57 protein-coding genes (2 of these 57 cut by a window edge) are annotated in these 57,671 nt (G+C 35.0%); 10 read left to right on the top strand and 47 right to left on the bottom strand.

Annotated features, from left to right (window positions below; genetic code table 11):
* The 9 genes from ACSKT4_RS00615 to ACSKT4_RS00575 all read right to left on the bottom strand — a co-directional run.
* A protein-coding gene (locus tag ACSKT4_RS00615; protein ID WP_465822631.1) for a PcsB-like coiled-coil domain-containing protein crosses the window boundary here: on the bottom strand, positions 1 to 316 show its start. Its footprint begins 869 nt before the window's first position; 316 of the gene's 1,185 nt are visible here — the first part of the coding sequence; the start codon lies at positions 314 to 316; the stop codon falls past the left edge of the window.
* A gap of 275 nt (positions 317 to 591) precedes the next feature.
* The gene (locus tag ACSKT4_RS00610) at positions 592 to 1,416 is read right to left on the bottom strand and encodes a DUF6612 family protein (RefSeq protein WP_186870083.1); all 825 of its coding nucleotides are present in this window, start codon (positions 1,414 to 1,416) and stop codon (positions 592 to 594) included.
* A 156-nt stretch (positions 1,417 to 1,572) separates the two neighbouring features.
* Positions 1,573 to 1,848, bottom strand: a complete 276-nt coding sequence (locus ACSKT4_RS00605; protein ID WP_211741615.1) for a hypothetical protein — start codon at positions 1,846 to 1,848, stop codon at positions 1,573 to 1,575.
* Between the two features lie 146 nt (positions 1,849 to 1,994).
* On the bottom strand, positions 1,995 to 2,714 hold the full coding sequence (locus ACSKT4_RS00600) for a DsbA family oxidoreductase (protein ID WP_211741616.1): 720 nt from the start codon (positions 2,712 to 2,714) through the stop codon (positions 1,995 to 1,997).
* A gap of 52 nt (positions 2,715 to 2,766) precedes the next feature.
* Entirely contained in the window at positions 2,767 to 3,333 is a 567-nt protein-coding gene (locus tag ACSKT4_RS00595; RefSeq protein WP_211741617.1) for a GNAT family N-acetyltransferase, read from the bottom strand.
* A 16-nt stretch (positions 3,334 to 3,349) separates the two neighbouring features.
* Positions 3,350 to 5,302, bottom strand: coding sequence for a GTP-binding protein (locus ACSKT4_RS00590; RefSeq protein WP_186870079.1), 1,953 nt, complete (start codon positions 5,300 to 5,302; stop codon positions 3,350 to 3,352).
* Between the two features lie 108 nt (positions 5,303 to 5,410).
* Positions 5,411 to 5,977, bottom strand: a complete 567-nt coding sequence (locus tag ACSKT4_RS00585; RefSeq protein ID WP_186870078.1) for an NADPH-dependent FMN reductase — start codon at positions 5,975 to 5,977, stop codon at positions 5,411 to 5,413.
* 637 nt (positions 5,978 to 6,614) lie between these two features.
* The gene (locus ACSKT4_RS00580) at positions 6,615 to 7,835 is read right to left on the bottom strand and encodes a DUF819 family protein (RefSeq protein WP_465822628.1); all 1,221 of its coding nucleotides are present in this window, start codon (positions 7,833 to 7,835) and stop codon (positions 6,615 to 6,617) included.
* A gap of 158 nt (positions 7,836 to 7,993) precedes the next feature.
* Positions 7,994 to 11,074: an efflux RND transporter permease subunit gene (locus tag ACSKT4_RS00575; RefSeq protein ID WP_465822627.1), complete on the bottom strand. Its 3,081-nt coding sequence runs from the start codon at positions 11,072 to 11,074 to the stop codon at positions 7,994 to 7,996.
* A 106-nt stretch (positions 11,075 to 11,180) separates the two neighbouring features.
* On the opposite strand from ACSKT4_RS00575, the gene ACSKT4_RS00570 reads away from it, so the two are divergent.
* The 3 genes from ACSKT4_RS00570 (at position 11,181) to ACSKT4_RS00560 (ending at position 14,906) form a co-directional block, all read left to right on the top strand.
* The gene (locus ACSKT4_RS00570) at positions 11,181 to 12,008 is read left to right on the top strand and encodes a TetR/AcrR family transcriptional regulator (protein WP_186870075.1); all 828 of its coding nucleotides are present in this window, start codon (positions 11,181 to 11,183) and stop codon (positions 12,006 to 12,008) included.
* A 150-nt stretch (positions 12,009 to 12,158) separates the two neighbouring features.
* A complete protein-coding gene (locus ACSKT4_RS00565) occupies positions 12,159 to 13,553 on the top strand; it encodes a TldD/PmbA family protein (protein ID WP_186870074.1) in 1,395 nt (464 codons plus the stop codon).
* The gene (locus tag ACSKT4_RS00560; RefSeq protein ID WP_186870073.1) at positions 13,554 to 14,906 is read left to right on the top strand and encodes a TldD/PmbA family protein; all 1,353 of its coding nucleotides are present in this window, start codon (positions 13,554 to 13,556) and stop codon (positions 14,904 to 14,906) included.
* Between the two features lie 239 nt (positions 14,907 to 15,145).
* Here the strand turns inward: ACSKT4_RS00560 and ACSKT4_RS00555 are convergent, their stop codons facing one another.
* Positions 15,146 to 15,847, bottom strand: coding sequence for a DUF4181 domain-containing protein (locus tag ACSKT4_RS00555; RefSeq protein ID WP_186870072.1), 702 nt, complete (start codon positions 15,845 to 15,847; stop codon positions 15,146 to 15,148).
* A 169-nt stretch (positions 15,848 to 16,016) separates the two neighbouring features.
* On the opposite strand from ACSKT4_RS00555, the gene ACSKT4_RS00550 reads away from it, so the two are divergent.
* Positions 16,017 to 16,883 (top strand): proline iminopeptidase-family hydrolase, encoded by an 867-nt coding sequence (locus ACSKT4_RS00550; protein WP_186870071.1) that lies wholly within the window; start codon positions 16,017 to 16,019, stop codon positions 16,881 to 16,883.
* A 476-nt stretch (positions 16,884 to 17,359) separates the two neighbouring features.
* Here ACSKT4_RS00550 and ACSKT4_RS00545 read toward each other — a convergent pair whose 3' ends face one another.
* The 4 genes from ACSKT4_RS00545 to ACSKT4_RS00530 all read right to left on the bottom strand — a co-directional run bounded on the left by ACSKT4_RS00545 (position 17,360) and on the right by ACSKT4_RS00530 (position 20,412).
* Complete coding sequence (locus ACSKT4_RS00545) at positions 17,360 to 18,223, bottom strand: NAD-dependent epimerase/dehydratase family protein (RefSeq protein ID WP_186870070.1); 864 nt, start codon at positions 18,221 to 18,223, stop codon at positions 17,360 to 17,362.
* Positions 18,224 to 18,491: 268 nt separating this feature from the next.
* Positions 18,492 to 18,641, bottom strand: coding sequence for a hypothetical protein (locus ACSKT4_RS00540; RefSeq protein ID WP_186870069.1), 150 nt, complete (start codon positions 18,639 to 18,641; stop codon positions 18,492 to 18,494).
* A gap of 137 nt (positions 18,642 to 18,778) precedes the next feature.
* Positions 18,779 to 19,993 (bottom strand): MFS transporter, encoded by a 1,215-nt coding sequence (locus tag ACSKT4_RS00535; protein ID WP_186870068.1) that lies wholly within the window; start codon positions 19,991 to 19,993, stop codon positions 18,779 to 18,781.
* A 17-nt stretch (positions 19,994 to 20,010) separates the two neighbouring features.
* Entirely contained in the window at positions 20,011 to 20,412 is a 402-nt protein-coding gene (locus ACSKT4_RS00530) for a MarR family winged helix-turn-helix transcriptional regulator (RefSeq protein WP_186870067.1), read from the bottom strand.
* 239 nt (positions 20,413 to 20,651) lie between these two features.
* Here ACSKT4_RS00530 and ACSKT4_RS00525 point away from each other — a divergent pair, with 239 nt between their 5' ends.
* Both ACSKT4_RS00525 and ACSKT4_RS00520 read left to right on the top strand, forming a co-directional pair.
* Complete coding sequence (locus ACSKT4_RS00525) at positions 20,652 to 21,479, top strand: FtsZ/tubulin family protein (RefSeq protein ID WP_186870066.1); 828 nt, start codon at positions 20,652 to 20,654, stop codon at positions 21,477 to 21,479.
* Positions 21,480 to 21,784: 305 nt separating this feature from the next.
* Positions 21,785 to 22,939, top strand: a complete 1,155-nt coding sequence (locus ACSKT4_RS00520) for a dicarboxylate/amino acid:cation symporter (RefSeq protein ID WP_186870065.1) — start codon at positions 21,785 to 21,787, stop codon at positions 22,937 to 22,939.
* Between the two features lie 297 nt (positions 22,940 to 23,236).
* On the opposite strand, the gene ACSKT4_RS00515 is transcribed toward ACSKT4_RS00520, so the two are convergent.
* The 7 genes from ACSKT4_RS00515 to ACSKT4_RS00485 form a co-directional block, all read right to left on the bottom strand.
* The gene (locus ACSKT4_RS00515; RefSeq protein ID WP_186870064.1) at positions 23,237 to 23,449 is read right to left on the bottom strand and encodes a hypothetical protein; all 213 of its coding nucleotides are present in this window, start codon (positions 23,447 to 23,449) and stop codon (positions 23,237 to 23,239) included.
* Between the two features lie 27 nt (positions 23,450 to 23,476).
* Positions 23,477 to 23,605 carry a DUF6254 family protein gene (locus ACSKT4_RS00510; RefSeq protein ID WP_465822626.1) on the bottom strand — a complete coding sequence of 43 codons (129 nt, stop codon included), beginning with the start codon at positions 23,603 to 23,605 and terminating at the stop codon, positions 23,477 to 23,479.
* A 279-nt stretch (positions 23,606 to 23,884) separates the two neighbouring features.
* The gene (locus ACSKT4_RS00505; RefSeq protein WP_465822625.1) at positions 23,885 to 24,577 is read right to left on the bottom strand and encodes an OmpA family protein; all 693 of its coding nucleotides are present in this window, start codon (positions 24,575 to 24,577) and stop codon (positions 23,885 to 23,887) included.
* Positions 24,567 to 26,396, bottom strand: coding sequence for a MotA/TolQ/ExbB proton channel family protein (locus tag ACSKT4_RS00500; RefSeq protein WP_211741628.1), 1,830 nt, complete (start codon positions 26,394 to 26,396; stop codon positions 24,567 to 24,569). Before ACSKT4_RS00500 ends, ACSKT4_RS00505 begins: the two co-directional genes overlap by 11 nt.
* 469 nt (positions 26,397 to 26,865) lie before the next feature.
* Positions 26,866 to 28,065, bottom strand: a complete 1,200-nt coding sequence (locus ACSKT4_RS00495; RefSeq protein ID WP_465822623.1) for an alanyl-tRNA editing protein — start codon at positions 28,063 to 28,065, stop codon at positions 26,866 to 26,868.
* Positions 28,066 to 28,214: 149 nt separating this feature from the next.
* A complete protein-coding gene (locus ACSKT4_RS00490) occupies positions 28,215 to 29,045 on the bottom strand; it encodes a mechanosensitive ion channel family protein (protein ID WP_186870060.1) in 831 nt (276 codons plus the stop codon).
* A 166-nt stretch (positions 29,046 to 29,211) separates the two neighbouring features.
* Positions 29,212 to 29,379 carry a hypothetical protein gene (locus ACSKT4_RS00485; protein WP_186870059.1) on the bottom strand — a complete coding sequence of 56 codons (168 nt, stop codon included), beginning with the start codon at positions 29,377 to 29,379 and terminating at the stop codon, positions 29,212 to 29,214.
* Positions 29,380 to 29,518: 139 nt separating this feature from the next.
* On the opposite strand from ACSKT4_RS00485, the gene ACSKT4_RS00480 reads away from it, so the two are divergent.
* Complete coding sequence (locus tag ACSKT4_RS00480) at positions 29,519 to 30,436, top strand: SDR family oxidoreductase (protein WP_186870058.1); 918 nt, start codon at positions 29,519 to 29,521, stop codon at positions 30,434 to 30,436.
* A 27-nt stretch (positions 30,437 to 30,463) separates the two neighbouring features.
* Here the strand turns inward: ACSKT4_RS00480 and ACSKT4_RS00475 are convergent, their stop codons facing one another.
* The 20 genes from ACSKT4_RS00475 to ACSKT4_RS00380 form a co-directional block, all read right to left on the bottom strand.
* The gene (locus ACSKT4_RS00475; RefSeq protein ID WP_186870057.1) at positions 30,464 to 31,003 is read right to left on the bottom strand and encodes an STM3941 family protein; all 540 of its coding nucleotides are present in this window, start codon (positions 31,001 to 31,003) and stop codon (positions 30,464 to 30,466) included.
* 165 nt (positions 31,004 to 31,168) lie between these two features.
* Complete coding sequence (locus tag ACSKT4_RS00470) at positions 31,169 to 31,633, bottom strand: NUDIX hydrolase (RefSeq protein WP_186870056.1); 465 nt, start codon at positions 31,631 to 31,633, stop codon at positions 31,169 to 31,171.
* Between the two features lie 471 nt (positions 31,634 to 32,104).
* Positions 32,105 to 32,317, bottom strand: coding sequence for a PepSY domain-containing protein (locus ACSKT4_RS00465; protein ID WP_186870055.1), 213 nt, complete (start codon positions 32,315 to 32,317; stop codon positions 32,105 to 32,107).
* 347 nt (positions 32,318 to 32,664) lie between these two features.
* Complete coding sequence (locus ACSKT4_RS00460; RefSeq protein ID WP_064965382.1) at positions 32,665 to 32,805, bottom strand: YpzI family protein; 141 nt, start codon at positions 32,803 to 32,805, stop codon at positions 32,665 to 32,667.
* Between the two features lie 224 nt (positions 32,806 to 33,029).
* Positions 33,030 to 33,788, bottom strand: a complete 759-nt coding sequence (locus tag ACSKT4_RS00455) for a MerR family transcriptional regulator (RefSeq protein WP_186870054.1) — start codon at positions 33,786 to 33,788, stop codon at positions 33,030 to 33,032.
* A gap of 607 nt (positions 33,789 to 34,395) precedes the next feature.
* Positions 34,396 to 35,793, bottom strand: a complete 1,398-nt coding sequence (locus tag ACSKT4_RS00450; protein ID WP_186870053.1) for a type VII secretion protein EssB/YukC — start codon at positions 35,791 to 35,793, stop codon at positions 34,396 to 34,398.
* 23 nt (positions 35,794 to 35,816) lie between these two features.
* The gene (locus ACSKT4_RS00445; RefSeq protein ID WP_186870052.1) at positions 35,817 to 36,707 is read right to left on the bottom strand and encodes a serine/threonine-protein kinase; all 891 of its coding nucleotides are present in this window, start codon (positions 36,705 to 36,707) and stop codon (positions 35,817 to 35,819) included.
* 4 nt (positions 36,708 to 36,711) lie between these two features.
* Complete coding sequence (locus ACSKT4_RS00440) at positions 36,712 to 37,638, bottom strand: PP2C family protein-serine/threonine phosphatase (protein WP_186870051.1); 927 nt, start codon at positions 37,636 to 37,638, stop codon at positions 36,712 to 36,714.
* Positions 37,635 to 39,188 (bottom strand): DUF6382 domain-containing protein, encoded by a 1,554-nt coding sequence (locus tag ACSKT4_RS00435; RefSeq protein ID WP_186870050.1) that lies wholly within the window; start codon positions 39,186 to 39,188, stop codon positions 37,635 to 37,637. The genes ACSKT4_RS00440 and ACSKT4_RS00435 overlap by 4 nt, the downstream gene beginning before the upstream one ends.
* A gap of 30 nt (positions 39,189 to 39,218) precedes the next feature.
* Positions 39,219 to 39,746 carry an A24 family peptidase gene (locus ACSKT4_RS00430; protein ID WP_186870049.1) on the bottom strand — a complete coding sequence of 176 codons (528 nt, stop codon included), beginning with the start codon at positions 39,744 to 39,746 and terminating at the stop codon, positions 39,219 to 39,221.
* A 24-nt stretch (positions 39,747 to 39,770) separates the two neighbouring features.
* Positions 39,771 to 40,361 (bottom strand): hypothetical protein, encoded by a 591-nt coding sequence (locus ACSKT4_RS00425; protein WP_186870048.1) that lies wholly within the window; start codon positions 40,359 to 40,361, stop codon positions 39,771 to 39,773.
* 24 nt (positions 40,362 to 40,385) lie between these two features.
* Positions 40,386 to 41,000 (bottom strand): DUF4352 domain-containing protein, encoded by a 615-nt coding sequence (locus ACSKT4_RS00420; RefSeq protein ID WP_186870047.1) that lies wholly within the window; start codon positions 40,998 to 41,000, stop codon positions 40,386 to 40,388.
* Between the two features lie 99 nt (positions 41,001 to 41,099).
* Complete coding sequence (locus ACSKT4_RS00415) at positions 41,100 to 41,747, bottom strand: DUF4352 domain-containing protein (RefSeq protein WP_186870046.1); 648 nt, start codon at positions 41,745 to 41,747, stop codon at positions 41,100 to 41,102.
* A gap of 29 nt (positions 41,748 to 41,776) precedes the next feature.
* Positions 41,777 to 43,993, bottom strand: coding sequence for a DUF5702 domain-containing protein (locus tag ACSKT4_RS00410; RefSeq protein WP_465822621.1), 2,217 nt, complete (start codon positions 43,991 to 43,993; stop codon positions 41,777 to 41,779).
* Between the two features lie 29 nt (positions 43,994 to 44,022).
* Positions 44,023 to 44,634 (bottom strand): TadE/TadG family type IV pilus assembly protein, encoded by a 612-nt coding sequence (locus ACSKT4_RS00405; RefSeq protein WP_186870044.1) that lies wholly within the window; start codon positions 44,632 to 44,634, stop codon positions 44,023 to 44,025.
* A gap of 13 nt (positions 44,635 to 44,647) precedes the next feature.
* Positions 44,648 to 44,842 (bottom strand): Flp1 family type IVb pilin, encoded by a 195-nt coding sequence (locus ACSKT4_RS00400; protein WP_186870043.1) that lies wholly within the window; start codon positions 44,840 to 44,842, stop codon positions 44,648 to 44,650.
* Positions 44,843 to 44,887: 45 nt separating this feature from the next.
* The gene (locus tag ACSKT4_RS00395; RefSeq protein ID WP_186870042.1) at positions 44,888 to 45,664 is read right to left on the bottom strand and encodes a type II secretion system F family protein; all 777 of its coding nucleotides are present in this window, start codon (positions 45,662 to 45,664) and stop codon (positions 44,888 to 44,890) included.
* Positions 45,665 to 45,758: 94 nt separating this feature from the next.
* On the bottom strand, positions 45,759 to 46,727 hold the full coding sequence (locus tag ACSKT4_RS00390; protein ID WP_246521442.1) for a type II secretion system F family protein: 969 nt from the start codon (positions 46,725 to 46,727) through the stop codon (positions 45,759 to 45,761).
* Positions 46,728 to 47,903 carry a CpaF family protein gene (locus ACSKT4_RS00385; RefSeq protein ID WP_186870155.1) on the bottom strand — a complete coding sequence of 392 codons (1,176 nt, stop codon included), beginning with the start codon at positions 47,901 to 47,903 and terminating at the stop codon, positions 46,728 to 46,730.
* 49 nt (positions 47,904 to 47,952) lie between these two features.
* A complete protein-coding gene (locus ACSKT4_RS00380) occupies positions 47,953 to 49,080 on the bottom strand; it encodes an AAA family ATPase (RefSeq protein ID WP_186870041.1) in 1,128 nt (375 codons plus the stop codon).
* A 541-nt stretch (positions 49,081 to 49,621) separates the two neighbouring features.
* On the opposite strand from ACSKT4_RS00380, the gene ACSKT4_RS00375 reads away from it, so the two are divergent.
* Complete coding sequence (locus ACSKT4_RS00375; protein ID WP_186870040.1) at positions 49,622 to 51,040, top strand: TcaA 3rd/4th domain-containing protein; 1,419 nt, start codon at positions 49,622 to 49,624, stop codon at positions 51,038 to 51,040.
* A gap of 80 nt (positions 51,041 to 51,120) precedes the next feature.
* On the opposite strand, the gene ACSKT4_RS00370 is transcribed toward ACSKT4_RS00375, so the two are convergent.
* From ACSKT4_RS00370 to ACSKT4_RS00360, 3 genes are all read right to left on the bottom strand, one after another.
* A complete protein-coding gene (locus ACSKT4_RS00370) occupies positions 51,121 to 51,882 on the bottom strand; it encodes a metallophosphoesterase family protein (protein WP_465822619.1) in 762 nt (253 codons plus the stop codon).
* A gap of 8 nt (positions 51,883 to 51,890) precedes the next feature.
* The gene (locus ACSKT4_RS00365; protein ID WP_211741639.1) at positions 51,891 to 52,268 is read right to left on the bottom strand and encodes a CopG family transcriptional regulator; all 378 of its coding nucleotides are present in this window, start codon (positions 52,266 to 52,268) and stop codon (positions 51,891 to 51,893) included.
* Positions 52,269 to 52,545: 277 nt separating this feature from the next.
* Positions 52,546 to 53,019 (bottom strand): DinB family protein, encoded by a 474-nt coding sequence (locus ACSKT4_RS00360; protein WP_211741640.1) that lies wholly within the window; start codon positions 53,017 to 53,019, stop codon positions 52,546 to 52,548.
* Between the two features lie 108 nt (positions 53,020 to 53,127).
* On the opposite strand from ACSKT4_RS00360, the gene ACSKT4_RS00355 reads away from it, so the two are divergent.
* A complete protein-coding gene (locus tag ACSKT4_RS00355) occupies positions 53,128 to 53,442 on the top strand; it encodes a hypothetical protein (protein WP_186870036.1) in 315 nt (104 codons plus the stop codon).
* A 111-nt stretch (positions 53,443 to 53,553) separates the two neighbouring features.
* On the opposite strand, the gene ACSKT4_RS00350 is transcribed toward ACSKT4_RS00355, so the two are convergent.
* The 3 genes from ACSKT4_RS00350 to ACSKT4_RS00340 all read right to left on the bottom strand — a co-directional run bounded on the left by ACSKT4_RS00350 (position 53,554) and on the right by ACSKT4_RS00340 (position 56,993).
* Positions 53,554 to 54,381, bottom strand: coding sequence for a hypothetical protein (locus tag ACSKT4_RS00350; protein WP_211741641.1), 828 nt, complete (start codon positions 54,379 to 54,381; stop codon positions 53,554 to 53,556).
* 54 nt (positions 54,382 to 54,435) lie between these two features.
* Positions 54,436 to 55,896: a vWA domain-containing protein gene (locus tag ACSKT4_RS00345; protein WP_465822618.1), complete on the bottom strand. Its 1,461-nt coding sequence runs from the start codon at positions 55,894 to 55,896 to the stop codon at positions 54,436 to 54,438.
* A gap of 248 nt (positions 55,897 to 56,144) precedes the next feature.
* Positions 56,145 to 56,993, bottom strand: coding sequence for a DegV family protein (locus ACSKT4_RS00340; RefSeq protein WP_211741643.1), 849 nt, complete (start codon positions 56,991 to 56,993; stop codon positions 56,145 to 56,147).
* A 179-nt stretch (positions 56,994 to 57,172) separates the two neighbouring features.
* Between ACSKT4_RS00340 and ACSKT4_RS00335 the strand changes: the two genes are divergently transcribed.
* On the top strand, positions 57,173 to 57,671 hold the 5' portion of the coding sequence (locus ACSKT4_RS00335) for an ABC-F family ATP-binding cassette domain-containing protein (protein WP_186870031.1). 1,058 nt of this gene lie beyond the right edge of the window; the window shows 499 of its 1,557 coding nt (coding positions 1-499); the start codon lies at positions 57,173 to 57,175; its stop codon lies beyond the right edge, outside the window.

The raw sequence follows: 57,671 nt of genomic DNA, 5'->3' as shown, positions 1-57,671 counted from the left end.
CTAATTCTTGAATTTCTTTCTGAAGCTGCTCTATTTCATTAACCGTATTATGTAGCTTATCTTCAGTTTCATCGATTAATAATTGCTTTTTTGAAATTTCTTCTTCTACGTCGTTTATCTCTTCATTTAGGTTATCAATTTCAGACATAATAGTAGAAATTTGTTTTTCTGCACCTGAAAGATTCTCTTGAATTTGTTCACGCTGCTTTTTAATTTCTTGTAAATCATCTTTTTTATCATCAGCTAAAACATGTGTACTAAATGAAATACCAAAAATAATTGTAATAGCTAAGGTAATTACAGTTAATTTTCTCAACTTTTTCCCCTGCTCTCCTATAATCTAGTAGATACATACTTTAAATTGAAGTATACCATTACTAGATTTCAACCTCTTTAGCAGGATATTACAATTACATTTCATAATTTAGTACCAATCGATTAGTTGATATTCATTACCGAACACATAAAGTGTATTCTATCTCTGCTTAAAGTAGTCAGGACACAACCTGGTGTTAATATGACAACAGCGCTCCAAACAATAGGTAGCCTTTTCACTTAACACTTTCGTTATGTCCCAGTCTGGTTCTCTATTTAATATGCGCCTTCTACTGCTGCATCTTTTACATCTTGTGGTACTTCAATGGAATCTATATTATTCACATTTTTATATTCGGATTTCACATGCTGTACCATATCAATTGTCTCGCCTTCTACCGTCATGGACATTTCCATATCCATGTTGTATCTCTTTAAGTCATATGTTTCCTTGTCAATAACCATTTCAATATACAGATTCTTTATTTCCATATCCTCAAAAAGCTGTGATAAATCACCTAGCTCCGCAGTTAATTCTTCAGGAAGATATTCGTCTAGCATTTCTTGAGAAAGTTCTTTAAAGCCTTCCCCATCAGCAGTTAATTTAAATACATACTCATTATCTACTTGTTCAAACTCGAAATCTTCTACATACTTTTCCATCATATTTAGTTGTTCAGACACATCTGGCTGATTTGCTGTTACTGTTTCAAGTGGAATCATAGAACTATCCGCTTTAATCCACTCTCCTGTTAAGGATTCAAATATATACATTTCATCTTCAACTAGATACATCTCTGTTTCCATATCTAATGGTACTTCACTACCCATACCTGGAATATCCATCGACATGGACATAATTCCCTTTTGATGCATTGCGATCGGATCATTTATGACGGAACCTTGCAAATCACTAGTAATCGTTATCTTCCCTTCATCCCCCACAGAAAGCTCTTGATCCAACTTAATACTTACTTCCGCACTTTCCATGTTTTCAGATGCTTCCAGTGCCTTGTTAAATACATTTTCTGCGTTTTCTCCACAGGCAGCTAGCCCGATAGAAACCATTACTAGAAAAACCGTTACTATCCACTTTTTCAAAATGTTACATCCCCTTTATAAATATTTATTACGTCTAATCATACGACAAATATCTATAAAGGTTTCACGAAAAACAGTAAATGCTCCTATTTGATTCAAAAGGCCTATAAACAAAAAGGAAACTCCAATTATAAGAATGGAAGTTTCCTTTTTTCATTACGGTATATCATGAATATTTTGTTGTGCTTCTTGGACTTGCTGTCTAATATCATGTAAATCCTCAAAAGCCTGCTGAAACTGCGAATTGTCTGTTGCTTCTGTTCCAGCTTGGTTTTGTAAGCTTCTTAGCTCATTTTCTGTTTGGTTCAGTAATTGTTCTGCTTGCTCTAATTGTTGTAAATCTTGCCCTTGAGCTTGTAAGACTGAAGCCTGGGCATCTTTTAACATTTTACTTGCCTGCTGTAGTTTCTCATGCATATTTACCTGTGCCAAAATAAGTACCCTCCATTATGCTTGAACTAGCTAAAACTTCCTTTATATAGTGTTCCAAACATTACTGCAAATATGTGTAAGCAATCTGGATACTTATTTTTAACAGACAAAGACAAGAAGTAACTAGGGACAAGCAATTTAAGGGCCTATTTCTCAGGAATTACACAGCCCTCATCTGTACAAACAGTTGCTGATTCCTCTCCTAATTTTTTCAATTTAGGCTTTGGCGCTTCTTCTTCCCAAACTTGATTAATTGCACTTAAGAATAACTCTGTCGGTTGTGCACCTGAAATGGAGTATTTTTGATTGATAACAAAGAATGGTACACCAGTTGCACCATATTGTTGTGCTAACATTTCTTCATTACGTACCTCACTAGCAAATCTCTCCTGATCCTGCAAAACAGTTACGACCTCTTCTTTAGTTATACCTACAGAATTAGCTATCTCTACTAACGTATCATGGTCACTAATTAATTTACCTCTTACAAAATATGCGTGAAGCAATTGTTCTGTCAGTTCTTTCCCTTTTCCAATTGTCTCTGCATATTTTGTTAACCGATGGGCATCGAACGTATTAGTAGGCTTCATTGTATCAAAATTATACTCTAATCCAACACTCTTCGCTTGCTCTCCAATCCCATGATTAGCTTGTTTAGCCTCTTCTACACTCATTCCATATTTTTTTGCTAAAGCTTCATGAATCGAAACCCCTGCATAGTTTTGTGCGTTAGGATCAAGTTCAAAGCTTTTATATTCAATTTCTACTTGATCACGATTAGGAAATTGTTCAAGTGCACTTTCTAATCTACGTTTCCCTATATAACAAAATGGACAAACAAAGTCGGACCATACTTCAATTTTCATTATAAAACTCCTTAATATTATTTACCTTTTATTATTTAATTGACTAGCTCTTCTATTTAGAACTAGCTAAGAAATCCTTTTTTAAAATGGCATACATCAGTAAGTCATCAAATTTACCATTACCATATTCATAATTTCGTAACAATCCTTCGCGAAGAAATCCATGTTTTTCTACTAAGTGGATAGATGCCAAGTTAGCTGGTTCAATTAGTGCTTGCACCCGTTCCAGCTCCATTGTTTCAAAACCGTATGCTAATACCGCCTGCAATGCTTCACTTGCTATACCCTTCCCCCAGTATTCCTGGTTTAACTCATAACCAATATCCACGCGATGATGCATTGGCACCCAATTAAGAAAGCCCAAGCTGCCAATAATCTTATCTTCATCTTTTAGTGTGATTCCCCATCTGATACCTGTTTGTTGAGTGAATATCTTATTATACCAAGCTATTTCATCAAGTACTTGTTCCGTCGAAACGAAGGGTGGTAAGCCATAATATTCCATAACATCTGGATCTTGCAAATAGGTTAGCATATTCTCTGCATCCTGCACTTCTATTTTCCTAAGTTGTAATCGTTCTGTCTCCATTACTGGAAACCTTGTGTGGACTTGTTTCATCAATTTCCCCTCCGTTTTATAATAAATGCATCATTTTCTCCGCTTCATCCCAGTTCACACTAAAACCTGCTCCTTTAGCACAAAATACCGAGGATGACGTATATTCTGGATCGGCACCTTTATCATAAGCTATTCGCTTGATAATTTCTTCCTCATTATGACATTGGTCATACCCCGAAAAAGTTAGTGTCATACTCCCCCTCCCCTTTGTAAAAGAAGCAAGTTTCATCGGATAGTCCATAAACGTAGCTACTGGTACCTGACCAATGATAACAGCTTTCTCTCCCTCAGTCACCGGTGCTTCAAAACGACCATGTGCGGCCTGGACATCTGATAAAACCCTTCCCATTTGGTCTATATCCACCTTGATTTTAAAGTGATAATACGGTTCTAATAATACATTCTCCGCCTTCTCTAACCCTTGTCTAATTGCTCTAAAGGTTGCTTCTCGAAAATCTCCTCCATGAGTATGTTTCGGATGAGATTTACCAGTTAACAGCGTAATCTTTACATCTGTTAATGCCGATCCAGTTAACAATCCATGATGTTCACGCTCAAACACATGTTGTTTAACTAAGTTCTGTAATCCAACCGATAAGTGATCGGTGTGACATTTACTATCATACAGGATACCACTATTCCGTTCTCCAGGCTCTAACTTCAAGTGCACCTCAGCATAATGGCGCAGCGGTTCAAAGTGACCATAACCAATAACCTCAGATTTTATGGTTTCTTTATATATGATTTCTGGTTTTTCAAATAGAACCTTTAAACCAAAACGTTCCATAACAACTTGTTCCAATACTTCAAGCTGAATAGTACCCATTACATGGATATGAATTTGTTGAAGTCGCTCTTCCCAAGTTACTTTTAGGGAAGGATCTTCGGCATCTAACATATTAAAATACGCTAAGGCTTCTTTCACATTGACATGTGGTTCAAATACAACGTTGGAACGAAGAGTAGGTACTAATTCATACGTGTTTCTATCCGTTATTGCCCCAATGCCGTCCCCTATATTCGCCCTAGTTAGACCAGTTACCGCAAATAGCTCTCCTGCTTTAACTTCAGGAACAATTTCAAAATTACTTCCATTTAACTTTCGTATTTGGGTTATTTTCTCCGAAATGATTTGCTCTTGAATTTTATAGGTCGCTTCATCGCGCACCTTCAGTCTTCCACTTAACGCTTTGATAAATGTTACCCTTGTACCTGAATTATCATAGCGTATTTTATAGGCTCTTCCTGAAAACTCACCTTCACTTTTATATGCTGTCGATGTCAATAAGTGAAACGCATCTAAAAATTCCTTCATACCAATATCTTGTAAAGCAGAGCCAGAAAATACAGGGAAAATCGTACCATCAATTATCATTTGTTGTATCTTTTCAAGCCATTTTTCTGCGTGATAGCCATTCTCCAGATAATACTCTAATAACGATTCATCACGTTCTGCTATAAACTCGATAACTTCCTCATCTAATACCATTCCTTCTGCAAGTGAAGGTAATTCGATTATATCTTCTGAAAAATATAGCTTCATATCTGCTATTACCCGATTAACATCTGCCCCAGTTCTGTCTAGTTTATTAATAAAGAAAAAGACGGGAACTTGATGTTTTTGTAAAAGCTTCCAAATCGTCTCTGTATGTCCTTCTATCCCCTCAACTGCACTAATTATGATGATGGCATAATCCATCACTTGTACAGCCCGCTCCATTTCTGGAGAAAAATCAACGTGTCCAGGTGTATCAATAAGGTAATAGCTAGAACCCATATAAGAGAAATAGCCTTGACCAGCAAAAACTGTAATTCCCCGTAGTTTCTCTATCTCATGACTATCCAGAAAAGAACTTTGATGATCCACTCTTCCCCTATTCTTGATCGCCTTCGTATGGTATAGTATTTGTTCTGAAAAGGTGGTCTTACCAGCATCAACATGAGCAAGGATCCCAATCGTTTTATTCATTTGAATACTCCTTTTAAGCTACTCGCAGCATATTATACCAACCTACCTAGAAGTAACCAGCTCTTCTATTTCAAAGAAAAAACATTGGGCCTTGGCTTCCAAGTTCTGTTAAAATCCATATTCCGCTTCTTTTTCTTCACGAATCGTATGGAAAGCTTCCGCTAATACAACGATATCTTCTACTAATCGATCAATTCGTAGTAATACATCGTCATTTGTAATTTTCTTTTGATAGAAATCCTGTTCTTCTATAAATACATAGGTCTGAACAATATGAGCTTTCATATAGGACAAGATAGGTTTTATTTGTTGCTCAGCCACTAAGAAATGCTTCGCTGAACCAGCAGTGACAATCAGCCCGACAATTTTATTTAGAAAAGCGTTTTCAGGTAGTAAATCAAAGATATTCTTTAAAGGGGCTGGAATGGAAGCTTGGAAAATGGGAGTTCCTATGATCACTATATCCGCAGCCATAATTGTTTCGACAACATACCCGGTATCCCCATCATACTCTAAATAATTCCGACCATCACTGAATTGAATATCATAATCTTTTAAATCTAATAATGTAACCTCTGCATTAGGATTGTTATCTATCATTCTTTTTATCGTACAATCCATAGCAGTTCGTGTTTTCGAACCAGTGATAGAACCGGATAACCCGACAATTTTCAAACTAGCTTCCTCCTTATTCCGGTACAACTATATAATCGTTTTATTGTAACGTTACTTTGTTATGGTTCATTTATCACAAGTGAGATTATTTCTCACTTACTATAGTCATAGTACACCAAACCAGAAAATGATAGCTAATAAACTGCTTAAAATCCATCTTAATAACAAAGAAAGGCAAAACATAGCTATAAAACTACTTTATTCTACAAATTCAAAAAGAGCCTGGGACAAAACTAAAACAAAGGTATTAAAACGAACCATCACCACATTAGCCCCGGAAATATACGGAGACTCCTGTGGGAGGAAAGGCATCGGTGAGACCCCAAGGGAGCGTTAGCTCTTAGGAAGCTCACCAGCCGCCCGACGGTAAAGAAGACACTGCGAGGTCTTTTCGAGCAGATGTCGCACTTATACTGTGATAAAGTATAAAGAAGACACTGCGAGGTTCTCTCGAGCAGATGTCGCACTTATGCTGTGATAAAGTATAAAGAAGACACTGCGAGGTTCTCTCGAGCAGATGTCGCCCCTGTACTGGAAGCAACCGCAAGTATATTTCCGGGGCGGGTTTGATGCGCTAACTTTCATGTTCGGTTTATCCTATGTTAGAAATAGTTTTGTTCCAGCCTCTTTTTCCCATTTAATATAACCCAAACCAATATCCAATTGCTGCACCGATATAATTACCAATAACATATCCCAATGTACCAATAATTAATATTGGAGCAACAAGCTTCGTCCACCCTTTAGAAATAGCCATTGCAGCTGCAGTTGTCGGGCCACCGATATTAGCATTGCTTGCTAGGACAATTTCCTCGAGATTAAATTTAAATAGTTTACCAAATATAAAGGAGATTATCATATTTAGCGCAACCATAATGAATACTAATACAAATAATAAAGGCGCATTTTGTAAAATAACTGGAAGTGACGCTGGTACCCCAATAACAACAAAGAATATATAAATTAAATACGTACCTATCTCTTGGGCACCTTTAATATTTTCAAAGAAACGTGAGAATAGCGTTACTGTAATTAACGTTACCGTTGTTAACATTAAATATTTATCACCTAAAAATCCGTTTAAGGCATGATAAGCAAAGTTTGCATTCTCTCCAGAAGGAATAAGGGAATCAAATAACTCAGCTAGTTTAAATGATACAGCAACTAATGTAAACGCAGAACCTACCGCAAGACCGATATCCTTTAATGAAATCTCTTTTCTTTTCCAATAAGAAGCTGCTAAATTTTTCTCATCTTTATCTGCTGACTTTTCTATCATTTCTTGGTATGGAGCATGGTAACGTTTACGAAAGAACGCTAAAGTCGGAATTACCATCAAAATCAAGAAATATAATGCCATCATCAGGTTATCAGCAACAACCGTAGAGGATAATAAATCTCCTGGAGTCTCAAATCGTGCGGAAAGTCCTGCTAAGTTAACACTTCCCCCAATATACGAGCCTGTCATCATCCCTACTACTTTATATAAATCTGGAATGAAGTCTTTTAATAGAAAGAACCCTACTATGGCCCCTATGACTGTTCCTATTGAACTTATAAGAAATATAACTAATAATCTGCCACTTTCATTCCATATTTTTAATATATTTGTTTGGAAAAGTAATAATGGAATAGCTAATGGAACAACATAAGCCCAAACCGTATCATATACCGCTGAATCGGTTGGTATTATGTTTAAATTAGCTAATAACATAGCTCCAACTAATGCGATTATTGCTCCAGATACTTTTGAAGCCCATTCATATTTCTGCTCTAAATAAATACTAATCCCTGCCCAACCTGCTAAAAATGCCCATAATATCCACGAATCATCCGGTTGAATTAATGAATAAATCATGTTAACTACTCCTTTTAGTCCTTATAATATGAATAAATTATACCGTATTCAGAACGAGCTCGCTAACTATGAAACTATTATGATAGTTTCATGTGGAGTAGCAAATAAAAAAGGCTGCCACACTATTTTTCATCATGTGACAACCTCTTCTTTTCTAATTAGTTTTCAATTACTTCTTTACGATTCTTTTTAAATATCTTCGATAATACTTCATAAACAATTGGAACAATGATTAGAGTTAATAGGGTTGAGCTTGCTAAACCACCAATTACTGTAATCGCAAGTCCTTTAGAGATTAATCCTCCACCTGCACTTCCAAATAACATAGGAATCAGTGCTCCAATGGTTGCTATTGCTGTCATTAGAATTGGTCGAAGTCGAGTTGCACCAGCTTCGAGTATTGCATCTCGCATTCCCATTCCCTCACGTTCCATATGAATGATACGATCAACCAGTACAATAGCATTTGTTACGACTATACCAATTAACATTAGTAATCCCATCATTACTGTTACAGAGATAGTTTCACCTGCGATTAATAACCCAACAAATGAGCCAATAACTGCAAATGGTAATGAGAATAGGATTGCGAATGGTGCAAGTCCTTCACCAAATGTTACCACAAGGATGAAGTATACAATTAATATCGCTGCAAGCATTGCAAAGCCTAACTGTGTAAAGGTCTCTTCCATATCCGCTGTAACACCAGCAACACCAGTTGTAACACCTTTAGGCAGCTCTAATTCACTTATCTTTTCATCCACCTCAGAAGAAACCTTCGATATATCATCATAAATAATGGTACCATCAACGGTTGCATAATATTGACCTTCACTACGTGCAAGCGTATTTAATGTTGTACCTTCCTCAACGGTTACTAACTCAGATAGAGGCATCGTAGTACCAAGAGCCGTTTCAATTTCGATATTTAACATTTCGTCAATTGATTCTGGCTGTTGAATTTCTTCATCATGTTTCACGATAACATTAAGGTTAGTACCGTCTTTTTCAATAGTTGTTAAAATATTGTCTGTTCGGTTAGGGTTTAACGCCATAAAGATTTGACCCGTTGTTAAACCATATTGGAGAAGCTCCTCCTGATCTACTTTAAACGTGTACTCTACATAGGATTCTTCTTTACTTGAGCTTACGTCTTTTAATCCATCATTTTCTAGCATTACCTCTTCTAACATAGATACAGCTTCATTTAGATTATTTAAATCTTCGCTATATAAGGTGTAGCTAATTTCATTGGAAGAAAAAGCCATAGCAGAGAAGTTCTGGCTCTTCCATTCCCCTGACTGATCAATATTAAAGACATATTCTTCTATTTCTTCGCGTACTTCAGGGAAGTTCTTCATATCTTCATCAAAGATGAGGTACATTAATGCACCTCCGCCCCCCGTCAGCATAGCAGATTCCGAGCCGCTGTCGTCAATTGATAATTGAACAATTTCGATATCATCACGGTCAAGCATTGCTTCTTCAACTGCCGTTACATTCGCGACTGTTTCATCCTTTAGTTCCCCAGTAGCAGGAGTGTAGGTTAGGTACATGACCTTTTCCTCTTCACTTCCTAAGAAGCTAAAGCCAATTAGTGGTGTTAATGCTAAACTACCAACTAACATAATTACAGCTACTGCTGATGTAATAAACTTATGATTTAATGTCCAACGCAGGATACCTTTATACCAGTTTCCTAACTTACCAACTTCTTTATGTTTAATTTCTGTTTTCTCACCATATAGTTTTTTCTTAAATAAGAAATGAGATAGTGCTGGTACAATAGTTACCGCAACAAGTAGCGAACCACCTAGAGCAAATGTCATGGTTAGTGCAAACGGCATGAATAACTCACCAACCATACCGCCTACAAAGATAAGTGGCGCAAATACCGCTACTGTAACTAATGTCGAGGACGCGATTGGTTTGAACATCTCAAGTGTTGCTTCACGAACCAGTGCACGACCATTCAGTTTCTCCTCTTTTAAATGTAATCGCCTGAATATATTCTCTACAACTACGATAGAGTCATCTATAACACGTCCAATGGCAACCGTAATCGCCCCAAGTGTCATTATATTAAGCGTAATATTCATCCAATTTAATAGCATTAATGCAATAAAGATAGATACCGGAATAGAAATAATCGAAATAATGGTTGATTTGAAATCACGTAAAAACAGTAGAATGATTAGAATCGCAATTAATCCACCAAATACTGCTTTTTCTACCATTGTAGCGACAGAATCCTCAATCGGTTTACCTTGATCCAAGGAAACATCAACCAATAGCCCTGAAATATTAGACTCTTCTTCTTCCATTAAATCCTTTACACTATTTACAACATCAACTGTATTAGCATTTTGCCCTTTTACTACCTGTATGGCAATTGCGTTTTCACCGTTTGTACGGGAAATAGATTGAACTTTACCTACTACTTCAACTGATGCAATATCACTTAATTTCACAAAAGGAAGTGGTTGTGTTTCAGAAGGTGTTACCGGAATTAACATGTCCTTTAATTCATCCTCAGACATGAACTTTCCATCAAGGGCTACAGCTTGCTCCCCTTCTTCGAATTCATAGAGTCCTAGTGATATAGCCATATCACTTGCTTGAATCATTTGCTCAACATCATCTTCTGTAATGCCAAGACTAGCCATTTTTTCGTCATCATATCGTAATTCAATTTCTTCAATATGTTGACCAGTGATGGTAGCAGAAGCGACACCATCTAACTTTTCAAGCTTTGGTAGAATAATATCTTCTACTGTAGAAGTTAACTCCACAATATCTTCCGTATCACTACTAATACTTAATGCAACTACAGGCATCATATCCATACTAATAGCTGTAACAGTTGGTTCTTGAGCATCATCTGGCAATGTTACATTATCTAGTGCAGAATCTAATGCCCGTTTTGCCTCATTCATATCTATCCCATAATCATATTCGATTTGAATACTAGCCATATTGGCATAGGAATTAGAATAAACCGCCTTTACGTCTTCTAAATTCTCAACTGTTTTTTCAATTGGAATCGAGACTTCTTCCATTACCTGTTCAGGTGTTGCACCAGGATATACTCCTGACACCATTAAGTAAGGAATAGAGATATCTGGAATCATTTCTGTCTTCATACGAGAACCAGAATATATTCCTGATACAATAATAATAATTGTCAAAAGCCAAACTGCTAGCTTATTTTTTATTACAAAGTTGACAAAATTCTTCACGCTTACACCTACCCTAAATTGACTTTATAAACTCACTCCCCTATACTAATGACTGTTCAGTCAGTTTGTCAACCATATGCTATGTAATTTAGGAGAGTTTTTACAAATGAATAAAAAACAATTAATTATGGAGAAATCAATAGAGCTTTTTGCAAATCAAGGAATCAAAAAAACTTCCGTACAACAAATAACCGAATACTGTGGTATATCGAAAGGTGCCTTCTACTTATCATTTAAGTCGAAAGACGAACTTATTCTAGCGATTATCGACCATTTCATGCAACAAATCACTGCCGACATTGACCACGTGGTCAGAACTACTCATACTAAGGATATTCTATATCAAATTTTCCATAAGATCTTTAAAGCATTTTTACAGCATCGAGACTTGGCGAAGTTTCTCATGATAGAACAGAATCACTCCCTTAATAAAGAATTGCTAACTAGAATGCAGTATTATCATAAAATAGCTGATAAGACTTTTCTAGAAATGCTAGAAAGGATATATGGCGAGAGCATAAACGAAATCAAATATGATTTAATCTATGCAATAAAGGGACTAATTAACGGCTATGCCGATATTGTCATATTTAATAATGGTAAGCTTGACCTTGATTTAATTGCAACATCACTAGTTGAAAAAGTAGATATCCTCGCTAAAAATATAACCACGCCTTTTATTACGTTAGAAACGGGAGAAATGTTTCAAGATTTTTTAATAGAAGAAATATCAAAAGAAAAACTCATCTCTATGATAGACACATCCCTTAAGGAAATAGAAGAATCTATTGAAAAAGAATCCTTAGTGACATTAAAACAACACCTTATAGAACCAAGCTATAATCGAGCGATTATTAATGGATTAATTGAAAACATTCGTAACCACCCAGATTGTAAATGGCTATCCTATTTATTAAGGCGATATATCCGTTAAATATTTAAAAGTACTGTTCCATTACAGTGCTTTTTCCTTTGCCTCCGTCTTAAGTCTGAGTGAAAAACCGACTCTAGATATATGTATTAATAGTTAATTTATTGTAAAATAAATTCTGACAAGTGAAAATATATTAAGGGGGAGGATTATATGTTAAACAAGGCGCTTATTGAAGACGTACTTACAGCCGCACTAAGTACAGGTGGCGATTTTTCAGAAATATTCGTAGAAGATCGTTTTACTAGTAGAATGAAATTACAAAGTAGTAGACTTGAAGACAGTCTATCTGGTAGTGACTTCGGGGTTGGAATCCGGGTATTAAATGGATTAAAGAGTGCTTATGCGATAACCAATGATTTTTCAAGAGAAGGATTAATGAAAGCTGCGAATGAAGCTGCACAAGCTATACAAAGTACTCGTGGGCAAAATTCTATCATACTACCACAAGTCAAACAAATTGTTGAATCCATTCACCCGATAGAATTAATGCCAAACAGTGTAGATAAATCCCGCAAACTAGCCATTTTACGGAACGCAGATCAAATTGTTCGAAATTATCATTCTTCCATTTCACAGGCAACCATTGGTCTAGTTGAAGAAGAGCAGAATGTTCTAATTGCCAATTCAGAGGGCACCTATGTGGAGGATAGACGAGTAAGAAGTAGGCTCGTCATAAATGCAATTGCATCAAATGAGCACGATATGCAAACAGGTTTTTATGGTCCTGGTAGATTTCAAGGATTTGAATACATAGAGGGACTAGATTTAGACCATTATGCTAAGGAAGCAGCACGAATTGCAGTAACGATGCTTCATGCAGATCCAGCTCCAAGTGGAAAATTCCCGGTCATCATTGATAATGAATTTGGTGGTGTAATATTCCACGAAGCATGTGGACACGGACTAGAGGCTTATTCAGTTGCCAAGAATAACTCCGTTTTTGCTAATAAAATCGGGGAAAAAGTTGCTTCAGAACTCGTAACCTATATTGATGACGGTACTCTAACCAATGAATGGGGATCAATTAATATTGACGATGAAGGCGAAAAAACTCGTAAAAACATATTGATCGAAAATGGAATTTTAAAAGGGTATATGATTGATAAATTCAATGCTCGCAGAATGAATGCAAAATCAACTGGATCTGGTAGACGGGAATCCTATAAATTTGCACCTACTTCAAGAATGACCAACACCTATATAGCACCTGGAAAATCAAGTCCAGAAGAAATTATCGCCAACACGGAATATGGCATTTACGCTAAATATATGGGTGGCGGACAAGTCAACCCTGCAACAGGCGATTACAACTTTGCTATAAATGAAGCGTATCTAGTAAAAAATGGTAAAATCGACAAGCCATTACGCGGGGCAACCTTAATAGGAAATGGAGCAAAAACCATTCAGAAAGTTGACATGGTTGGTAATAATCTTGGTCATGGTGCCGGCATGTGCGGTGCTTCCAGTGGTAGTGTACCAGTCAATGTTGGCCAACCAACATTACGGGTAAGTGAAATAACAGTTGGCGGAAAGGAGACAATTTAAATGAATGTAATCGAATTTCGTGACCAATTATTCGTTGAGGGAAAAAAGTTAGGTTTCACCGACTTGGAGCTTTATTATGAGAAACATTCTAGCTTTGGTTGCTCCATATTTAAAGGAGAAATTGATGACTACGATTCATCCAACACGTTTGGATTAGCTGTACGTGGTCTATTCAATGGTAAAATGGGCTATGCCTATACTGAAAAGATAGATAAAGAATCCGTCTCCTTTTTATTAGAACATATGAAAGAAAATGCAATCTTGCTAGAGGATGATCCAGAAGAATTGTTTTCAGGAGATGCCCCTTATGAAGAAAAAGACTTTTATTCTCCTTCACTATCTGGAATATCTACTAAGGAAAAAATCTCCTTTTTAAAAGCAGTAGAGAAAGAAATCTATGAATTTGATCCGAGAGTTGTTCAAACTAATTATGCTATGATACAGGATCAACTAATGGAAAAGGCTTTGTATAACAATAAAGGGCTTGCCTTAGAAGATCGTAATAACTTTTTCTATGTTGCTTTCTCTGTCGTCGTTAAAGAAAATGATGAAGTTAAAACAGGTATGCACTTCAAGCTAACTAAAGACTTTTATTCACTAGATCCAGCTAAAGTTGCAAAAGCAGCGGTAGAAAAGAGCTTGAGATATTTAAACGGAAAATCTTATCCAAATAAGACATATCCAGTGATTCTACAAGGCGATGCCGCAGCTCCATTATTTGCAACCTTTTCTCCGTCATTTTCAGCAAAATCAGTACAGGATAACCAATCTCGCTTAAAAGGAAAACTAGATTCCTTAATTGCATCAGAAGTTCTAACACTAATTGATAATCCATTCTTAGAAGATGGTACACGTAGTGGCACGTTTGATTCTGAAGGGGTCCCTACTAGAGAATTAACCCTTGTTCAAAACGGTATATTAAGAAGTTATTTTCATAATTTAAAAACAGCGAAAAAAGACGGAGTAGCATCTACTGGCCATGGTTATAAATCCTCCTATAAAGATTCAATTGGGGTTAGTCCATCGAATTTTTATGTCGTTCCAGGGGAAGAATCATTTGATGAGCTAATGAGTACTATGAAGGAAGGTATCATCATTACAAGCCTTTCCGGTCTACATTCCGGCGCGAATCAAATTTCAGGTGACTTTTCGCTTGCAGCAAATGGACTATATGTGAAAGATGGTAAAATCGTAGGGCCGACTAATCAAATGACGATTGCCGGTAATTTCTTTGAGCTATTAATGGATATTGAAAAAGTGGGTAATGACTTAGAATTCTCTCCAATGGATTATTATGGCTATATTGGATCTCCGTCATTAAAAATAAAAGGGTTAGCAGTTACCGTAGATTAAAATAAAGTAAAGAGAAAGTATAAAAGAAGCTCCGGAAATATTTGACGGGCCACTTCAAGAATAAACCTCTCGAAAAGACCCACTTCCCCAAGAATACCTAATGGGAAAAAAACTATCGGTGTAACAGAACCATTATGGTTTAATCCCTAGTGTCACTCTTATTTCCGGAGCTATTAACCAAAATACATTGTTGAGCTCTGATTATCTTTTGAAATTCATACACGCAAGTTAAACCTAAACTATTCCCAACCTAGTTCCATCTCTTCTAGGAACTCATACATACTATTTTCATCAAGAATCCGATAGGACTGATAATCCGCTAAATAAAATGCTATACATTTATCATAAACCGTGATATCGAAATTGCTCTTCCCTTTTATGCTTAACCGATAGTAATTATCCCGATTTTCATGATGAATTGGTCGCTCCCGATATTTTAGTTCATGTAACTCATGGAATATTTCACGAATCAACTTAGGATCATCTATCATTACTTCTCTTTTCACCGTTGTTTTATTCCATAACTCCTTTTCTTCCTCGTTCCAAGCTACATTTTGAACTTCTATCTTTTCAACGGAATCAATGTCGATATAACCATATTCTTTTAACGCCTCTTCAAACGTTAATGTTTGCAAGGAGATAATTAGAATACCAATAAACATTACAGCAAATGCACTTGATTCTATAATAGAAATGATATATTGCTTTTCTGGCTCATATATCCATTCCATACAGGCTTCGAAAATAGATAAAGCGAACAATGATCCTATAATGATATAGATAAATCCATAACCAATTTCAAATATAAATGCAAAGATTGAGAGAACAAAAAGCAGAGAAAAAATACGCCTCCCCCATTTATGCGTATTATTAATTGGTTGATATCCCCCCCCAATCAGATGGTATTGCAAATAGTTTACGGATGATAAATTTAACAACATTTAAAATTACACTTACTATAATTACAAATATAATAATATCTCTTATCATTCTTCCCTTCTTTCATATACAGAATATTAACAATAACATATCATATTAACCTTTATTTGTTAAATTTTCTAAAGTAATGATAGTATAAAATAATAAGCATAGAAAAAGGAGATAATGTTGATGCCAATTAATGAGGGATATATAGAAGTATCTGGTGGGAAAGTTTGGTATCAAATCCATGACCAGCAAACGGATAATGCCCCTGTTCTTATCTTACATGGTGGACCTGGTTCTTCTCATTGGTCCTTACAAGGGTTAAAAGAACTAGCAAGTGTACGACCTGTAATACTATATGATCAGTTAGGTTGTGGGAAGTCAGACCGACCTGAAGATGATTCATTATGGAATATTGATAGATTTGTCCATGAAGTGAAACAGTTAAAAGATGGTCTGGGCTTGAAAACATTACATATTCTTGGACACTCTTGGGGAACAACTTTGGCTGCTGCATATTATTTATCTTATCCTGAGGATGTCGCAAGTATTATCTTTTCCAGTCCATGCTTAAGTGCTCCGATATGGGCTAAAGATCAACAGCGAAATCTTCAAAAGCTACCATTAGAAATACAGACCACTATAAAAGAATGTGAAGAAAATGGGATGATTGACTCAGAAGAATATAAAAAGGCAACTAAAGTATTTAATGATTATTTTGTATGTAGGTTACCGGAATCAGAACGACCTGAATTTCTTAAAGAAGGAGCTAAATATAGAAACTCCAAAATTTACAATATCATGTGGGGTGCATCTGAATTTCATGTTGCTGGTAATCTAAAGACCTATGACTGTACAAAGGAATTACATAAAATAGCCGTCCCAACCTTATTTACATGTGGTCGGTTCGATGAAGCAACTCCTGAGTCAACGGAGTATTTTAGTAGTCTAACACCGAACAGCAAGTTTCATGTCTTTGAAAATAGTGCTCACATGCCTTATATCGAAGAACCTGATGAATTTTTTCGCGTAACAAAAGCATTCTTAACTTAAAATTATATAAGAGATTGGACTAGTCCAGTCTCTTATATTGATGAATTAAAACTGAAAAGATAGTCTCTACGATTCCCTCTCCTCTTACCACTGCTTTCCTCAGCTAGTTTCATATACATTCATCGTATACATATCGCCATCTGAGAGTAAGAAACATTCAGACATTTTTTAAATTAATAAAGGCTGGGGCAAAAGAATTTATCTTAAAGGAAAAACCGAATGATGAACAATGACCACGCTCCGGAAATATACTTGCGGTTGCTTCCAGTACAGGGGCGACATCTGCTCGAAAAGACCATCGCAGTGTCTACCATGCCGCCGGGCGGCTGCCTTAGCCTCCTCGTGCTATATCTTTAGGGGGCTCACCTAAGCCTATCCTCCCGCAGGAGTCTACGTATATTTCCGTATCTAGTACCGTGTATCATTCGGTTTTACATTTAGCTTTTAGTTATGTCCCAGCCTCAAACAATTTAAGGTTATTTCGATAATTCCCTAATTAAAGCTGGTAACCAATCATTTAGGTTTGTAAAGTTATAACCAAGCGCTTTTGCTTTTTCATTGCTTAATGTCCATGTTTCTTGAATAGCATAAGGAGATTCCAACTCCTTGTTGGTAGTAATGATTACTTCTTTTCCAGTCTTTTCAGAAATAAGTTGCATTAGATTCTCCATGGTAATAAAGCCATTGGCACTAACATTAATTGGTCCAGTAAAGTTTGTTTCAGCAATCCAAGCTAAAAATTCCCCAGCTTCTTTTTGATGAACAAAGCACATTTCTGCTTTAGGATTTGGGAAATAGACTTCCCTTCCCTCTTTTGCACTTTCCACATAATGTACTAATCGTTTTGTATAATCCTGTTCACCCAGTACAATTGGGATTCGCATTGCTACAACTGGAAAGGAGACTTTTTGAAATAAATAAGCTTCTGCCTGACGTTTTCCTTCTTGATACGTCACTTCTTGCCTATCTACCATTTTCAACTCGTAAGTATATGGATCATAGACTTTTTCATCCATGTTCATCCCATAATCGTAAACAGACAATGTGGATGTAAATACATAACGCTTTATTTTCCCCTCCATGGCATTGGCAATAATATCTGCATCATTGGAAGAAAAACAAAGCTGATCGAACACAACGTCCCATTTTTTCCCTTGTACGGCTTCCCGAACAGATGCTTCGTCAAAGCGATCTACCTTCAACCGTTCTACCTTATCCCCAAACGAATCTTCGCTCGATTGTCTAGTAGCCACTGTAACCTTCACACCATTATCTAATAATTTTTCTATTAAATTCACACCAAAGAATCTAGTTCCCCCAAATACTAAAGCAGATTTCATCTAGCCATCCCCTTTCTCAATCTCGTGAGTCCATTATGGGATAGGAATAGAAAAATAACAAGAAAGATACATTCACATTAGTTAAAAATTCATAAAATTAGTGGCAGTTACAATTAATTTGAACACTTATAAGACATACATCGAACTGTCTATATCGGTTACTTTCAGTACAAGAGCTAGAACTGCTCAAAAAAGCTATGTACTCCTTTCCCGGAAGTTTACACTTCCGGGGCTCCCCTATATCTATCTAACTATCGGAGTTGTGCTTCTACACTACTTCTTTATTAATGGGTTTTACTTTTTGTGAATTTAGTTGCTTTACTTTTTTAAGACTTACAACTAAATTATTTTGATAAGCGTAATCCCTCATTTCTTTTATTCTTCCTTCTGCTATAAGTCTATTTATATCATAATTCATTTGAATTCCTCCTTAGTTTTCATACTTCTATCATACACACTCTGACGTTTTTTAAACTCGGAACAGCGACCGATTTATAACCACAAAAAATCCCTACTTTATCAGTAGGGATTTTCGGTCTAAAGGCTGAAACCAAGCTATTGTAGATTTTGAGTAGCGGCAGATTGTTCTACTTTAATACGTCTCCCATGTTGGGTTTGCTGAATCATAAATAAAGCTAGAACTACTATAAGTAATACAGCACAAGTTATATACATTACGTGAAAATTATATCTCGCTACAATCATTCCAAGTACATAAGAACCTGTTGCGATTCCTATATCCCAGAAAATATAAAATGTAGCCGTAGCATGTCCACTTCTCCCTGGACTACCTGCTTGAATGCACATCGTTTGAAAGCTCGGTAGCAAAGACCCACTTCCAAGGCCAATAATCCCCGCTGTTATTAGAAACATCCAAGCTGATTCCACATAACTTAACATGACTAATCCAACACTGAATATGACTAAGGATGGAATAATTACATATTTTGGTCCTTTTACATCAAATAATTGTCCAAATGACGGCCGAGCTATGATCATAACAGCAGCAAAGACGACAAAGAAATAATTTGCTACATGAGATAATCCATTCGCATCAGCAAAGACACTGACATAGGAAAGAATACTAGAGTATGCTAATCCAACTAGCAAACTAATAGCCGCAATCGAAAGCGCTTTGACCTCAATTAGGGCATCTAAAGTTAATTTCTTATCTTTCTGATCTCTGCTTTTATATATTTCCTGTGGAATGTTTACTTGCATGGCACAAATAACACCTACCACAGCAATAATACTGATCAAGACAAATAGCACCTTATACGATATAAACTGGATAAGCGTTAATCCAATAAAAGGCCCAACAACCATTGCAATATTAGTAGCCATTGCAAAATACCCTAAACCCGCACCCTTTCTTTCATTTGGCACGATGTCTGCCGCAATTGCACTAGCAGCAGTTGTCACAACCCCAAAAGAAAGACCATGAATAAATCTTAAAAACATTAATCCTACGAAACTATCTATAAAAAAATAAAAAAACATGGTACCTGTAAACAAGCCCGTGCTCCATAATAACGTCTTTTTCTTACCAAATTTATCTAAAAGATTACCTGATATAGGTCTCATGGCAATAGCTGCAATTAACATAATCGTTACAACAAGTCCACTTTCCGCTTCCGAACCACCTAAATCATTCAACACATACAAAGGAAGCGTAGTAAGCAACGTGTAAAAACCTATAAATACGATAAATTGTGTCAATGAAATGTTTATAAAATCTTTTGTCCAAATCTTAGCCTTATGATTATACATGCTGTAATAAATTCTCCTTATTCTAGTTTCAATAATATGTTATGAAATAATTCCTTTTCTTCTTCCGACAATCGGGAAAGAATCTCCTCCTCATGGTCCGCTACGATCTTTTCAATTTCCTTATACCGTTCTATCGCCTCATTTGTTAATTTAATATAATGCTGTCGCCTGTCTTTTCCTACTACGCGATTGACCCAGCCATTCTCTTCCATTCGCTTAACCGTTCTAGTAATCGTAGGTGGATTCACATGAAGATAGTTTGTGATCTCTGTTTGCGTTTTGGGACCATTCTCGTACAAGTAGTACATAATCGACCATTGAGCATGATATAAATCATGTGACTGTAATCGATCATTCAATTGTTTATTTATAGAACGAACACGTTGATTGAATAAATGAATGATATCACGGTTTTTCATCACGGACCTCCATTACTTACCTAGGTAAGTATTTCTATCATGCTAATCTTACACCTATTTTTCACTTCTGTATAGGCCTTACTTTAAAAGTAATATTAGAACAATTATCTATTGCTACTATACCTTACTTCTTATTTCAACAAAATAAGTCTTTATTCTTAACAGAAAACGACAAACTTTACTAGATTTATCTGATATTATGGTGAAAATAATGAAATAATAGAGTTGGGAGAGGCGACATGGAGAGAATTTTTGAACCATTTAAGAGGAAAACGGACGTTTCGGATCAAAAACAAGCGACTATTATAGAACTTCAGGAAGATAATATCTGCTTTTATCGTTTTATTGGTGGTAATCCCGGCGAGACGGAGGCATTAAGCCATAAACTACAGAATTTAAAAAAGAGTAAACCATTACTTATCGGTCTCTTCCGCTTCCCATTTCGATTTGAAGGAAAACGTAGAAAATTGACTGCCCGTGAACAATACTTCATCATGAAAGATTATTGTGATGCTATCATCTTCTTCCACAGTGATGAACTAATGAAAACGATAGATCCATCAATTCCTATCCATGAGGCACATCAAGCCTTTGATGCAATTGAAGAGAGGGCAATCGGTACTATACGGGAGATGGTAGAGGATACAGGAAAGGTGAATATTGATTATCATGATGTTAAAGCTTTTATTGCTCTGAACCGTGGCCCCCTTTTTATACATACGATTGAAGGCAGAAGTTTTGACGAACCACTTAAATACCTAATTTCAACTCCCTATCTGCCGAAGGATTTTACCGAAGCAAAGCAGTTAATTATTAACATCGGCTACACAAGAGATGTAGATATGGAAGCCTTTAGACAAATTAATCTCCGCCTTAATGACTTGTTTGATAAAGCTGATTTATTTAAAATTGGTTCTTATTTAATTGATAAGCCTGGCCACCTTTTCAACATTTCATTACTAGTAAATGGTATACAGGATCCCGTTGCTGCCCCATTAAAATCCAACAAAAATATGTTCTCTAAATATAAGAAAGTGATACGAAAATGGCTAGCAGAACCCAAGTAACAAATATTTATACTTACATTAAATTAAATGAATCGTTCAAACTAAGCCATAAGGAGGGATTAACATGGCTAAAAATAAGAAGAAAAAAAATAAAAGTAAAGAAGAATTAAATGATATGAAGGGGAAGGAACGCTATCCTAAGAATAGACAATAATGTATGGAGGGTAGTCCGAAACCTAATAGGACTATCCCCCATACCTATAACGTAATCCCTTTCAACTTTCAGAATACATTTTCTCTTAAATTTCCTACGATTATATAGTAAAATACAGATATTTAATCATAATTAGAAAAGAGGGGGAATCTTGAAGAATTTCGGATTACTAACAAAAATTATTATTGCCATTATAGTAGGAATTATTATTGGTTCATTTGTCAATGAGTGGTTTATTCAGCTGCTTGCTACTTTTAATAGCATCTTTGGTAATTTTATTAGCTTTATTATCCCGTTCATTATTTTAGGATTTATAACACCAGGAATAGGAGAAATTGGCCGTGGAGCTGGAAAACTTCTCGGTATAAGTGCTTTTTTTGCTTATGCATCTACTATATTAGCTGGAATTATTGCATTTCTCGTAGCAAAGTCCCTTTATCCTTCTTTACTAAATGGACAATCCTTACATTCGGTGACAGATCCAACAGAAGGATTAACAGAGCCTTTCTTTACCGTTCCTATGACACCACCGTTCGAGGTTGTGACTGCGTTAATTATTTCGTTTGTGCTAGGAATTGGTCTAGCTTCTATTCACAGTGAAAAATTACTTGGTATCTTTTTAGACCTACGTGCCATTGTTCAATTAGTAATAGAAAAAGTTATTATTCCATTACTTCCTTTTCACATCTTAGGGATCTTTGCAAATATGACGTATACGGGGCAAGTGGCAACCATTATTACTGTTTTTGCAAAAGTAATGTTGATGATTCTTATTCTGCATCTATTATACCTAGTGTTGCAATATTCTATTGCAGGTACGCTAAGTCGACAAAATCCTTTTGTAATGTTAAAAAAAATGTCCCCAGCCTATTTTACTGCTTTAGGTACACAGTCTTCAGCTGCAACAATACCAGTAACCTTAAAGCAAACGAAATCCTTAGGCGTAAAGGAATCCATTGCGGATTTTACTATTCCTTTATATGCTAATATCCATTTATCGGGTAGTACTATTACACTTATAAGTTGTTCACTAGCAGTATTATTTCTTAATGGTGAACCAGCTACTATGCAGTCCTACCTTCCATTTATTTTAATGTTAGGAATTACAATGGTGGCAGCACCTGGTGTTCCTGGTGGAGCTGTTATGGCAGCTATTGGACTCTTAGAAACTATGCTTGGTTTTAATCAAGCAATGGTATCGTTGATGATAGCCCTATATCTTGCCCAAGACAGTTTAGGAACAGCGTGTAATGTCACTGGTGATGGTGCGATCACATCGATTGTCAATACTATCTTTAAAAAGTAACTAAAAACAGACAGTTCTCGAAAAATAACGATTGCGAGAGGCTGTCTGTTTTTTGGTGATATAAATAGTCACCTTAAATTAGAATTATGTCACAGCCCAACAAGCGAACTTTATTTAGATAATCCATAGACCAAGAGAAGCAATCACATTTCATTGCCATTTTTTTCGCCTTTTAGGAACTATACTTCCTTTTATAGTCTCATCAATAGATACATATAGCACATCAGGATCTCCAATTGGGTACTAATAGGTTGTTGGGTCACTCGTATGATTTTTTTAATAAAAGCTAGATTCTCCTTAATCCTTTATAATCTTGTAATAAAGTTGATCTGCTTCTTTATCCCATTCCACCGCAACTTCGATTTCCTTCCCTTCCTGATTGGAAATGATAAAGCTCGGTATTCCATGTTCTCCAGCAGCTTTTAGCTGTTCTTCAAAAACGTTGGTGACATCCTCATTTAATAGCTCATTTAGCTCTTTAATTATTTGATCATGTGAAAGGTTTTTCATCCTGATACTCCTTAGCTTCATATTATATTAAGATCTTTTTTCATTTTTCATTGCTTCATCTGCTAACTGGTCCATAGATTTTACCTTACCATGCGGATTTTTAGCATTCTTTCTCGCTTGCCATTGTCTATCTTTTTCTCTTTTTGAATCATTCATGAAGAATTCTCCTTACCATGTCATTTATCCTTGTTTATTTTGTCTTGCTTTTTTGCTTTAGCTTTATGTGCTTGATTAGTTTTGGCGCTCCAAACTCTGTCGAAAATTCTGTATCTTGAACACTTGAGTCGAAGCCTTGTTTATTTTTTGGTCAGGACGATTTTTCTTTGTATTCTTCGCCATTGCCTTATCCTCCTTTTTCTTATAGTATGGAACAGCAAATTTAGAAATATGCTATTAACCAAAGAAATAAGGCGGATCATACTACTTTGGTGATTTTTATTCACCTAGTATCTCTCTTGTGCGGTTCAATATTTCTTCATCCTTTAAACGAAACTTAAATTCTACTCGCCTCGACGCTTCTGCACTATATTCGCCATTTTCATCCGTTCGGTAATCTGTATAGGATTTACTATTGACCGTTAATTTTTGTTCCAAATGTTCTTGGATGTTTTTATAGGGAAATTCTTCTCCTAATATATAGGAGGCAACACTAAATGCTCTGTCCTGGGCAAGCTCTAAGTTGTATAGATATCCACCACTTCGGTCTGTATGCCCTTCAATAATAATTTCAGCCACATAATCTTCATAACCACTTTCTAACAACACATCTAGATACTTTGGCACAAACTCGTCTAGGAATTGATACGACTCGGGCTTTAAATCCGCTCGATCAAATTCAAACAGAATATCCGTATCAAATAAAATGGCACCGGTTTTATCATCCACTGTGATTCCTGTAGTAGAATCGTTAAATTCAGCCTTAAGCTCATTCACTAAATGTACTCTAACTCCCATGATTTGATCAATTGTCCGCTTCATCTCTTCAATTTGTAATGATTTGATGACCATCATGACAATGAAAATTAAGATAAAGCATAACAAAATAATCGTCAGTACATCAGTGAAGGATGGCCAAAACTGTCCCTCATCATTTTCTCGCTTAAATAATCGCTGGTATTTAGTATCCATTTTGATTCATTCCTATTCCCGGAGGTCTTGATGGCCCTTGTTGACTGACAACACTAAGTTGCCTAATTAATGCTTGCATCTCTCTTCCTAATTCTTGGAGTATGTGTTGTAAATTCTGTCCATTCGTTTGTTGTATTTGCTCGTTTAATCTGCGGATTTCCATAAATTCACGTTTAATATGTTCATTCGTATTATCCATGGAGTGTGATATGTTACGAACTACCTGGTCTATACGATTACCAAATGAGCCTTCAAAGTTATTGATATAGTTAGTAAGAGCATCCTTTAAAACTGTTACACTCGCTTCCATTTGATTCTCTCGATGATTATAGGATTGGTTCATCTGAGATATTTTCGAATCGATTTCCTGCATCAGTTGGTTATTTTTCATGCTTACTTGTTCAAATGTTTTCGTTACTTCACGTAGATGCCTTTCAAATGCTACCGATTCTGTCGTATGCTCTTTCAAATGATTACTAAAGGTTCGATTAAAATGCTTCAATTCCTCAAACCGATCCGTTAAAAGTTGTTTATATTCTGCTTGTGTATGATTAATAACATCTAGTGCTTCTGGCAGGCCAGAAATCGATTCCCCTAGTCGATCGAATTCCCTTGAAAGCTCCCCTAAATAAGTTGTAATCCCTGCCAATCTAGACGATAAATCATTTCCGAAAATTTGTTTAAACTCTTTATTATGACTATCCATTCGTTTAACTAATTGATTACTTTGATTTACAATTTGACCGATCGAATCCCCTACTGTTTTTTGTCCTTGTAAGATTGATGATGTGAAGTCCTTCAAATCAGATACGACATTTTTCATATGAAGTAAGGATTCTTTTTGCGTATCAGATGCTTCTTTAATTTGTTCATATGTCCCCTCAACCGTTTTAACAATACGCTCATTCTTTTCCTCTACTTTATTAAAGTAAGCAAATAGTGAATCAAAGTTCGCGTTTAATCGAGCAGTCCCTTCACTAAATCCAGCTGTTACCTCTTTCATTTGATTAAAAAGTTGATGAAATTCGCCTAGGTTCTTTGATAATCCATCATTGAAGGCTGCTAAATCCTTTGCTGATTGTTGTAAACCTGTTGTATATTCTTGAAATCCTTCAAAAGCTCGTTCAATATTACCTAGAGATTGTTGATTCGATTCTTGTAATTGAACGATGGACTGATTAATCATTTCTGAGACTTGAATCAAACGCCCCATGCTATTTTCATCATTTCCTTCTAGACTTGATTCTACTTTCAGCATAATGTCGGTAAGCATATGCTCTGTATTAAACGCTTTTACCAAAATCGTCATAATTAAAGAAAATCCCATACCTGCAATACTCGTGTAAAAGGCAACGTCAATTCCTGCTAATACTGCTGCAATATTTTCTACTAGTTGTTCTCCTGTAGCATTAATGGTTCCAAGTGAAATAGTTAAACCAATAAAGGTTCCAAGAACACCAAGCAATATAAACACCGAAACTGTCATTTGTATCATTTTAATTAAATTCACGACAGGAATCCCAAAGATTCTCCAGCTTGAAAACCTCTCCTGGACAAACGTCTCTGCTGCAACAGATTCAATTTGACTCCTTCTTTCAAACTCTTGGTAAAATGATGCCAGAGGTTCAATATCCATTCTGTTTGTTTCTTTAAAGTAATTTCGTAGCTTTTTTAGTTTATTAAATACGATGAGATGAACTAAAACAGAAATAATAAACCCTAGTATAAGCATCAAAAAAATCAACTCTATTAGAGGACTTGACAATATTGCTTCCGCCTTTTCCTTACTTGTAAAGATTTCTAATATAATTTGCACCACAACTTACCTCTCCCGCCAAATAAGATTCTTGTACGCTTATTAGTACATCCTATTCGGGAGCCAGATAAATCATGAATGCTTGTCAGAACAATATAGCGAAAATTATGTAATGGGTTATATTGCAGGGATAATGCTTCCTACTTGGGGTAATGTTAGGTATTTTACGTTACCTTTTTTTGTAGTCCTTCCCTATTTAAGGAACAGACGAGGACGATCTGTTGCCTTGGTCAGCGATTCCTCCTCATTTTGGGCACTGAGGAAGGCTCTCTGTTACCTTAGTCGGCGTTTCCCCCTCATTTTGGGCACTGAAGAGTGCTCTCTGTTACCTTGGTCGACAGTTCCTCCTCATTTTGGGCACTGACGAGGACGTTTCGTTACCTCCCTTCCACCCCATTTAGAAAGCCCAATACAATTTATCCAAAAAAGATGCCACACACAGTTGGCATCTTTGAAAATAATAGGTATTACATTAATCTAATTCTTTCACTAACTCAGCCATTAATTCTTTACCAGTAACTAGCTTTTCTCCACCACCTTGTGCAATTGTATCTGTTCCTCCACCTTTACCATTAATCCGTGGTAATACTTGCTTTAGCACTTGGTTCATTTTCATAGGTACATCAGAACCGCAAGCACAAACGATTTGAAGTTTATCAATAGTTTCGTTAACAAAGAATACTAATGTATTAGTTGATTTAGCAGTAATATTTTTAGCTAATTGTTGAATCTCTGGCATAGTCCTATTTTCAAATACCTGCTCAATTAATCGGAAACCAATCTGATTGGTATACTTTTCCATTAAAGAAGCAGCTTCATAATCGATTAATTGTAGCTTTAAATCTTTAACCGTATTTTCAAGTTCCCTTGTTTGTTCTATTACTCGTTTTGTAGCTTCTATCAACTGTTTTTGAGGTGTACTTAGTATTGCTGTTAAACCTTGAATAACTTGGTGCTTTTCGTGTAATTGATGACGTACTCTTTTTCCACAGACAAAATATAGACGGGTATGTTTTTTATGGTTTTCCCAATGTAAAATTTCAATCGACCCTACTTGGCCAGTTGAATTAGGATGTGTTCCACCACAACCGTTATAATCAAAGTCCGGAATGATGACTAGTCGGATATTTTGCGATACAGATACTTCTTTTCTCAAACGATAATGGATTAATTCATCCTTCGTTACCCATCTTGTTTCAATTGGTCGATTTTCTATAATTATGATATTAGCGATATTCTCTACCGCTAATGCTTCTTCTTTCGTAAGGAGGTCTGTTGCTAAATCAATCGAGCAAAGTTCCTTACCTAGGTGAAAGCTAACTGTTTTATATCCATATTCTTCTTCAAACGCAGCGGAAAGAATGTGTTGTCCAGCATGCTGTTGCATGTGATCTAGACGTCTTTCCCAATCAATTTCACCCACACACTCCTGATCTTTGTCCAGAGTTCCATTTAGGTAATGACGAATTTTACCATCTATTTCCACTACATCATAGACCTCTATATCATCTAGTGTACCTGTATCATGAGGTTGTCCACCACCTGTAGGATAAAATGCTGTTTGGTCTAACACAACATAAAACTGTCCTTGTTCATCTTTACCTTTATGTAAAATGCTTGCTGTAAATCGTCCCAAATATGGATCTTGATAATATAGCTTTTCTGTCTTCACGCTTTCTTCACCTCTTATTACGATAGTTTTTGATTATTACTATACCCCTCTTAATAAAGGAAAGGAAGTTTTAGTATAGAAGATAGGATTCTCATACACTTATCCTAAGTAAAGAAGAGTAACCAACATTACTCGGCTACTCTTCATATTTAAGCATTCTTATTGATATGGACTTGATGTGGGAAAGGTATTTCTATACCGTTTTGATCAAACGCTTCTTTCATTGCTTTGCGTAAATTCCGCTCGACAGCCCACTGTTCTCCATTCTTTGTTTTAGCAATCACACGAAGTACTACCTCAGATGCACCAAAAGCTTGTACACCAATCACATCTGGGCCTTCGACGATGTTCTCATCCTCTACTGCAATCCGCTCACATACTTGCTGCAAAATTTGTGTCGCTTTATCAATATCATCATCATAGGATATACCTATATCCACAAGCGCTCGCATATTTCCTCGGGAATGATTACTAACATTCGTAATTTCACGGTTGGGTACAAAGTGTAATGTACCATCCATTCCTCTTAATTTCGTAGTACGAAGACCAACTTCCTCGACTACCCCATCTTTACCTGCTACTGTCACATAATCTCCAACATCAATTTGTTGCTCCAATAAAATAAAGAACCCAGTAACCACATCACTGACTAGACCTTGTGCACCGAAACCGATGGCTAGACCCACAATACCGGCACCCGCTAATAAAGTAGTAATATCAAATTGAAAGATAGAAAAAATAAACCCGGCAAAAATAAACAATAAGAAATATGTAAATATATTTTGCGTAATAGATTCTAATGTCTTCGCTCTACCTAAATTCATCTCATCTTGTTTCCGATTAAATACCTTCCTTATTGCACGAGTCCCTATAGACTTCACAATAAAATACAAAATGACAATGGCAATTACTCGAATGGCAATATTTCCAACTTGAAGTAATAAATCTGTCCAATTAGTATCATCTATCCAATCTAACATAATTTCACCCTCAACCTATAAAAATCTAGTAATCTATTTACAGATTACAAATAAAGTATTCCCTTAATCTATCAAAATTAAACATCATTCGTCAAACGATAAACCAATACTCCTTTATGTAGAAACGTGCTAGGGAACCCCTAAACCAAATTCCCTAGCACGGATATTAAATAACCGTATAATACGGTTCATATCTAGGATGCTTAAAATATGGTGGTCTTTTTGCTATCAACGGCAAACGAAATTGGATTCCAGGCAAATAAGATACAATTACCTTACTATCGGATTGATTCAATAACAGCAGTTGAACCTCTGGATTATAGTAATAATTCATGATACCGAAGCCTCCCATTCTTAATTTCTAGCTATTTTATTCGACATCGTGCATAAATGAGACTGTACTACTCCAACCAGGCACACCATTCGCCCATATCGAATAAAGTAATTATTAACATGAAGGAGGAATCGTTCGTATGGCAAAAGATAACTCTAAGTATCAATCCTATCCAATGTATCCTAACTATGGAAAAATCACCAAATACCAGGAAGTTCCGATAACAGTACCCGAACAACGGCAATACCGCCAGCCTGGAATCGAAAGTCTCATGGTGCCGCAACCAATCATTGAGAACCCCAATTACAAAGGTAGTGGAAAATTAAAAGGAAAAGTCGCATTAATAACTGGTGGTGACAGTGGTATGGGAGCAGCTGCCGCTATTGCTTTTGCCAAAGAAGGCGCTGACATAGCGATTTCCTATTTGGATGAGCACGAGGATGCCCATAGAACTAAGAATAGAGTAGAAGCGTTTGGTAGACAATGTCTGCTTTTACCTGGTGATCTCAGAGAAAAGCAACAATGTATTGATATTGTCAAACAGACATTGGAAACATTCGGCGAACTGCATATCCTTTGTAATCATGTTGGCATCCAGTTTCAACAATTAAGTTTATTAGATATATCCGATGAACAATTCGATGAAACGTTTAAAGTCAATATATATTCTCACTTTTATACTACTCGTGAAGCATTAAAATACTTGAAGGCCGGTAGTTCCATTATAAATACTGCCTCTGTTGTTACGTTTTTTGGCAACGATCAATTAATCGATTATACCGCAACAAAAGGAGCAAACATCGGCTTCACCCGTGCACTTGCAAGAAATTTAGCCGATAAAGGAATCCGCGTTAATGCCATTGCTCCTGGTAGAATTTGGACTCCGTTAATTCCAGCAAGCTTCTCAGCGGATGAAGTAACACAAGTGAATAACCTAATGGACCGTCAAGCCCAGCCTTTTGAAGTAGCACCAACCTTTGTTTATCTTGCCTCAGATGATTCACGCTTTGTAACTGGCCAGGTGTTACATGTCAATGGCGGAGAGATCTTCGGATAAAAAATCGGGATACTAGTATCCCGATTTTTATATTGTGGATGGTTCATTTTGACTCATTTGATTTTCCCACTCTTTATTTATCCTATCAATAAGCTCTTCAACCGAACAATCCAATATTTTCACCGGAATATTAACTTGAGAAGGTAATATTCCCTTGTTCATCCGATTTAACATTCTTTTAACCGAGCTACTTCGATTGACAATTAAATCAGGATCTTTTGTAAAAATCCCGAGGTATGTTTGCCCACCAAATTGAATGAAATCGATATCTTCTATCTCTTCCCATCTAATTAACCCAGCCGCAATATATGTAGATTGATCTGTTATTCCTTCATGATTAATTATAATAGCAGGTTTTCTTTTTGCCATTGTTTTCACCCAATAAACCATGCAAAGGCCAAAGAAGACAAAAACAACTCCACCGATAAGAATAAACTTTAGACGATCACTCCCGTTATCGATTAGTCCTACCAAAAAAAGTATTGCCCCAATAGCTACAAAAATAAAGCAACCGATTCCATATAAGATCATCTTCCCTTTTTTAGGGTAAATTACTAATTCATTCATCATTCTCCCTCCTTCCGTTACTTTACCGAGTATACCCTTTGTTCTAATTGCTTCAAGGGGCAAAAGTCCCCTCTAAAAACCAGGACTTTAGTCAGATTTTACTATCTATTAAAGTTTAAATTAAACAAAGCAGGAGTTGGTAGGCTTAAGGAGAGTCATAGAACATCAGACTCTCCCCCTATGCTTCTTTAGATATTCCCTAATAATCTCTCGATGACTTCCGACCATTCTTTCTGGTAATTCTGTTGGTGGAAAGAATTCAAACGTTAATGATTCTGCTTCGTCCACCTGTATTTCACCTTCATATTCATTAGTATAATAAGCAACTGTCACAACGTAAAATTGATCCCCATTTTCGGCAATAATAAAATGGTCCTTGCCAGAATAGACATTAATTAAGTGAAGCCTACCAATGGTCAGTCCGGTTTCTTCCTTAACTTCTCTTCTTGCTACATCTTCCGTTGATTCGCCAAGTTCCATTAACCCTCCAGGAATTCCCCAGACCCCATTTGGAAACCTTCGTTGTTGCAGTAGAATACTCCCTTCAGTATTCGTAATGATTGCCACAGCACCAACAAAGATTAACGGTCTATGGCCTACTATTTTCCTCAAATCCTCTACATATCCCATCTATTTGCTCCTTTATCTAAAGTTATCAATCGGACTTGATGATGATAATTACTGAACAGCTTCCCTACTCCATAAAGTAGTTTTTTTCGACTAGTACTTGTACAGTTACAAGGTAAACAAGCAAGCTAAAAATATCCTTCATTTTAACTATATTCATGATTACTAGAAATGATATGGTTGTAAGTACTACCAATGAACTTGCCTATTCTTATTACTTTTTCGGTACTTTCCTTATCCTTTAAGCTACATTGAGTAATAATATATTTGACAGACTATTCCTTCATTATAAGTGCTAGCATGATATTCGAAAAGTAATCACCACCAATATTCCACCATAAGAAAAACACATTCGCTAAAAGAAGAGCGAATGTGTTTTTTCTTATACAGGGAGGAAAAGTTTAAATACTTTCCTATCTGCTAAAAACACCCTCATGATGCCTTTATCTATCAGTAAGAAATCATTGTTAATTCCTACCTTGAATCTAATGATCGTATTACTTCACCGGTAATAGCATTTAATTCAATTGCAGTGTTTCCATTCTTTGTTTTTAATTCTAGCTCGTATATATATATGCCCTTGTTTACATCTAATACCATTTGAACAACGGTGCCTTCTATAACACTTTCTGCAAGTTCAATTGCTTGAAGCTCTGTGATTAAATTTGGGAAAGTAGCTTGTTCCATATTTTCCTCCTACCAATCTTCATTATCGTTAAGTTCATCTGTACGTTGATTGTTATGTCTAATTTTTAAGTGTCTTATGTGTATATTCAATTGCAGAGAATAGTAATTGTTCATGATCCTTTACTCTTCTTCTTTAATATAGCCATAAATCCTTAAAGAAAAATAACAGTTAAATTAAAATTTGATTAGAATCATATTAATTCATTCCTTAGACATCATATTCGATACGTATCAAAACTATTAGTGCAGGCATCATATTTTTAACGTTTAGTTTTTTCTTCCCATAAAAAAGTTTATAAAACAAAAAAGAGAATATCTCTAAAACAGAGACTTCCCTTTTTTTCCTACTACTTCTTCCCATCATTTAATTCCATCGCTTCCTCAGGACTAGACATAATGGTTGAACCCTTATAACGCAATCCTACATCACGATCAGATTCTACGCGCTTACTTTTCTTTAACTTTTTTTCTTGACGGTCTTTTCCCATCTTAGCACCTCCTACTACTAAGATGGTTTTTTTGTTTGGAATTATTCCTTAATAAAATTCTTTTGACAAATCTTCTTATTAAGCTCATATAAGCTATTCAACTACTATAAAGGAATGGAAAAATAAAAGTGGTATTATGGAAGTATGAAAAGGAGCTATGAAATTAGTTAACCTAGATTGCAACATACCATGCACCAAGTATGTTGATGCATGGTATGTTCTAATTAGCTATCTAAATAAATCATAATAGCATCTCGTAAAAATTTTGTACCGCCTTTTATAGCAGTGTCATAATAAGCAGTAAACCGTTCATCTGCCACATACATTTCAGCTAGGCCCGCATGTGCTTCTTTTGAATAATTCGTCCATGAATACAGTAGCCATTGCTTATGTTTCTCAGCTAGTTGTTGTGCTTTTTCTGATGCTGGATCGCCCGTTTTATAAGCTTCTTTTAATAAATTCATTATTTCTTCACCAAGCTCTGTCATCGCTTGATAATCCGCTTGTGTCATCCCTCTTAATTTTGTATTACTTGCCTCAACGATATCATTACCGTATTTTTCACGGATTTCTTTGCCATACTTCTTCTCATTCTCCTCAATCAACTTTTCTTTTAATCCTGCAAATTTTTCATTATCCTGCATGGGTACTCCTCCTTCCATACTGGCAATTGTTTTTTCGACGGTTGCCATAATCTGGTCAAGGCGGGCTCTCTTTTGCTTTAATTTCGCATGATGATTCTTCAGTGCTTCTTTTCGATTGAAATCTGGTTGTTGGATTATTTCCATAATATCCTCCAGACTTACATCTAACTCTCTGTAAAACAAAATTTGCTGAAGTAGATCCACTTCTTCTTGCCCATAAATACGATAGCCAGATGAATTAATTCTTGCCGGCTTCAATAATCCAATCTGGTCATAATAACGGAGCGTGCGGCCGCTTACTCCAGAAATACGAGCAAGTTTATTTACTGTATACTCCATAATGATTACCCTCCCGACATCCTCATCATAAACCTTTACGCAACGTTAAGGTCAAGGGAAATTCATAATATCCTCCCACCTAAGTAGCCAAACTTTTTGTTATAATTAAGCTTGTATAATATTATGGAAAAAGTATTTTGTTGCGAAGTTCCTCATACCGGTCTGATAAACTCTTTTTATATTTAGTAATCCAATAATTACAATACTCTTCTTTTGAAAAACTGGACATATCCTTGCTGTCTGTAACAATATCTAGTGATTCCTTTAGAGAGCTTTCAGCCATTTTACTAGTCATATTATAAAGAGTTTTGGGGTCTTTAATTTTATCAAAGCTACCAATTCTGTATTATTCCTATTTTCATAAATAATATCAAAGTCATGTCTATACCTATATCTATCTTCAAACTGTTTGAATTGAATCCACCCCGGTATTGGAAACAGTTCTATTTGATTCACTTAGTTCACCCGATTCTTTGTTTTTATAGTACTGAATTCCCTTACTAATCTGTTAATACTCACAGATTTATAGGCAACACTTAAAACGTCAACCAATACATTACATATGTAAAAAGAACGTATCACAAAAACTGTATGATACGTTTTATTATTACCCTACTAATTCCTCTACCCTTTCCTCCAATTCTTCAATCCTCTCTTTTTTCTCATCCTCATCAAGATCTTTATCTGCTTCTATTAATTCTATCTGTTTTTCAAGACCACTAATTTGAATGGATACATCACCTAGCTGCTCTCCTAATTCTATTGCATCTTCAGGCATATCTAATTCCAAAAAACTTCTAGCAGCTAATGTTTTTGCTCTATCTCTTTCTTTAATTTCCTCATAAATTTCAATTACTTCATGGAATTCTTGATTTATCCATGCTTGCTCTATTGTTAATACTGGATTATCAGACTGGAGAGTCAGTATTTTGCTATTGGCCTCTTCGTTATTTAATTTTATTAGCTTTTCTACCACTAAATCTAGGTTATCTGCGCTAAGTTCTACCGACTTCATTAAGTGTTCAGGGTTACTAGATTCTAAATATAATTGACTTAAAAATTCCTTTCTACTTTCAGAACCTATATTATCAGATTCTAAGACTGAAATAGCCTCCTCCAAGTTCCCATCAATATATAACTTATAAGCCTGATTAACCTTTTCTGATTGGAGTAATGATTGTTGCAACGCACCGTTTTCATCTGCTAATTTTTTGTGTTCTTCTTGAAATTCTTCTCTAGTAGCAACTGTTGCTTCATTTAACGGTGCCACTTGTGTAATATACAAAAACAATAGCCCAAACAGGAAACCAATTAATGTTCCAGATAGCAGAGATAGCTTAACCTTTCTATTGCCAACAACAGGACTCTTCCATTTATTCAACCCTAGATTAGACTTACTATCTTCAGAAGTATCATCTCTTTTTACTTGTTCACTATCTTCAATATTATCGAGTAATTCCTTAATGGATTTAGAATTGTTTATAGTGGAAATAAAGCTTTCTGTTTCCTTATTTAAAGTTGGATTTTCTATAAGATAACGAGAGAAACCTACGAAGAGATAATTGATAATTTCCTTCATTTCTTCTAGTAATTGTTTTTCATTAAACTCAACAGGAGGCAAAACATGACGAATACCGCGATGTACTAATTTCACATCGCCTTGTTCATTCACGTAAACATTGTTTGGATGTAAAGTAGTAGTATATTGTGTTCCAATAAGCCTGGATAACTCAATTAAATTCATAACAATGACACGTTTTTTTTCAGTAGAAACTTGTAAATATTCGCTTATATTGTGATAATGACTATTACGCTTAAAGTAGATTCTTAACCATTCCCCATCAACAATAAAATGCTGACATTCAAAGAACATATCATCCGGTCTTTTTAGCTCTTCTAATTGCTCTGCTTCCTTTAGTTTTGTTAATTTACTCGGAATTTCATATACTATTATTTCTCCATTATCCCTTATGGTTCCAAAATCCTCACTTATTTCTCCATTCATAATGTTAGCCCCCTGTAAACGAATTACTTTAGTACAAAGAAAACAGTTATAAATATAACAATGAATAGTGCAATTACTACCATATTTCTTGCAAATCTTGATTTCTTGACTTGTTTCTCTTCTAAGGAACTCGTAAGAAGCACTTTAACCTCTTGAGCATTTTGAATTCTCTTTTCGGGTTTTAATTCTACTAGTTGATTAATACATTTCTCTAGTTTCCTAGGAATGTCATCTACAAAATAGGAGATTGGTTTTTGTGCAACGTAAACGTATTTTCCTTTTGAAAGTATGAAATATAGTAACGCTCCTAAGGAAAATAAATCTGTACGAAAATCACTTTGCTTTTGCTCAAATTGTTCCGGTGCAGCGAAGCCAACTGTTCCTATCTTCAAAGTATCTTTCATTTTATCATCTTGGTATTTCCTTGAAATTCCAAAGTCAATTAATTTTATACTCCCATTATTGCTCAAAATAATATTACCGGGCTTGATATCTCGATATATGATTGGTATTGAACGGGTATGTAAATAATGTAAAATATCACTTATCTGGATTCCAATTTCAATCACTTTATTAATCGGAAGGTCAAATTGTTTCTCTAGCAAAAATTCCGAAAGAACTGTCCCCTCAGCATATTCTATTACAAGAAATATGTACTTTTCAGATGTAAAAAAATCAATCATTTTTGGTATATTAGGATGATCTAATTCACTTAATATTTTTGTTTCATCCACTATCTTTTTAGAGAGTTTACTTTCCTTATTTACAATCTTCATCGCCCATTGTTGTTGTGAATCGTGGATATCTTCTACCAAATAAACCTCCGACATCCCACCGGAAGCGATATGGGTTACAACACGGTATTTATCTTGCAATATCTGCTCATTATTAATTTTGATCCCATGTTTACTCATACCACTACTCCCTATTTAGATGTTTCATAAATGAAAACCAAGAAGAGTTATTATTTCTATTTTCCTGCTCATAATAAAGGTGTTTAGTTAGAATAAGGGTAATATTATCGTGGGCATTAGAAAAATTAGAGAAATTTATTAAATACTCACATACAGATTGGTAATTACTATATTCTTTTTCTAAATTTAAAAGCATATCTTTAATTTCTTTATTTGAATATAGTGAGTAAAAACCATCACTACAAAGTAAAAATAAATCACTAGAATTATAGTTACCTATCTTAGTATAAGGATTAATATCCTCTTCAATTCCAAGGCATTGTAATAAGACATTTCGTTTAGGGTGATTTCTTGCCTCTTCCTCTGTTAGTTTGCCAACTAAAACTTGTTTCTCAACCCATGAATGATCTTCTGTTATTTGAATGAATTCTGGTTCCGCCTCTAACACTTCTGTTTGCTCATGTAAATTCCCATGTGGCACTTGCTTTAGATGATAATCTAAACCACCAATTGTTTCCTTCAGTTGATATACTCTACTATCTCCAATATGAACAATTCCATATTGTCCCTTATAGAGTGCTAAGAAAGTTACCGTGGTTCCCATCTTCTTACCACTATTTTTACTCGTTTCTATTATGACACGATTAATTTGATTGAATAATTTAGTGAGTTCTTTGGTTATTTGTGTTACAACATTTTTTCTTTTTAAAATCTTATCAATTCTTCTATCCCACCATTGTTCTATTGTTTCAATTGCAAGACGACTAGCAGTATCACCAACCTGATATCCTCCCATGCCATCCGCAACTACAAATATTCCTAACTCATTTTCTTTACTATCCGTTTGAAATCGTATTAAGTAAGAGTCTTCATTCTTCTTCTTTTTGGTACCTTGATGCGTTGCTATTCCTGTCTTCCAGTTCAATCTCATTCAGTTGAACTCCATTTAAAAGAATATCTTGCTTTACCTATTATAAATTCATCTCCATCATTTAATGCATACACTTTGTATGGTACCAATGCATTTCCATTCAACTTCGTTCCGTTTTTTGACCCTAAATCCTTTAATCCATAACTAGTTGGATCAATTTGAAGTATCTCTGCATGGATTCTGGAAACTCCAGTAGATTCCTCCGTGTAGTGAACCGAACTATTATTTCTACCTATTAAGAAATTCTTATTATTAATTACAATAGTTTTTCTTTGGCCATCCTCCCCAGTCCTATATAAAAGGGCTAGAACTGTTTCTTCCGGATGGATTGCTACAGTTGATTCATCTTCCAATAAGACAGTATCATCAGTATGTGGTGGTGTTAGAAAACTCATATCTATAGATGAAGCAGCGACAGACTGATGGGTTGTAATTTCACTAAAGTTAGGTGAGTGTTCTTCTATTTGTTGTTGAAATGGATTGGAACTATGTCCTATGTTAGGTTGAACATTCGTCCTATCATTATTTGAGTTCGCATGTTTAACGTGATAGTTCTGTTTTCTATCTTCTTGCGGTTTCTCTTCTAAAGGTATATCGATAGGAGTAACTCCAGGTCTCCAAAATTTTGTATATATTACTACAGCAGCTAAAACCAAAATAGTTAGACCTATACATGTCCAGAGAATTGAAGGTATAGGATACATATCAAACAACTTCCACGTCAATGCTATTAAAATCACCGATATGGCAAAGATATAAACCTTATGTCTAGAAGATAATGGTGGTAATTGCTTTTTCATTTTGCGCTTTCTTTGACTTATTGGAACCACTTCATCTATATTATCCATACTAGGTTTTTGTCGGTTATCATTAGTTTTATAGCCAGAAGAATTGGAGGTACTAGTGTCATTACCATACGATTGAGCAGTATAGTTATCAACTGGTTGAAACTGATTTACATTTGTCCTAAGCGAAATTAATTCTAATAATAACTTTTTTAATCCTGATAAACTAAAGGAAGAATTTTTAATATAGGTTAAGATACTCTTAAATTCATTCCCTTGTAACCCTTCCACTTCTCCTGCAATATCTGTTAACAATTGCTTCATGTCTTCATTGATTGTTGTTTGTTTATTCAAGTCCTTAATTGGTAAATATGCTAAATACACATCGCTTGCATTTTCTCCAACATAAATAAAGTCAGAACGAAGAATAAAATTATCTTGATTTAGCATATATGAGCTACTATTCTCCAATGTTTTAATAATAGAAAGAAACAATTGGTAATAATCGTTCATATTAGTATTATTATTCCGAAAAAAAGATACAACTTTATTTTTGGAATTTATGTTGTAGTGTAGCTTTGTACTAAAATCAATATTTTCCACACTCATAACTAATAGATGTGGTATTCGATTGGACTGCATCATTTTTAATTGAACATTATGTAGATGATTACTAGATAGCTTCTCTCCATCTTTCTCTTTAAAAACTATCGATTTACCATTTTGGTGGATATATTCAAATCCTAAGTTATAGATAGTGCCCATTGTTTTCCTCCTATAGTTTCCTTGTTCTTCTTAACTATATGTGGTAAATACATAATAGTAGGTCATTATCACTGCAGGTATTACTGCATACATAAAGGGAAATCGCGTGCTTTTTGTTGTTTTAAACTCTTCTAAACTCCTAAGGTCCTTTGAAATGATGGAACCTACAAAAGCAAATAATGCGCTTGTCATCTTCTGTAAGAACGTTTTAGTAAATAATAGAATGATGATTGCAATTATTCCTGCCACTATAATAGAGTACATCATCATGTACAAAACCATCTGAACTCCGACAATAGCACCAATCCCCGCAAAGAGCTTAACATCACCCGCGCCAAGCGCCTTAAATACGTAAAGTAGTAAAAATATCCCCCCGGCTACTAATAATCCCAGAAAGGAAAAGATTAATCCGTCTATTCCACCCATAACTAGATGATAAAGTATACCTATAAGCATAGCACCTGCTGATAACCAATTGGGGATTTTATGAAATCTCACATCAATTACAAACGCAATAATCAAATATAAAAACAATATATAATCGTTCAATTGGAGCATTCTCGTCCTCCGGTCTAGACCAATTTATTTTCCGTTCCATATTCTTTCATAAGCTGTTTTTTTTAATACAATATCCTTGTCAACAAATGGAATTGATAAATTAAACCTATATTCTACATTAATTGCTAAATAGTCATTACTTCCTCCTACTAGGCTGGGGATTTCAACACTGGTTACTTTCAAACTAGATTCATCAAAGAAATTCCAACCGCCAGTAGCTTCTTTAAACTTTTTCTGTATAGTAGGTTCGATAATTTGCCTTACCCCATCATTAAATAAATTTTCAATTGATCCTTGAACATCTATACCAAAAAAGTCCAACCCCTCACTAATCCACTGAATTGCTCCAGTTATATCAAGGTCTGTACTTTCCTCTAATCCTTTAAGCTTCTTGTCGATATAATTACTAGCACCTTGTTTCGTTACTGCTACAGGATATGCATAAGCGACAACTAGTTCAGCGGTTTCTGAAGCAGATTTATATAAGGCCATATCTGCAACTGAAAGTCTTATAAACATAGTTAAAAACAATATAAAAAATAAGAAAAACGGCAAGATCATAGCAGCTTCTAACGTAATACTACCATTATCTTTTCTAATGAGATGTTTTATCACAATCACCTCTCTTCTAAAGCTAAACTATTCTGCTTCTTCTGCAGTAAAATGCCAAGTCAGTTTATTTAAATAATCCCTATCATATCCGAAATATAGAATATAACTATCCGCACGCCTATCTGCGACTATGAGCATGTTTCCTGTTAATTCTTCTCCTGGTTCAATCGGCCCTAAATCAAAGAATGCATCCTCAAAAAGTTTTATTCTATCTCCAATACCGATTAAATCATTTCGATGGGTAACTTGATTATTTTGGATATGAGCTAAGTTATTACCATCAACTAGTACTGGGTACTCGAGTCCAGATTTAGAAATCCCAATTTCACCATGGTTTTTAACAGTGAAGTTTGCGACAACATAGACTCGCTCAGGATGCGAATTACTTGCAGCTGTTTCCCCATTGATTTCATCAACGATCCCCACAGAATTTAAGGTTATTTCTAATATGTTTTTGTTACCTAAATCCACTGTATATCCAGTTTCTCCGATTGATAATTCGTATTGGTCTTTAATTTCGATAGGCTCAGAATCTGGATTTTCTATTAATTCCTCTGGAACTGGAGCACTACCACTACCACAACTCGCTAATAAACATAAAATAAATATCAAGAGGGGGAAGATTAAAAATTTTCTTTCCATAAAATATTTAACACCCTTTATAACTGTTTTAGTAATATGAATCACTGTAAAGTCACTGTTTAAGTGACTTTACAGTTTAAATTCTATAAATGATTCTGTTTAATTTTCAATTTCGCTCGCTTTAATCAACCAAATAACTTGATTACTGCTTCCTGCCGCAACGTTACCCGGGTCTTTTCTAAAATAATACTCATCAGCGTCATAAACAAATGTAACAAATTGACCTGACATTTCTTCTCCAGGAGCAATTACTCCTGACATTTTTTCTATACTATCAAAATGCTCCGAAGCATCTGAGAAACCACTACCATCTAGATAATCTGTTACTTCAAGTGAATGCAATAAATCTTCAACTTTCTGTTCTTCATCACTTGTGTTTTTAACAGTCAAATCTAACAGGATGAATCTATCTAATTCTGAGGATGCGCCATCAATATTATCTTCTAGCTTCGCTGATACTAACGTAACCTCATATGTTCCTAATGTAGTATCAAATGTTCCGGTATCACCAATTCCTAAATCTAGTTGATCATCAGACTCAACATCGAATCCTACATTCGAAGTTTCCTCATCATCTGTTGTTTCAGATTTCTCATCTATATCATCATCTTTTTGACCTTCACCCTCTAAATTAGATTCTTCTTGCTCATTATTTTTGTCTACATCTTGAGTATCATCATCCCCACAAGCGACTAAACAAATCATCATTACAAACGTCAACATGATAAGTGTTATCATTTTCTTCATATATTTCCACCTCTAAAATCGTAATTTTGTTAATAAGAAAAATTAACTTCTTTTTCTATAAAAAACTCATTGCCTTCAACTCTACCATTAATTACATTAGTAGACTCAAGCATATTGATAACTTGAGGGAGGAACCATAGTTTTACAGTAGCTGTAGCTTCTGCTGTTACATATGTTGGACTTTCTCTTAAATCCTTACCAGTTTCATTATCAAGTACAGCCATTAATCTCTGAAACTTTCCACCTTCAAGGTGTGCAAATAAAAATAACCTTAAATGATCTTTGTAATCCATGGTTGGTAAAGATTTTCCAGGAAATAATTCAATCGCTCTTCCTCTTGTAATATTTCCTAAGTCAGTTGAGGTTCTAGTGAATGCGTATCCCAAAGCATATGCCCAAATAAACGGACCAAAACCACGAGCCTCTGGTCGCATAAAACCTGCCGCTAAGTTAATAGCAAATCGTACAGCAAATATTTCTGATAGAGCGGCAAAATAATTCGCACCATAGGATTCTAGGCCGTATATAATATATTCCACCTGATTATTTTCATAAGCATAAGCTGCACTACCATTCACGGAAAAATCATGACTTTTAAACCTCATTAGAATATATTCGTTAATATAGACTTCATCCCGCGCTGTTAGAAGCAAATCACCTAAATTCTTAAATAATATATCGATGAAAGTTAGTGCTTCTTCGGCAGTGTCATTTCGGTCCTCCATGGAAAACTCTTTATTATTTGCTGCAATTGCTTCACCATATTCACTCGCTATTTGTCCAAGCTCTGCTAATAATTGCGTGTCAGACATAGCACCTTCTAAACTCTCAATTTGGTCTTGTATATCATCTAATTGGTTTTTAGTATCCTCCATGCCTTCGTCTGCTTTATCTTCTTCTTCCTCTATTGCATCTTTATTGTCGATATAGTCTTTACGGCCATCAGCTAAAATTTCCAGAGCTTTCTCTACCTTAGAAAGACCATCACCATGATATTCCTTGACATCCTCGACATGCCCCAATATATTTCTTTTCGCTCTGGTTTCAAAATCTGATTGTACATCTGGCCTAAATTCTCTAGATAGCTTATTTAGTAAGGCATTGTTTTCAATATTACTTCCATTCGTTATTTTTCTTAGAGCTTGTTCTACTGTTTCTTTTAAATTTGTAAACATTTCCTCTGGATATATATAATCCTCTAGACTTCCATCCGTATTATCACCTATTGTACTTTCTTCCAAATCTTCACTAATGCTTTTCGCGTTATCATAGTCACTACTCGATTCATGATTATTAATGGTTTCTCTCATTTCATTATTTGTACGCTCAGCACTTTCTATTAGATCTAAAGCATCTTGTAATTTACTTACAACTACAGTGGTTTCGTTAATTAAATCTTCTAATAAGCTTAGTGATTCTCGTTTAAATTGTGTTGTATCCCTTCTTAATTCCTCAACATCAACCTCTTCATCATTGCCCTCGTCATCACCATCTGTATTTCCGTTATCCCTTTCCGCTTCCTCAATTAACTCCATTTCCCTTTTATACCTATCATGATAATAAAAAATATCATATGTTACCGATACTTTTGGATAATTGGACCTTACGGATTCTGGTTGAACTCTACCACTCATATTATCTAAGATTTCTTTAGCTTCTTTAAGTAGTTTTTCAGCTTCATCTAATTCCTTTTCTCGATCTTTGGCATAGTCATTTAATTTCTTTGCAAGTTTGGCATAATCAGAAGCTTGCTCTACTTGCTCTGCCACTGATAAAAAATTCTTTATCACAGCTTCTCCTACTTCAACCGGGGCTTTGTATTTCATTTCTTCTAAAATTTGATACTTCAATATATCTTTGTTAGCTAAACTTCTTTCCAAATTTATATTTAATGATATCTCGCTATCGACTGGCTTTAAGCCTAGGAAATCAAAATGTTCTCCTTCGCCAGTGGAAAGATTCTTTTGAAATACTTCTCTAAATATCGTCTCGGCTTCCCCTTGATTTCCATCAAGCGCAAAAAGCCCTTTATCTTGAAGTGAGGTATTATAGGCAGACATAGTAGAACGTAGAGCAGCTTTAGCTGCTTCTTCAGTTTGCCTTTCTGCAATTAGAATTCGAGCATAATCAATTAAAACCGCATTAAATAATAACAGAAGCAATGCAATAATAATTAGATATACGGAAACTGCACCATTCTCATTAATAAAAAACTTATGCCATATTTTCTTTGTAATTCTTTTCAACATACCTCCCCCTTCCATTTTCAATACGTTCAATTTTCCTCATTTCTATTGAAAAATGGAATATACTTTGATGCGTAAGTAGTAAACTTCTGAAAGCCATAAACCATAAAATCAGTATTTCGAATGATTTCGGTTTGATCTACAACTGGATGTCTTGCTGTTGCTCCTACTTTATTTACGCCAAATATATCCGCTAATGAACTTGGAAGGGCAAGGTCCTTATCCAGCGATACTACAATCTCTTGTAAAAAGAGTCCATTATCAAAAGTTACATTTCCAGCATACTCTCCGACTCTCTGTTTCTTTTTTGTCACAACACCATTATCACTCAAACTTAAGCCAAACTTATTGAACCCATTATTAGAAGTTATTCTCCAATACAACCCATCACCATTTTGAGTAACATAATCAGATCTACCCAACTCACCAGTGACAATATCCATCGTACTACTTCCCCAGGTTTGGGCCATACGTGATGCAATCTGATTCGCTTTGTACTGGAGTGTCACTTTCTCATAGATTACGAGACTAAAGAAGACGAATAGCAGTACAATGATAAGAAGAATCGGAAATAACATTGTAGCTTCTAATGTAAAACTACCATCATTCTCTCTCCTGATTTTTTTTATAATTTTTCTCATTACGGAGCTTCTCCTATTGTCCTCCTGGATTAAAGTTATCAATATTTTGATTTCCAAAACCTAGTAATTTATTAATCCAATCCATAATAGTTTTTCTGAATAATAAGGCAATCGCTACAATTACTGCAATGATCAATAATATTTCAAGCGTTTGTAATCCCTCTTCATCCTTCCAAAACCTTGTCATAAATTCTTTGATTTTCCCCATTTTTTTTCCTCCTAAAATGATTCTTAATTTTATATGATAACCTGCTTACATTATAGTAATTGCAGGGTAACCAACAATAATCATTACTGCCACAAATATTAATATAAGTGGAAATACTAACTTAGATGATGCTTCTTCACCTTTAGTTTTAGAAATATTCTTTCTCTTTTCCCATAAATCACGTGATAATTCCCGCAATGCCAGTATAAGATCATTCCCACCCTTGCGGTAATTAAGTAAGATAGTTGTGGTAAAAATTGAAATTTCCTGAATTCCACACTTTTTACTTAAGTCATTTAGAACTTGGTGAAAAGGTTCATTACTAACCATTTTATTAACGGCATCGGTAAGTTCAACAATTAACGGTGAATTATGATCATTAGCAGTTGTCACACATCTAACCAATGCTTGCTGTACAGTTTCTCCTGCATTAATCAATAAGATTAGCTTATTTACCACTTCAGGTAATTCCAAAAGAATCTTATCTTTTCTCTCTTTTTCTTGACTTGCTAGTTTTTTTATCATCGCATATGGAAGAAGTATTGCAAAAAATATTCCCGTTACAAAAATTGCCATATCACCTTCAGCTAAAGCGGTAAATAACAAAGCTCCTATTATCGTAATTAGTACGATGGAGATAAGTTGAGCCAGATATATCCTAGTATGTTGTAATGCAGTTCTATTTCCATATAAACTAATCATTTTTTGCTGAATTTTTGCTATCTGACTATAAAACCTTTCCATTATTTTCAATTTATCTACAATAAATAAAGACACTGGAGCTAGAAACATCAAAGGATATTGCCCTTTAAATTGTTCCATTATAACTTCATAGCTCTTCCCCACTCGTATGAATATGACAAGTAAAAAAACAATTATTACTAGAGCAGGTATTAAAAAATAAATCATTACCTATTCACACCTTAATGTTCATTATTTTCTGGCTTAGCCAGTATGAAAAGACCAGTATAACTAAACAAACTGTCATAACAATTGGACCATTGGATGACCACTGATACATTGGTGAGAGATAGTCCCCTGCTGCATACTTAAGTAGTAATATCATCCCTAGAGGGGCGACACTTAAAATCCTAGACTCAAACTTTTTCTGTGCCATCATAACAGAAACCTCTTGTTGTATATCTATTTTTTCACTAATAATATCAGAAGTTCTTCTGATAACTTCTACCAGGTTTCCACCTGTACGCTTACATGTAATAAATACATTAGCAAAATTAATAATGTCGTCTATATCGGAGCGTACACTGAAATCACGAATAGCATTTTCTACTGTATCCCCATTTTCAATTCTTCGATTAATAATTTCAAATTCTCTGATGATATATGTATTTGGATCAGGATACAGTAAATACAAGTCCGTCACTACTTCTTTTAAACTATTCTCAATTGATCTACCAGCAGCTAATGAAGAAGACAGTGAACCTATAGCCTCTTTGAATTGAACTGTTAATTTCTCCTTGCGTTGTTCAAGTAATTTCTTCTTTTGAAATTTTGGGAATATCAGACCTAATCCCGATATGATAAAGGAAAAAATAATACTCTCATAAAATAAATATCCGATTAGAAAGAAGACCATTCCCGCAATTACGGCATAAAACAAGTATTCTTTAAACGTTAAACGATAAACAGAATAATCAACCAAGTGTGACTCAACATCTCTGTTTGTTTTTTCCTTCATCTTATCTATGAAGTGTTGCTTCTTTAAGATTTCCAATTCTGTTTCCGCTTTAAGTTTTTCGATTACAGCTGGTTCAACTGACATTTCCTTTTCTTTCTTTTTCCTATTAATAACTACGATAATATATGTAATGATGAGGCATATTAAAAATATTAAAATAACTATATCGGTCATATTCTCCCCCATCTATTCCGTACCTCCTACTGTTATACCAGCCAATTGAGCTTTTGATTTATTAAGAATTTGATTTCCTGTTGATTTCAATTCTCCAATAATTTTGCCTGTTTCTGTCTCCCCTTCTTCTATAAATTCATATAATGGGTTTAAAACAACCTCCCCATCTTCAACATGTAACACTTCACTTATTTCAACTACTTTTCTAGTATTATCACGTAAGCGCATTAGGTGGATCATAATATCAACAGCAGAACTAATCTGATTCCGAATTACCCCTACAGGAAGCTCTGCTCCATTTAGTACCATCGTTTCTAGTCGACTCAGCATATCTTTCGTAGAGTTAGCATGGCCTGTTGATAGTGAACCGTCATGGCCTGTGTTCATCGCCTGTAACATATCCAGTGCTTCTGCACCACGAACCTCACCCACGATGATGCGATCTGGTCTCATACGTAATGAAGTACGAATTAATTCACGAATTGCAATTTCTCCTTTCCCTTCTGTGTTGGCATTTCTGGTTTCCAAGCTAACTAAGTTCGGAACATTTTTAATTTGAAGTTCTGCTGAGTCCTCTATAGTAATTATCCTTTCATGTCTAGGAATAAAATTAGATAGGACATTTAAGAATGTTGTTTTACCAGAACCAGTTCCACCACTTATAAAAATGTTGTATTTAGATACAACAAGCTTTTGTAAAAACTTAGCTGCGTCCTTAGAAATAGATTGAAATGCAATTAAATCATTTATCGTTAGTGGATTAGCAGGGAATTTCCGAATAGTCATAACTGGTCCTTTTAACGCAATAGGTGGTAATACTACATTCACCCTAGAACCATCACTTAACCGCGCATCAACTATTGGGGAAGATTCGTTAACTACTCTATTCACTCGAGAAACTATTGCCTGAATAATATCCTCTAGCTTTTGTTCACTTTCAAACTGAATGTCGACCTGGGTAGTAGCACCATCTCGTTCAATAAAAATCTCTTGATGATTATTAACCATAATTTCAGTAATAGATTTGTCATCTATTAATGGTTGTAAGACATCATAACCCCTAAATGCATTAAATATCCGATCAACTAAATATTTTATCTCATTCGATTTCAATTTTTCTTCTTTAGCATAATCAAAGACAGCAGCTTCTATGTACTCTATCAGCTCATCGTTCGACATTGAATGCATCAAATCAAGTGTCTCACGTAATTGTTTAATTAAGGTCTTCACTACCTGATCAAAATCCACTATTTAATACTCCTCCTTCCTGATTTGTCAAAATAACCTTCCTTATGATTGACTGGATTTCTTGATTAAATAAGTCATTACCTAATAGCTCTGCCCTTGATTGGGGGTGAGTCCAGTTTGGTATAAATGGAAGATAACCATCTATTGGTAACTCTAGTTCATCAAAATCATTTAGTAGGTTTCCGTTAAATTTATTAATAATTAACGACATTTTATCTTTCATAACATTCTCTCTACCAAAAAACTTCTCTTCTTCCTCTAAAAATGATTTTGTTTTTAAAGGTCCAAAGGAATCATTAGCCAAAATCCAAAATATCGTATCACTTTCTTTCATTGCCATTAAATTTCTCTCATGTATCGAACTATCTAAATCTAAAATTATGTAATCATAAGCATCTGTTTCTAATAAGCCATTTACTATTCTCTCAATTTCATTTCCTGACAACTCCAGCAATTCTTGAGCATTTATCTCAATATCAAAAAAATCCACCATTGCATGCGGATCATGCCTTCGTAATTTCTCAATTTTGGAAAGTAGTTGCCCCGATGCTGTTTTTGCGTAATAAAAGATTTGTAACGAGGGATTCTCATTATCATCTGATAAAAATAACTTTGTTGTATTAAAAGTTTCTAGATTTAAATAAAATACTTTTGCATCATTCAAAGCTAATTGTTTTGAAAAGTTTACTGCAGTAGTTGTTTTGCCAACTCCTCCATTCGGAGAATAAAAGGAAAAAATTTTCGTTTGATTATTTCTTTGTAATAACCTCCCTGCTTCCTCGTTTTTTTCATAGTACAATCCAAGAATGTTAGATACTAGCTGATCAAGCCTCTGGTAACGATATACAGAAGGCATTGATGTATTCTTAACCTTTAGTAGGTCATCTTCTAATAAAATGACAAACATATCTCGTTGGATCCTAGGAATACTTATTTCAGAACTTACTAATAATATATCAACCATTTCACCTTGTTTCAGATACGAACTTAGAGTTTCTTCTTTTGAAAAGTAAGTAACTAAAAATTGATTATTACCACCTTCATTACGGATAAACGATGCTAATGATTGTAGATAATCAACATTTGTGTCTGTAATAACAATCCGAATCTTCTTCAACGACTAACACCACCATTTAATTGATAATAAAGTCTTACAAGTACTTGTATAAATTTTACTAAATTTTATTGTAAAAAAAATACAAAATTCTAAAAACGGTATTTATTACCCAGATTGCAAAATTCTGTATTTACGTTTTCCCTTTTTACCTATCATTTACTTTTCGTTTTACAAGCCCTCCAAAGTAGATCACTGAATAAGCTAAACTATTGAGTGTACTAAGGTTTAGCATCTATTAAAGGATGTCTAAAAATTACCTTACCTCTCTACTAACGAAGATAAATAATATTCTAATCCGCCAAGAGTAAGGATTATTTTACTAGAACTAAAGACATGATTTTCTTTTTTCGTTACTCTCTCTTAACAAATCCGTAATATAAATGAAACAAAATTGTACGCTCGTCCTTATAAATCAACATTAAATTTACAATTAATAAAGTAAAATTTTTTATAATTTTAGTTAAAAAGTTTCATATAAAATCTTGACATGTATGTTAGGATTTGAAGTATGAATAATTTGACTTTTTTGAGGTGAATTTTATTGAAGTGTAAATATTGTAAGCATAAGTTTCCAAATTCAAAATTTGAGTCTTGTCCAGAATGTGGACGGGAGATAGAAAATCAGCAGAAAAAGAGACTTTCTAAGAAGTTATACATAGCTATTCCATTAATTATATTGTTATTAGGGGTTCCTATAGCTTATTTTATATTAAATAATAACAAGCAAATGGACCTAGTTGATCCAATGGAAAAGGTACAGTCATTTAAAGAGACAGTCATTAATGAGGACTCTGAAGCACTTGTTGAATTATTAACTCCCTATGAAAACTCATTTGAAATTAATCGTGAAGACGCGATGGAATTAATTTCTTTCTTTCAGGAAAATCCAGAATACTATAACACTATACTGAATAGTCTAGAGGATAAAGCAACAGCATATTCTTCAGAAGAGGAACCCGTTTCTACAAAATCACATGCGACAATTACCTTATTGAAAAATGAGGAAGATAAAGATTATGATTTAGTCGTAATTCCTGCATTTATTGATATTTTGACTTCAGATACCGAAATTGACCTATTAATAAATAACAAGGTAGTTGATACAATTGTAGACAAAGGTACTCACAGGGAAACATACGGTCCGTACATGCCGGGAATTTATGAAGTAAAGGCAAAGTTTGATAATAATTATGTATCAACTGAACAAACTAATCAGGTTACACTATTTAACTTGGATACAGATAGCACAAAGCTCGAATTTAATTTAGATATAGGTATGATTCAGATTGTTTCTACATTTGAAGATGAAGCAACATTATTTATTAATGAGAGAGAAACAGATTTTATAATAAATAAAGGTACTCAAAGTATCGGGCCCTTTCCATTAAATGAGAACATATCCATTCATTTAGAGAAAAAAATGCCTTGGGAAACGGTTGTAAGTGAACCTTTAATCATTGATAGCAGTGAATTAGAGTATAACTTCAGTAAAACACCAGCCATATCCAAAGAGGAAGAGGAAAAAATTATAAACGTAATTAATAACGTTTTTTTGACCTACACCGATTCTGTTAATGCACGTGATGCATCCGTTCTGGAAGATAATGTTTCTGATATAATGGTTGAAAAAGTAAATGAGACAATATCTCATGTGGAGTCACATATCCCAGACTACGAGGGAACATTATTAAGCACTCAATATAAAGTCAACTGGTACCAGGATCCACTATACGACAATGAGTTAGAAGCATACAAATTAAAGATGGATGTTATGCTACATTATTATGAGCCTAATGGACATTTAGGGAGAATATTTGAAGGGGAGAACCCACACGAATACTTGCGTGGTGCTACAGTTGAATTATTATTTGATGAGGATATTCAGCAATGGTTAGTTTATGACTATGAATTTTCCCATTTCTTCACCTATGAGGACGACATTATATATGAATTTAATTAAATGAAAAGAGAAAGCAATTCCATTTAAGGAATTGTTTTCTCTTATTTAGCCCATTGAAAAGCATAAAAATACCACTTTAACTACTTACTATTAACTTCCTCTTCTTCAACTAAAGGAATATGTTGATTACCATGAAAGACTTCTAATACAGTCTCATAAGCCGGATACTTAGTCTCAAAAATTGACTTAAGAAATGCTCGATTATCATAGGGAACTTCCTTAATGTGAACATTCACTTGACCATTTTCTCCTATTTCTATCGTTCCGTACGGTGCTAAGGGCTTATGACCGCACCCAAGTGGACCTGGATTTAAATACATCCGACTTTTCGAACTAAAATGATGGATCGTATGATGATGTCCAAAACATACAAGATCAACATCTGTATTTTCATAGATTTTCTCCAAGCTAGGACCTGTAGGATCCGTATCCAATGGTAAGAACTGATTATTACAATCTAAATGGTAGTGTAAAAACAATACCTTCTTACCAGCGATTTCTGTTGTTATTTGCTTCGGAATATTTGCTAAGCGTTCCATATACGCTTTATCGAGATTTTTGGCAATCCATTCGTGGTGCTTTTGGACAATTTCTTGACTATGTGAAGGTTTACCTAAAATGATATTAAGAACGGATTGCTCATGATTTCCCGTAACAAAAGAAATATTTTTCTCAGAAAATAATAGCTCCAACACCTGATTCGTCTCATGCCCAATTGCAATCATATCACCTAAGCAATAAATCCGGCCGATATCTTTGTCTCTTTTAATATCTTCTAATACCGCCTTTAGTGCTGCACTATTTCCGTGGATATCTGTTATAATAGCAAACTTCTCTCCCATTTTATCCCCTACTTTATCCTATCTAATGCTTTCCGGACTTCCTTCGATGCTCGTAATACTCCCAAAACCTTTAATGATCTAATAGACTTCCGAACTAATTCCTCATCCACGTCATCGGCAAAAGCTAACATGCCAATTACTTTTATATCAAGTACTTTTCCATTGGCAACTACTTCTTCTAAATCTTTACGTGAATAATAGAGGGCACCTAATACCTTATCGGTTGTCAACTTATTTACCTCTTCAGCATGTTCAGATAACTGATTTCGTATAGAGCTTTTAATGAAATCCGTCCTGTTAGAATAAAAGCCTTGTTCCACTAGTAAGTCAATCTTCCCAAGGTCCACTACATTTAAATTGACGGTCACTTTTTCAGTATCAGCCAATTTCACCACTCCTAGAATTTGTTTTTATAAGTATACCACGCACTCCCTTACCCATCTATACAGACGAGTAAAATAATTTGATTTTTATAAAAATTATTAACACACATCATTTCTTTCAACAACCGTAGCATGCGCCCTCGACGATTTTACATTCTATTATTAACCTCATCTTTTTCTATATTTTAATTCAAGTATGATGTATCTTCGCTTTTAATAAATTATCTAAAAAGCAAAAAGAGCAAAATCCTTTTTTAAAAAGATTTTGCTCTTTTTTAAATTACGCTTGATCTTCTATTGTAGGTCCCATTACACCAGGCACTTTCAATCCAGCTTGTCTCAAGAGTACAGTCATTTGACCACGGTGATGTGTTTGATGATCAATCATGGAACGCAATAATGCTCCTCTAGGAACTTGACTTCCAAAGCTCTCAACTGTTTCAAGTAATTGTTCATCCGTTAAAGCCGCTACACTTTCTTTAACATCTGCTGCTGACTTTTTATAGGCAGTTACGATTTCTGCTGCAGTTGTTGGGACATCATTTGGTCCCCCTACTGGCTCAACTTGTAATCCAATTTGTCCACCGAAAAACCCAAGAGCTGTTGCAAGATGCCAGCCTAACCAACCTAACGTATTATGGCCCTCCACAATTGCTTGATTTAACTTATCATCTGTTAGTGCTTCAAGAACGTTCACAGTTCCATTAACTGCTTGATCCCAATCAAGCAGAAAATCTTCTTTTGTTCGATACATCATTTCCACTCCTTTCAAATACATACACTATTATTTTAACGTTTTTTACGATTAATTACATGGGACATGCATATAAATATAACAGAGTTTCAAGAAAGGAGTTTCATTATGAAAACAAAGTTAGCTTTATTCGGCGCCCTAATGGTCATTATATTGTCTGCAATATTAGATTCTCCGCCAACTTCTAATGAACAAACCATCTATTATGAAATGCAAGAAGATGAATCAGTAGATGCAGATACACAGCCTACTGAACGTAGTGCCTCAAGTTCATTTGAATTTATGCTTGAAGATATGAATGAAAGGAATGGAAAAATAATAGAGACTTACCGTGAATACGAAGTTCATAAAGATACTGAAGGTAATATAATAAGTCGTATTCCAACTGATAACTACCAGTACTTACAATATGATAAAGATTAATAGACCGGGTGATTAGCCCGGTCCTTGTTTTTTTGGTTTGGCTACTTATTGTTTATATACAATAACATAAATATCAAAATCCTGGCTTACTTCTCCTTTACAACATTTTCATCAAGGATATCGAATTATATTACTTAAATATATATAACGATCTGATAAACCTTTTTTAAACTTAGTAGTCCAATAATTAAAGTACTCCTCTTTAGTATATGCAGACATATCTATGCTATCTGTTAAGTTATCTAAAGAATTTCTTAGTTGATGTTCAGCAATCTTACTAGTCATATTATATAGAGTCTTTGGATCTCGAAAATTAAAAAAGGGCTTTAACTCTACATTATTTTGGTTTTCATATACCACATCAAAATCATGTCTATACTTATAACTATCATATAATTGCTCATATTGAATCCATCCCGGAGCTGGCACCATATTTAGAATTTCCTCAATTTCACTATCCACAAAATAACTTCTGGCTAGTATTCTTTTAGCAATTGAAGTAACTCCCCCCCTTAAAGCTAACATTTCTTCTTGTAAGTGCAGATTCTTTTCTATTATCTTGAGTGAACGTTCATAGATTGCTAATAAGTCGGTCTTTAATACTCCTGAGTTTAAAATATTCCTTAAATAGTCTCTTATTTCCTCATATACACTGAAGTCTAACTCTGCTCTTCCTTTTGTATTGTTCTCTAATCTATCAAAAGCTATAGAAAAATAAACTAGTGGCTTTAAAGCCTTTAATGCATCTTCCTTTCGCATAGTATCAGGTGTTATTATGGCTATATTCTTTACATCTTTTGAGAGCTTCCCAAGATAATTTGCTAAAAAATACCTATTATTATTAATTAAATACGGGAACCCTTCTATTGTCACGTCCTCATTCCATTTTTTATGCTTCTTACCTAACTTAAGAATTTGATTTCCATCAATTTGGTTCATTTGAATCATCCTAATATTGTTTTATGAAATCTCAAAAATCCTCTCGTATGGTTACTAATCACCTACGTTATCTTGATAAAATTCATCAATTTGTATCTGGATTTCTCTATAATTTTCCTCTAACTCATCCATTAACTCTTCAAACGATGTACGTTCAATGTCATTAAATAAACTATATAGATCACTATTTTTCCTTCGAAAATATCTACTTGCCTCACTCGTTATATAATTATCCTGTCGCAATATAGTTGACACACCATTTAAATTATGGCTTTCATCCGCACTTTTTTGAATCCAATTACTTGAAAATTTCAAAAGGTCAATCGTTTGATCCCTTTTTTGTTCCATAAAATCTTTCTTTGCTCCAGTCTTCCATTCTTTCCACATCTCAACCATTCTCTTTGCCTGTTCAAAGACCTCATTTAATTGTTCCTCATCCCCTGCATTCGTATAAATTCCTCCACCAGCTTCTGCTATTTCGCGTAAATGACTTTGGCCCTCGATATCTACATTAAAACCGATTACATTAACAATAGATTGAATATCAGATTCAGCAAGTTCTTTTGCAGCACCAGCTGGGTCTCCTCCACATGTTTCGGCACCATCACTGACGATGTATACGAGATTGGTATTCGTATCTCCTGGAAGGTTAGCGAAATCCTCTTTTGCCTGTTCTAAGCTTAAACCAATAGGCGTCCATCCAGTTGGGATAAAAGGATCTATTACACTATTAAATTCGGAAGCATTGATTGGTTGGATTTCATAAACTAACTCACTAACTTCACAAGACTGTTCTGGGGTTTTACCAGTTCGTGCGCCTTCATGACCATAGACTCGAAGACCAACATTTGCTTCATTTGGTAGACTAGAGGTAAATTCGCGAATCGAATCCTTCGCAATATCCATCATCGATTTTCCATTGATTTCATTTGCCATACTTCCACTAACATCAAGAATTACTAGTACATTTAACTGCTCTTTGAAGGTAAACTGTTCATCCTCTAATCCTGGATGACCAAAGTTATCAAACTTCATTTTTGTAATGAGTTGTCTCGGATCTTGATAATCCTCTGCAAAAAGATAGCGATAGGCTCGCCACCATTTGTCTAAGTATTCTTCACTGACATCTTCTTTAATAGGCGGGAGGACTTCTTTAACATAATCTGCCATTTGCTCAGCACTTAGTAATGGTTCTTTTCCGGTATGCAATCCATTCCCTGCAAGAGGACCTGTTGGATAGTTAATAATTTCGTCTAGATTCGTTGGTTCATTGGGTGCTATTTCAAGTAAATCTTCGGGGTTATTTGTTGGTTCTTCTGATAGGTCAACATCATCTCTTTCATTTTTATCTTCTGGTACATTTTCTTGTTCATCAACCACTTCTTCACTCACATCATTTTTCACTTCATCCCTATTCTCTGTATCGTTCGAATCATGAGAACAAGCTTGAATAGAAACCAAAGAGAAAAATAGAACCAAAACGAAAATTACTTTACGGTGATTTATGTATAACAACCTATTAACTCCCTCCTAGAATATGAAAAGTTATCGAATCATCCAGTTTTTATTGGCAAGACTCTATGCGTTTAAAATCTTATATTATAAATAGTACTAAATTTCATACCATAAAAAATCAAAATTTCAAAAAATAGTAACTATTACCCATTTAGACTCTTTTATTTCTTCGTTTTAATGGAGAACATCAAGAAAAAATATGCTGGTAGGGTACAATATTACTACCCCACCAGCATAGCTTCCATACTTTATATACTCCAGAACACTGCAATCGCTCCTTCTCCTGCATGAACAGCTAGAGATGAACTTACTTCACCAATAACAACTTCTATATCTGGAAATTGTAAAAGGATTTCTTTGCGTATTGCTTCAGCTTTTTCAAGAGCATTGGCATTTGCAATACCGATTTTTGTCACAGCATGCTCCTTACAAGATGCCCTTATTAAATCTATCATTCTACGTGTAGCTTTTTTCTCAGAACGAATTCGTTCCACCACCCCTAGTTCTCCCTTGTCCCCTATAGCCAAAATTGGTTTAATCTTAAGGAGATTTCCTAGCACAAATTGCGCACTGGATAATCTCCCTCCTTTAAATAGCTGTTCTAATGTATCTAATAGAATTAGATTCTTATGCTGATTTGCCATCTGATCCAACTGTAGAACAATCCCTTCTACATCGATACCTTGTTCGACTAGCTCTATTCCTTTTTCTATTAGGAAGGTTATGGCAAAAGAGAGTGATCCCGAGTCAATGATTTTAACTTGTAATCCTACTTGCTCCATTCCCGCCTTCGAGCTCGAAATAGTTCCACTTAATTTTGACGATACATGAATAGCGATAACATGTTCATATTCTTCTTTTAAATGCTTATATAACTGCTTAAATTTCTCCACATTGGGCTGGGAAGTTTTAGGGACTTCCTTTTCTGTCCGAATCATTTCATATAACTGTGCACTAGATAGGTCAATACCATCCTCGTACTCCTTCCCATTTGAAATGATAACAATTGGGACAACATACACATCTGGATGTGCTATTAGCTCCTCTGTCAAAAAAGCCGTACTATCCGTTACAAAAGCAATTTTACGTTTACTCATGACTCTCCCTCTCCATTTCACCTATACTTATTAAAATAATAATACAGCTAAGCGTAAATTATACCAAGTATTAATATCTGGTAATAATTATATTTTTCATTATTTACCCCTATCACTTTTTGATCATGACCCTTATAATAAAAAAGAATGTACCTAGGAAGGATAAGGTGTTACCGAATATGAGTTTACTAACAGTTAAAAATTTAAGTCATGGCTTTGGTGATCGTGCGATACTCGAAAATGTATCATTCCGGTTATTACAAGGTGAACATATTGGACTAATCGGAGCAAATGGTGAAGGAAAGTCAACTTTCATGAATATAATTACAGGAAAATTACAACCAGATGCTGGAACGATAACTTGGGCCAAGCATGTCCGAGTAGGTTATTTAGATCAGCATGCTGTATTAAAGCAAGGTTTGTCTATTCGTGATGTATTACGAACCGCTTTTCAGTATTTGTATGATATGGAAGAAGAAATGAATCAGCTTTTTGCCAAAATGGGAGAAGCATCACCTGAAGAGCTAGAAAAACTATTAGAAGAAACCGGTCGTATGCAGGATTCTCTGACCAATAATGACTTCTATACAATTGATGCAAAGGTCGAAGAAGTTGCGAACGGACTTGGGTTAAATGACTTTGGACTAGACCGCGATGTCCATGATTTGAGTGGTGGTC

Source organism: Ornithinibacillus liuyingii, from assembly GCF_055550225.1.
The sequence above is the reverse complement of the archived record's forward strand: the minus strand, read 5'-3'. Positions and strand labels throughout refer to the sequence as shown.

Coding starts and splice junctions, on each gene's coding strand:
- ACSKT4_RS00600 (WP_211741616.1), bottom strand. CDS start 2,714: ATGAAAATTGAAGTATGGTCCGACTTTGTTTGTCCATTTTGTTATATA.
- ACSKT4_RS00595 (WP_211741617.1), bottom strand. CDS start 3,333: ATGAAACAAGTCCACACAAGGTTTCCAGTAATGGAGACAGAACGATTA.
- ACSKT4_RS00590 (WP_186870079.1), bottom strand. CDS start 5,302: ATGAATAAAACGATTGGGATCCTTGCTCATGTTGATGCTGGTAAGACC.
- ACSKT4_RS00580 (WP_465822628.1), bottom strand. CDS start 7,835: ATGATTTATTCATTAATTCAACCGGATGATTCGTGGATATTATGGGCA.
- ACSKT4_RS00570 (WP_186870075.1), top strand. CDS start 11,181: ATGAATAAAAAACAATTAATTATGGAGAAATCAATAGAGCTTTTTGCA.
- ACSKT4_RS00565 (WP_186870074.1), top strand. CDS start 12,159: ATGTTAAACAAGGCGCTTATTGAAGACGTACTTACAGCCGCACTAAGT.
- ACSKT4_RS00560 (WP_186870073.1), top strand. CDS start 13,554: ATGAATGTAATCGAATTTCGTGACCAATTATTCGTTGAGGGAAAAAAG.
- ACSKT4_RS00555 (WP_186870072.1), bottom strand. CDS start 15,847: ATGTTGTTAAATTTATCATCCGTAAACTATTTGCAATACCATCTGATT.
- ACSKT4_RS00550 (WP_186870071.1), top strand. CDS start 16,017: ATGCCAATTAATGAGGGATATATAGAAGTATCTGGTGGGAAAGTTTGG.
- ACSKT4_RS00545 (WP_186870070.1), bottom strand. CDS start 18,223: ATGAAATCTGCTTTAGTATTTGGGGGAACTAGATTCTTTGGTGTGAAT.
- ACSKT4_RS00540 (WP_186870069.1), bottom strand. CDS start 18,641: ATGAATTATGATATAAATAGACTTATAGCAGAAGGAAGAATAAAAGAA.
- ACSKT4_RS00535 (WP_186870068.1), bottom strand. CDS start 19,993: ATGTATAATCATAAGGCTAAGATTTGGACAAAAGATTTTATAAACATT.
- ACSKT4_RS00530 (WP_186870067.1), bottom strand. CDS start 20,412: ATGAAAAACCGTGATATCATTCATTTATTCAATCAACGTGTTCGTTCT.
- ACSKT4_RS00525 (WP_186870066.1), top strand. CDS start 20,652: ATGGAGAGAATTTTTGAACCATTTAAGAGGAAAACGGACGTTTCGGAT.
- ACSKT4_RS00515 (WP_186870064.1), bottom strand. CDS start 23,449: ATGAAAAACCTTTCACATGATCAAATAATTAAAGAGCTAAATGAGCTA.
- ACSKT4_RS00510 (WP_465822626.1), bottom strand. CDS start 23,605: ATGAATGATTCAAAAAGAGAAAAAGATAGACAATGGCAAGCGAGAAAG.
- ACSKT4_RS00505 (WP_465822625.1), bottom strand. CDS start 24,577: ATGGATACTAAATACCAGCGATTATTTAAGCGAGAAAATGATGAGGGA.
- ACSKT4_RS00490 (WP_186870060.1), bottom strand. CDS start 29,045: ATGTTAGATTGGATAGATGATACTAATTGGACAGATTTATTACTTCAA.
- ACSKT4_RS00485 (WP_186870059.1), bottom strand. CDS start 29,379: ATGAATTATTACTATAATCCAGAGGTTCAACTGCTGTTATTGAATCAA.
- ACSKT4_RS00480 (WP_186870058.1), top strand. CDS start 29,519: ATGGCAAAAGATAACTCTAAGTATCAATCCTATCCAATGTATCCTAAC.
- ACSKT4_RS00475 (WP_186870057.1), bottom strand. CDS start 31,003: ATGAATGAATTAGTAATTTACCCTAAAAAAGGGAAGATGATCTTATAT.
- ACSKT4_RS00470 (WP_186870056.1), bottom strand. CDS start 31,633: ATGGGATATGTAGAGGATTTGAGGAAAATAGTAGGCCATAGACCGTTA.
- ACSKT4_RS00465 (WP_186870055.1), bottom strand. CDS start 32,317: ATGGAACAAGCTACTTTCCCAAATTTAATCACAGAGCTTCAAGCAATT.
- ACSKT4_RS00460 (WP_064965382.1), bottom strand. CDS start 32,805: ATGGGAAAAGACCGTCAAGAAAAAAAGTTAAAGAAAAGTAAGCGCGTA.
- ACSKT4_RS00455 (WP_186870054.1), bottom strand. CDS start 33,788: ATGGAGTATACAGTAAATAAACTTGCTCGTATTTCTGGAGTAAGCGGC.
- ACSKT4_RS00450 (WP_186870053.1), bottom strand. CDS start 35,793: ATGAATGGAGAAATAAGTGAGGATTTTGGAACCATAAGGGATAATGGA.
- ACSKT4_RS00445 (WP_186870052.1), bottom strand. CDS start 36,707: ATGAGTAAACATGGGATCAAAATTAATAATGAGCAGATATTGCAAGAT.
- ACSKT4_RS00440 (WP_186870051.1), bottom strand. CDS start 37,638: ATGAGATTGAACTGGAAGACAGGAATAGCAACGCATCAAGGTACCAAA.
- ACSKT4_RS00435 (WP_186870050.1), bottom strand. CDS start 39,188: ATGGGCACTATCTATAACTTAGGATTTGAATATATCCACCAAAATGGT.
- ACSKT4_RS00430 (WP_186870049.1), bottom strand. CDS start 39,746: ATGCTCCAATTGAACGATTATATATTGTTTTTATATTTGATTATTGCG.
- ACSKT4_RS00420 (WP_186870047.1), bottom strand. CDS start 41,000: ATGGAAAGAAAATTTTTAATCTTCCCCCTCTTGATATTTATTTTATGT.
- ACSKT4_RS00415 (WP_186870046.1), bottom strand. CDS start 41,747: ATGAAGAAAATGATAACACTTATCATGTTGACGTTTGTAATGATGATT.
- ACSKT4_RS00405 (WP_186870044.1), bottom strand. CDS start 44,634: ATGAGAAAAATTATAAAAAAAATCAGGAGAGAGAATGATGGTAGTTTT.
- ACSKT4_RS00400 (WP_186870043.1), bottom strand. CDS start 44,842: ATGGGGAAAATCAAAGAATTTATGACAAGGTTTTGGAAGGATGAAGAG.
- ACSKT4_RS00395 (WP_186870042.1), bottom strand. CDS start 45,664: ATGGAACAATTTAAAGGGCAATATCCTTTGATGTTTCTAGCTCCAGTG.
- ACSKT4_RS00390 (WP_246521442.1), bottom strand. CDS start 46,727: ATGGGGGAGAATATGACCGATATAGTTATTTTAATATTTTTAATATGC.
- ACSKT4_RS00385 (WP_186870155.1), bottom strand. CDS start 47,903: ATGCATTCAATGTCGAACGATGAGCTGATAGAGTACATAGAAGCTGCT.
- ACSKT4_RS00370 (WP_465822619.1), bottom strand. CDS start 51,882: ATGGGAGAGAAGTTTGCTATTATAACAGATATCCACGGAAATAGTGCA.
- ACSKT4_RS00360 (WP_211741640.1), bottom strand. CDS start 53,019: ATGTATCGAACAAAAGAAGATTTTCTGCTTGATTGGGATCAAGCAGTT.
- ACSKT4_RS00355 (WP_186870036.1), top strand. CDS start 53,128: ATGAAAACAAAGTTAGCTTTATTCGGCGCCCTAATGGTCATTATATTG.
- ACSKT4_RS00350 (WP_211741641.1), bottom strand. CDS start 54,381: ATGAACCAAATTGATGGAAATCAAATTCTTAAGTTAGGTAAGAAGCAT.
- ACSKT4_RS00340 (WP_211741643.1), bottom strand. CDS start 56,993: ATGAGTAAACGTAAAATTGCTTTTGTAACGGATAGTACGGCTTTTTTG.